Origin of the sequence: Kitasatospora brasiliensis, from assembly GCF_032654805.1 — a bacterium.
Taxonomy (GTDB): Bacteria; Actinomycetota; Actinomycetes; order Streptomycetales; family Streptomycetaceae; genus Kitasatospora; species Kitasatospora brasiliensis.
On record NZ_JAUOOW010000009.1, the window covers coordinates 114,381 to 170,367 of the forward strand.

The 55,987-nt window shown below is 72.9% G+C and carries 50 protein-coding genes (2 of these 50 only partly in view); 22 read left to right on the forward strand and 28 right to left on the reverse strand.

Going from position 1 to position 55,987, the window contains the following annotated elements; all coding sequences use genetic code 11:
* The 3 genes from QWJ13_RS30725 to QWJ13_RS30735 form a co-directional block, all read left to right on the forward strand.
* Positions 1-3,436 carry the 3' portion of a non-ribosomal peptide synthetase/type I polyketide synthase gene (locus tag QWJ13_RS30725; RefSeq protein ID WP_316528609.1) on the forward strand. 9,611 nt of this gene lie to the left of the window's left edge, so only the last 3,436 of its 13,047 coding nucleotides appear in the window; its start codon lies off the left edge, out of view; it ends in the stop codon at positions 3,434-3,436.
* Positions 3,433-4,902, forward strand: coding sequence for a condensation domain-containing protein (locus tag QWJ13_RS30730; RefSeq protein ID WP_316528610.1), 1,470 nt, complete (start codon positions 3,433-3,435; stop codon positions 4,900-4,902). Before QWJ13_RS30725 ends, QWJ13_RS30730 begins: the two co-directional genes overlap by 4 nt.
* Positions 4,903-5,103: 201 nt before the next feature.
* Entirely contained in the window at positions 5,104-5,541 is a 438-nt protein-coding gene (locus QWJ13_RS30735; RefSeq protein ID WP_316528612.1) for a universal stress protein, read from the forward strand.
* Positions 5,542-5,559: 18 nt separating this feature from the next.
* Here QWJ13_RS30735 and QWJ13_RS30740 read toward each other — a convergent pair whose 3' ends face one another.
* Complete coding sequence (locus QWJ13_RS30740; protein WP_316528614.1) at positions 5,560-6,264, reverse strand: GNAT family N-acetyltransferase; 705 nt, start codon at positions 6,262-6,264, stop codon at positions 5,560-5,562.
* Between the two features lie 229 nt (positions 6,265-6,493).
* On the opposite strand from QWJ13_RS30740, the gene QWJ13_RS30745 reads away from it, so the two are divergent.
* The 4 genes from QWJ13_RS30745 to QWJ13_RS30760 all read left to right on the forward strand — a co-directional run bounded on the left by QWJ13_RS30745 (position 6,494) and on the right by QWJ13_RS30760 (position 10,488).
* Positions 6,494-8,041 carry an MFS transporter gene (locus QWJ13_RS30745; protein ID WP_316528616.1) on the forward strand — a complete coding sequence of 516 codons (1,548 nt, stop codon included), beginning with the start codon at positions 6,494-6,496 and terminating at the stop codon, positions 8,039-8,041.
* Positions 8,042-8,171: 130 nt separating this feature from the next.
* Positions 8,172-8,561: an SCO5389 family protein gene (locus tag QWJ13_RS30750; protein WP_316528617.1), complete on the forward strand. Its 390-nt coding sequence runs from the start codon at positions 8,172-8,174 to the stop codon at positions 8,559-8,561.
* A 198-nt stretch (positions 8,562-8,759) separates the two neighbouring features.
* A complete protein-coding gene (locus QWJ13_RS30755; protein ID WP_316528618.1) occupies positions 8,760-9,788 on the forward strand; it encodes an LLM class flavin-dependent oxidoreductase in 1,029 nt (342 codons plus the stop codon).
* 91 nt (positions 9,789-9,879) lie between these two features.
* Positions 9,880-10,488: a hypothetical protein gene (locus tag QWJ13_RS30760; protein WP_316528619.1), complete on the forward strand. Its 609-nt coding sequence runs from the start codon at positions 9,880-9,882 to the stop codon at positions 10,486-10,488.
* 19 nt (positions 10,489-10,507) lie between these two features.
* On the opposite strand, the gene QWJ13_RS30765 is transcribed toward QWJ13_RS30760, so the two are convergent.
* Positions 10,508-11,956, reverse strand: coding sequence for a WGR domain-containing protein (locus QWJ13_RS30765; RefSeq protein WP_316528620.1), 1,449 nt, complete (start codon positions 11,954-11,956; stop codon positions 10,508-10,510).
* Between the two features lie 313 nt (positions 11,957-12,269).
* On the opposite strand from QWJ13_RS30765, the gene QWJ13_RS30770 reads away from it, so the two are divergent.
* Positions 12,270-13,262, forward strand: a complete 993-nt coding sequence (locus QWJ13_RS30770) for an alpha/beta hydrolase (RefSeq protein WP_316528622.1) — start codon at positions 12,270-12,272, stop codon at positions 13,260-13,262.
* A 12-nt stretch (positions 13,263-13,274) separates the two neighbouring features.
* On the opposite strand, the gene QWJ13_RS30775 is transcribed toward QWJ13_RS30770, so the two are convergent.
* From QWJ13_RS30775 to QWJ13_RS30820, 10 genes are all read right to left on the reverse strand, one after another.
* Positions 13,275-13,883, reverse strand: a complete 609-nt coding sequence (locus QWJ13_RS30775; protein WP_316528624.1) for a response regulator transcription factor — start codon at positions 13,881-13,883, stop codon at positions 13,275-13,277.
* Positions 13,880-15,049, reverse strand: coding sequence for a sensor histidine kinase (locus QWJ13_RS30780; protein WP_316528626.1), 1,170 nt, complete (start codon positions 15,047-15,049; stop codon positions 13,880-13,882). The genes QWJ13_RS30775 and QWJ13_RS30780 overlap by 4 nt, the downstream gene beginning before the upstream one ends.
* Positions 15,050-15,065: 16 nt before the next feature.
* Positions 15,066-15,479 (reverse strand): hypothetical protein, encoded by a 414-nt coding sequence (locus tag QWJ13_RS30785; protein WP_316528628.1) that lies wholly within the window; start codon positions 15,477-15,479, stop codon positions 15,066-15,068.
* Between the two features lie 70 nt (positions 15,480-15,549).
* Positions 15,550-16,116, reverse strand: a complete 567-nt coding sequence (locus tag QWJ13_RS30790; protein ID WP_316528629.1) for a GNAT family N-acetyltransferase — start codon at positions 16,114-16,116, stop codon at positions 15,550-15,552.
* Positions 16,100-17,035, reverse strand: coding sequence for a class I SAM-dependent methyltransferase (locus QWJ13_RS30795; protein WP_316528630.1), 936 nt, complete (start codon positions 17,033-17,035; stop codon positions 16,100-16,102). The genes QWJ13_RS30790 and QWJ13_RS30795 overlap by 17 nt, the downstream gene beginning before the upstream one ends.
* Positions 17,036-17,119: 84 nt before the next feature.
* Positions 17,120-17,575 (reverse strand): Pycsar system effector family protein, encoded by a 456-nt coding sequence (locus QWJ13_RS30800; RefSeq protein WP_316528632.1) that lies wholly within the window; start codon positions 17,573-17,575, stop codon positions 17,120-17,122.
* A gap of 149 nt (positions 17,576-17,724) precedes the next feature.
* Positions 17,725-18,696 (reverse strand): hypothetical protein, encoded by a 972-nt coding sequence (locus QWJ13_RS30805; RefSeq protein WP_316528633.1) that lies wholly within the window; start codon positions 18,694-18,696, stop codon positions 17,725-17,727.
* Positions 18,680-20,836: a hypothetical protein gene (locus tag QWJ13_RS30810; RefSeq protein ID WP_316528635.1), complete on the reverse strand. Its 2,157-nt coding sequence runs from the start codon at positions 20,834-20,836 to the stop codon at positions 18,680-18,682. Before QWJ13_RS30810 ends, QWJ13_RS30805 begins: the two co-directional genes overlap by 17 nt.
* Positions 20,833-21,783 (reverse strand): hypothetical protein, encoded by a 951-nt coding sequence (locus tag QWJ13_RS30815; RefSeq protein WP_316528637.1) that lies wholly within the window; start codon positions 21,781-21,783, stop codon positions 20,833-20,835. The genes QWJ13_RS30810 and QWJ13_RS30815 overlap by 4 nt, the downstream gene beginning before the upstream one ends.
* 125 nt (positions 21,784-21,908) lie before the next feature.
* Positions 21,909-22,607, reverse strand: a complete 699-nt coding sequence (locus QWJ13_RS30820) for a Crp/Fnr family transcriptional regulator (protein ID WP_316528638.1) — start codon at positions 22,605-22,607, stop codon at positions 21,909-21,911.
* A gap of 436 nt (positions 22,608-23,043) precedes the next feature.
* On the opposite strand from QWJ13_RS30820, the gene QWJ13_RS30825 reads away from it, so the two are divergent.
* From QWJ13_RS30825 to QWJ13_RS30845, 5 genes are all read left to right on the forward strand, one after another.
* Complete coding sequence (locus QWJ13_RS30825; RefSeq protein WP_316528639.1) at positions 23,044-24,681, forward strand: sensor histidine kinase; 1,638 nt, start codon at positions 23,044-23,046, stop codon at positions 24,679-24,681.
* A gap of 17 nt (positions 24,682-24,698) precedes the next feature.
* Complete coding sequence (locus QWJ13_RS30830) at positions 24,699-25,085, forward strand: roadblock/LC7 domain-containing protein (protein WP_432277636.1); 387 nt, start codon at positions 24,699-24,701, stop codon at positions 25,083-25,085.
* Positions 25,086-25,163: 78 nt separating this feature from the next.
* Positions 25,164-25,529, forward strand: coding sequence for a DUF742 domain-containing protein (locus QWJ13_RS30835; RefSeq protein ID WP_316528642.1), 366 nt, complete (start codon positions 25,164-25,166; stop codon positions 25,527-25,529).
* On the forward strand, positions 25,510-26,127 hold the full coding sequence (locus QWJ13_RS30840; RefSeq protein ID WP_316528644.1) for a GTP-binding protein: 618 nt from the start codon (positions 25,510-25,512) through the stop codon (positions 26,125-26,127). Before QWJ13_RS30835 ends, QWJ13_RS30840 begins: the two co-directional genes overlap by 20 nt.
* Before the next feature lie 55 nt (positions 26,128-26,182).
* The gene (locus tag QWJ13_RS30845; RefSeq protein WP_316528646.1) at positions 26,183-27,685 is read left to right on the forward strand and encodes a cytochrome P450 family protein; all 1,503 of its coding nucleotides are present in this window, start codon (positions 26,183-26,185) and stop codon (positions 27,683-27,685) included.
* 16 nt (positions 27,686-27,701) lie between these two features.
* Here the strand turns inward: QWJ13_RS30845 and QWJ13_RS30850 are convergent, their stop codons facing one another.
* The 4 genes from QWJ13_RS30850 to QWJ13_RS30865 form a co-directional block, all read right to left on the reverse strand.
* Positions 27,702-29,336, reverse strand: coding sequence for a purple acid phosphatase family protein (locus QWJ13_RS30850; RefSeq protein ID WP_316528648.1), 1,635 nt, complete (start codon positions 29,334-29,336; stop codon positions 27,702-27,704).
* Between the two features lie 150 nt (positions 29,337-29,486).
* Positions 29,487-30,302, reverse strand: coding sequence for an SAM-dependent methyltransferase (locus tag QWJ13_RS30855; RefSeq protein WP_316528895.1), 816 nt, complete (start codon positions 30,300-30,302; stop codon positions 29,487-29,489).
* A gap of 149 nt (positions 30,303-30,451) precedes the next feature.
* On the reverse strand, positions 30,452-31,804 hold the full coding sequence (locus QWJ13_RS30860) for an MFS transporter (RefSeq protein ID WP_316528649.1): 1,353 nt from the start codon (positions 31,802-31,804) through the stop codon (positions 30,452-30,454).
* 64 nt (positions 31,805-31,868) lie between these two features.
* A complete protein-coding gene (locus tag QWJ13_RS30865; protein ID WP_316528650.1) occupies positions 31,869-32,939 on the reverse strand; it encodes a phosphatidylinositol-specific phospholipase C domain-containing protein in 1,071 nt (356 codons plus the stop codon).
* A gap of 286 nt (positions 32,940-33,225) precedes the next feature.
* Here QWJ13_RS30865 and QWJ13_RS30870 point away from each other — a divergent pair, with 286 nt between their 5' ends.
* Positions 33,226-33,870 carry a dihydrofolate reductase family protein gene (locus QWJ13_RS30870; protein ID WP_316528651.1) on the forward strand — a complete coding sequence of 215 codons (645 nt, stop codon included), beginning with the start codon at positions 33,226-33,228 and terminating at the stop codon, positions 33,868-33,870.
* Between the two features lie 62 nt (positions 33,871-33,932).
* Here the strand turns inward: QWJ13_RS30870 and QWJ13_RS30875 are convergent, their stop codons facing one another.
* Positions 33,933-34,811, reverse strand: coding sequence for a geranyl diphosphate 2-C-methyltransferase (locus tag QWJ13_RS30875; RefSeq protein ID WP_316528652.1), 879 nt, complete (start codon positions 34,809-34,811; stop codon positions 33,933-33,935).
* Positions 34,812-34,898: 87 nt separating this feature from the next.
* Positions 34,899-36,248 (reverse strand): family 2 encapsulin nanocompartment cargo protein terpene cyclase, encoded by a 1,350-nt coding sequence (locus QWJ13_RS30880; RefSeq protein WP_316528653.1) that lies wholly within the window; start codon positions 36,246-36,248, stop codon positions 34,899-34,901.
* Between the two features lie 475 nt (positions 36,249-36,723).
* On the opposite strand from QWJ13_RS30880, the gene QWJ13_RS30885 reads away from it, so the two are divergent.
* Positions 36,724-36,954 carry a hypothetical protein gene (locus QWJ13_RS30885; RefSeq protein WP_316528655.1) on the forward strand — a complete coding sequence of 77 codons (231 nt, stop codon included), beginning with the start codon at positions 36,724-36,726 and terminating at the stop codon, positions 36,952-36,954.
* Between the two features lie 125 nt (positions 36,955-37,079).
* On the forward strand, positions 37,080-38,399 hold the full coding sequence (locus QWJ13_RS30890; protein WP_316528657.1) for a radical SAM protein: 1,320 nt from the start codon (positions 37,080-37,082) through the stop codon (positions 38,397-38,399).
* 63 nt (positions 38,400-38,462) lie between these two features.
* On the opposite strand, the gene QWJ13_RS30895 is transcribed toward QWJ13_RS30890, so the two are convergent.
* Entirely contained in the window at positions 38,463-39,269 is an 807-nt protein-coding gene (locus QWJ13_RS30895; RefSeq protein WP_316528658.1) for a thioesterase family protein, read from the reverse strand.
* Positions 39,270-39,421: 152 nt separating this feature from the next.
* On the reverse strand, positions 39,422-40,399 hold the full coding sequence (gene sph / locus QWJ13_RS30900) for a sphingomyelin phosphodiesterase (RefSeq protein ID WP_316528660.1): 978 nt from the start codon (positions 40,397-40,399) through the stop codon (positions 39,422-39,424).
* A gap of 257 nt (positions 40,400-40,656) precedes the next feature.
* On the opposite strand from sph, the gene QWJ13_RS30905 reads away from it, so the two are divergent.
* Positions 40,657-41,358: a hypothetical protein gene (locus tag QWJ13_RS30905; protein ID WP_316528661.1), complete on the forward strand. Its 702-nt coding sequence runs from the start codon at positions 40,657-40,659 to the stop codon at positions 41,356-41,358.
* Here the strand turns inward: QWJ13_RS30905 and QWJ13_RS30910 are convergent.
* Positions 41,340-41,840, reverse strand: coding sequence for a hypothetical protein (locus QWJ13_RS30910; RefSeq protein ID WP_316528664.1), 501 nt, complete (start codon positions 41,838-41,840; stop codon positions 41,340-41,342). The two genes, QWJ13_RS30905 and QWJ13_RS30910, sit on opposite strands and share 19 nt — an antisense overlap.
* A 190-nt stretch (positions 41,841-42,030) precedes the next feature.
* On the opposite strand from QWJ13_RS30910, the gene QWJ13_RS30915 reads away from it, so the two are divergent.
* Together QWJ13_RS30915 and QWJ13_RS30920 are read left to right on the forward strand one after the other, a co-directional pair.
* Entirely contained in the window at positions 42,031-42,597 is a 567-nt protein-coding gene (locus QWJ13_RS30915; protein WP_316528666.1) for a hypothetical protein, read from the forward strand.
* A 251-nt stretch (positions 42,598-42,848) separates the two neighbouring features.
* Positions 42,849-44,138, forward strand: coding sequence for a hypothetical protein (locus QWJ13_RS30920; RefSeq protein WP_316528668.1), 1,290 nt, complete (start codon positions 42,849-42,851; stop codon positions 44,136-44,138).
* 114 nt (positions 44,139-44,252) lie between these two features.
* Here QWJ13_RS30920 and QWJ13_RS30925 read toward each other — a convergent pair whose 3' ends face one another.
* The 7 genes from QWJ13_RS30925 to QWJ13_RS30955 form a co-directional block, all read right to left on the reverse strand.
* Entirely contained in the window at positions 44,253-44,468 is a 216-nt protein-coding gene (locus tag QWJ13_RS30925) for a hypothetical protein (protein WP_316528669.1), read from the reverse strand.
* Between the two features lie 55 nt (positions 44,469-44,523).
* On the reverse strand, positions 44,524-45,219 hold the full coding sequence (locus QWJ13_RS30930; protein WP_316528670.1) for a ribonuclease H family protein: 696 nt from the start codon (positions 45,217-45,219) through the stop codon (positions 44,524-44,526).
* Between the two features lie 62 nt (positions 45,220-45,281).
* On the reverse strand, positions 45,282-47,435 hold the full coding sequence (locus tag QWJ13_RS30935; RefSeq protein ID WP_316528671.1) for an MGH1-like glycoside hydrolase domain-containing protein: 2,154 nt from the start codon (positions 47,433-47,435) through the stop codon (positions 45,282-45,284).
* Positions 47,432-49,459: a beta-galactosidase gene (locus QWJ13_RS30940; protein WP_316528672.1), complete on the reverse strand. Its 2,028-nt coding sequence runs from the start codon at positions 49,457-49,459 to the stop codon at positions 47,432-47,434. Before QWJ13_RS30940 ends, QWJ13_RS30935 begins: the two co-directional genes overlap by 4 nt.
* Positions 49,456-50,358 carry a carbohydrate ABC transporter permease gene (locus QWJ13_RS30945; protein WP_316528673.1) on the reverse strand — a complete coding sequence of 301 codons (903 nt, stop codon included), beginning with the start codon at positions 50,356-50,358 and terminating at the stop codon, positions 49,456-49,458. The genes QWJ13_RS30940 and QWJ13_RS30945 overlap by 4 nt, the downstream gene beginning before the upstream one ends.
* On the reverse strand, positions 50,355-51,281 hold the full coding sequence (locus QWJ13_RS30950; protein WP_316528674.1) for a carbohydrate ABC transporter permease: 927 nt from the start codon (positions 51,279-51,281) through the stop codon (positions 50,355-50,357). Before QWJ13_RS30950 ends, QWJ13_RS30945 begins: the two co-directional genes overlap by 4 nt.
* An 11-nt stretch (positions 51,282-51,292) precedes the next feature.
* On the reverse strand, positions 51,293-52,627 hold the full coding sequence (locus QWJ13_RS30955; RefSeq protein ID WP_316528675.1) for an ABC transporter substrate-binding protein: 1,335 nt from the start codon (positions 52,625-52,627) through the stop codon (positions 51,293-51,295).
* A 153-nt stretch (positions 52,628-52,780) separates the two neighbouring features.
* Between QWJ13_RS30955 and gcvPA the strand changes: the two genes are divergently transcribed.
* The 3 genes in view from gcvPA to QWJ13_RS30970 are tightly spaced (each overlapping or abutting the next) and all read left to right on the forward strand, a layout consistent with a single transcriptional unit that may run on beyond the window.
* Positions 52,781-54,139 carry an aminomethyl-transferring glycine dehydrogenase subunit GcvPA gene (gene gcvPA, locus QWJ13_RS30960; RefSeq protein WP_316528676.1) on the forward strand — a complete coding sequence of 453 codons (1,359 nt, stop codon included), beginning with the start codon at positions 52,781-52,783 and terminating at the stop codon, positions 54,137-54,139.
* Complete coding sequence (gene gcvPB / locus QWJ13_RS30965) at positions 54,136-55,722, forward strand: aminomethyl-transferring glycine dehydrogenase subunit GcvPB (RefSeq protein ID WP_316528677.1); 1,587 nt, start codon at positions 54,136-54,138, stop codon at positions 55,720-55,722. Before gcvPA ends, gcvPB begins: the two co-directional genes overlap by 4 nt.
* Positions 55,719-55,987, forward strand: the beginning of a protein-coding gene (locus QWJ13_RS30970; RefSeq protein ID WP_316528678.1) for an ATP-NAD kinase family protein. Its footprint extends 907 nt past the window's final position; the window shows 269 of its 1,176 coding nt (coding positions 1-269); it begins with the start codon at positions 55,719-55,721; its stop codon lies beyond the right edge, outside the window. Before gcvPB ends, QWJ13_RS30970 begins: the two co-directional genes overlap by 4 nt.

A 55,987-nucleotide genomic window follows, 5' to 3' on the forward strand; every position in this document is an offset into this window, starting at 1 on the left:
CGCCCGCGAGCAGGCCTACCGGCCGTTCTGCAACTACCTGCGCTCCTCGCTCTCGCTGTTCGGGCAGATGGCCAACAGCCTGGGCCTGACCCTGGACTTCGAGAACGCCCGCGAGGAGGACCTGGAGTACGTGCTGGAGCGCGCGTACGACCGGTACTGCGCCTCCCGCGCGCTGATCGGCACCCCGGAGAGCGTCCAGGGCGTGCTGTCCGAGCTGCGGGCGGCCGGCGCGGACGAGATCGCCGCCTTCGTGGACTTCGGCCTCTCCTCCGAGCTGGTCGCGGCCGGCCTGCCGCAGCTGGACGCCCTGCGCCGGGACACCCTGCGCGGCGCCCCGCTGTCCTACGCCCAGCAGCGGATGTGGTTCCTGCACCGGATGCTGCCGGACGGCGGGCAGTACAACGAGGTCAAGGCGATCGCCCTGGACGGCCCGCTCGACCCGCGGGCGCTGGACGGCGCGCTGCGCCGGCTGATCGAGCGCCACGTCGCGCTGCGCAGCGTCTTCCGGGAGCAGGACGGCGAACCGTTCCAGCAGGTGCTGGCCGCGCCCACCGGCCCGGTCCTCCAGCGGATCACCGCCGACCCGGCCTCGCCGGACCCGGTCGCCGACCTGGTCGCCGCCGAGGGCGCGCACCGCTTCGACCTGGCCGAGGGCCCGCTGTTCCGGGCGCTGCTGCTGGAGCGGGCCGCCGACCGGCACGTCCTGGTCCTGTCGATGCACCACATCGTGATCGACACCCTGTCCACCGAGGTGATCACCCGGGAGCTGGGCGAGCTGTACCTGGCCGCCCAGGAGGACCGGGCCGCCCACCTGCCGCCGCTCACCACCAGCCCGGCCGCCGAGGCCGCCCGGGAGCGGGCGCGGGTGGCCGCCGGCGAGTACGAGGAGAGCCTCGCCTACTGGCGCAAGGTGTTCGGCGGCGGCGACCTGCCGGTGCTGTCCCTGCCCACCGACCGGCCCCGCCCCGCGGTGCCGGACGGCCGCGGCCGCGCCTTCGTCCACCAGATGCCCGCCGAACTCGCCGACGACCTGCGGGAGTTGGCACGGTCCCGGCGCTCCACCCTGTTCATGGTGCTGCTGACCGCCTTCGCCGGCGTCCTCCAGCGGTACGCCGGCCAGGACGAGATCGTGGTGGGCACCCCGGTGGCCAACCGGGCCGAGGGCACCGAGGACCTGATCGGGTTCTTCGTCAACACCCTGGCGCTGCGCCTGGACCTGTCCGGTGAGCCGGACTTCGACGAGGCGCTGGGCCGGGTCCGCTCCACCGCGCTGGACGCCTACGAGCACCAGCAGCTGCCCTTCGAGGTGCTGGTGCAGGAGCTGAACCCGCAGCGCGACACCAGCCGCAACCCGCTGTTCCAGGTGCTGGTCGAGTTCGAGAACCACGCGGTCTTCGAGTTGGACCTGCCCGGAGTGACGGCCCGTCCGCTGGACCACGTGGCGGACCGCTCCGCCTTCGACCTGACGCTCTTCCTGACCAGCCTGCCCGAGGGCATCCGCTGCCACGTCGAGTACGCCGAGGCCCTGTTCGACCGGGGCACCGTCGACCGGCTGGTCGGCGCCTTCGAGCGGCTGCTGACCGCCGTGGTCGCCGAGCCGCACCGCCCGCTCGCCGAACTCACCGCCGTACCGGACACCGAGGCCGACGACGCCCTGGAGTGCGGACCGGCGGCCGACCCGAACCCCGCGCACCCGATCGCCACCTTCACGGCGACCGCGGCCGAGCGAGCCGAGCAGACCGCGGTGGTCGCCCCCGACGGCAGCGAGACGGACTACCGGACGCTGCTGGCCCGGGTCGAGGACCTGGCCGGCCGACTGCTGACGGCCGGTGTCCGCGAGGGTGACCGGGTGGGCGTGCTGCTGCCCCGCTCGGTGGACCAGGTGGCCTCGATGCTGGCCATCCTGCGCCTCGGCGCCTGCCACGTGCCGGTCGACCTGCTCCAGGGCCCCGAGCGCTGCCGCCTGATCGTCGAGGACTCCGCACCCGTCGTGCTGATCACCGACGCGGACGACGCCCCGGCCAAGCTCGGCCTGACGGTGCCGACGGTGCTGACCGGCGCCGCCCCAGCCGCCGGAGCCGTCGAGCTGCCCCCGCTGCCCGTCCCCTCGACGCAGGCGCCCGCGTACCTGCTGTACACCTCCGGGTCCACCGGCCGCCCCAAGGGCGTGCTGATGCACTCCCGGGGCCTGGCCCACATCATCGCCTGGAACATCACCGACGCTCCCGCCGCCCGTACCCTCCAGTACGCCTCCTGCGGGTTCGACGTCAGCGTCCAGGAGATCCTCACCACGCTCGGCGGCGGCGGCACCCTGCTGCTGATCGACGAGGAGACCCGCTACGACGTACGATCGCTGGCCGCCATGGTCCGGGCCACCCGGACCGAACGGGTCTACATGCCCTACACCCCGCTGGCCGCCCTGGCCGACGCGCTCGGCGACGAGCCGGCGCCGCACCTGCGGGAGATGATCTCCGGCGGCGAGCAGGTGCTGGTCACCCCCGGCCTGCGGACCTTCCTGCGCCGCAACCCCGGCTGCCGGCTGATCAACCAGTACGGCCCGACCGAGACCCACAGTCTGATGGGCTGCGAGGTCGACCCGGAGGGCCCGGAGTACGCGCCGGTCGGCCGCCCGGAGCGGGGCCTGCGGATCGTGCTGCTGGACGCCGCCGGACGCCGGGTGCCGCCGGGCGCTGTCGGCGAGATCCACGGGATCGGCGACCAGGTCGGCATCGGCTACCTCGGCCGCGAGGAGGAGACCGCCGCCCGCTTCATCGACACCCCCTACGGCCGCTGCTACCGCACCGGCGACCTCGGCCGGTGGCGGCCGGACGGCCTGATGGAGTACCTGGGCCGGGCCGACCGCCAGGTCAAGATCCGCGGCTACCGGGTCGAGCCGGGCGAGATCGAGAACGTGCTGCGCGGCATCCCCGGGGTGGGCGCGGCGGCGGTGGTGGCACGCAAGACCTCGGCGGGCACGGTGCTCGCCGGCTACGTCGGCTGCCCGGCCGCCGAGCTGCCCCGGGTCGCCGACCAGCTGGCCGACCTGCTGCCCGACTACCTGGTGCCCTCGCTCTGGGCGACCGTCGACACCCTGCCCTTCAACACCAACGGCAAGCTGAACACCGCCGCCCTGCCCGAGCCCCGGGCCCTCGGCGCCGACCGGCCGCAGGCCGTGCCGGCCACCGACCTGGAGCGCACCGTGCAGCGGCTCTGGGAGGAGGAGCTCGGCCGCCCCGCCGGGGTGGAGACCTCCTTCTTCGACCTGGGCGGGCACTCGCTGGCCGCCACCCGGCTGCTGAACCGGGTCCGCGAGGCGACCGGGCTGCGCATCGGCGTGCTGGACTTCTTCCGCCGCCCCACCATCCGGGCGATGGCCGCCCACCAGCCGGCCGTCGAGCAGGCTCCGGCCCCGACCTTCGAAGAGGGCACCCTGTGAGCGGCGGAGAAGACGGCTGGGCCCGGCTGGTCAAGCTGCTCGACGAGCGCGAGATCGTGCTGCGCACCACCGGTGAGCGGCTGAACTACCTGGCCCCCACGGGGGCGATGGACGAGGAGGTCACCGGCCTGGTCCGGGCCCACCGCGAGCGGCTGCTGACCACCCTGACCGGTGCCGGGGCCGCCCTGGCCGCCGCGCCGGCGGGAGCCCAGCAGCGGCGGATGCACGGGAGCCACGCTCACTCCGCCGACCCGGCGGTGTGGAACATCACCCAGCGGATCACCCTGCGCGGCCCCCTGGAGCCCGAGCGGCTGACCGGCGCCCTGACGGCGCTGACCGAGCGGCACGAGAGCCTGCGGACCCGGTTCCTGGACACCGACCTCGGGGTGCTCCAGCAGGTGCTGGCGAACACCCCCGTCGAGCTCCCCGTCGAGGACCTGCGGGGGCTCACCCCCGCGGGTCGGGCGGCGGCCCTCGCCGAGGCCACCGACGCCGAGATCCGCCGCCCGTTCGACCTCGCCGCACCCCCGCTGCTGCGCACCCGGCTGCTGCGCCCGGCGGAGCGGGAGTGGGTGCTGCTGCTGACCGTCCACCACATCGCCATCGACGGCTGGTCACTGGCCACCGTGCTGGACGACCTGGGCGCGCTCTACCGCACGGGCGGGCCGCTGCCCGAGGAGCCCGGCCGGATGACCGACCACGCCTGCTGGGAGCGGACAGTGGTCAACCGGGCCGCCATCACGGCGGCCGCCGACCACTGGGCCGGGGTCCTGCGCGGGGCCGAGCTCTCGGTGGACCTGCCCACCGACCGGCCGCGCCCCGAGCAGCGCTCCGGACACGGCGAGACCCTCGGGTTCCGCATCCCGGCGGCGGTGGCCGAGGCGGTCGGGCGCTACTCCGCCGCGCGCTCCACCACGGCCTCGGCCGTCCTGGTGGCGGCGTTGGCCCGACTGTTCGGCTCGCTCAGCGGCGCGCCGCAGATCCTGCTGCTGCTCTCCAACGCCAACCGCACCCGGGCGGCCGACGAGAAGGTGGTGGGCCTGATCACCAGCAGCATGCCGATCCTGGTGCCCACCGGCGGAGACGGCGGATTCGCGGGCCTCGTGGACCACGCGGCCGAGGCGATCGCCTCCGCCATCGACCACACGGTGACGCCGTTCGGCCTGCTGCTCGAACCGCTGCGCGAACGCGGCGTCCACCTGCCGTCCTCGTTCCCGCAGATCCTGTTCGCCGTGCAGAGCACCCCGCCGATCGTCCTCGACCTCCCCGGCCTGACCGCCGAGGTCGAGGACCTTCCCGGGCCCTCCGCCCGCGCGGACTGCGCGCTCAACGTCACCCCGGACGCCGACGGCTACGCGGGCCTGGTCGAGTACGACACCGACCTGTTCGACCGGAGCACGATGCTGAGCTGGCTGGACGCCCTGGTGGCCGGCCTGGCGGAGCAGCTGGAGGTGCCACTGGGGTGAAACGGGGCTCCGGTGGGCGGTGATCCGCCCACCGGAGCCCGTCTCCGGGTCAGGAACCGCGCCTCAGCAGCGCCGCGGCTGGGAGGGCATCGACACCTGAGCCGGCCCCCCGTCACCCGGGTGGCGGGCCGTGGTGGCGGGGTCGTCGGCGGGCCAGCACCGTGGTCAGGGGGGCCGACGACCCACAGGACGGTGCAGCAGATGAACGCGAACGACTCCGCACCCCGCGTCGTGGTCGGCGTCGACGGCTCGCCGTCGTCCTACGCCGCGCTGCGCTGGGCGGCCCGGCACGCCGCGCTGATCGGCGGGGTGGTGGACGCGGTGGGCGCCTGGGAGCCGCCGAGCCACTACGGCTGGTCGGCGCCGATGGTCGACCCCACCTTCGACCGGGAGCTGGCCGCACGGCGGTTCGCCGACGAGCTGCACACGGTCCTCGGCGAGGAGGACCGGGCGGAAGTCCGCCAGTCGATCGTCATGGGCGACCCCGCCGACGTCCTGCTGGACGCGGCGAAGGGCGCCGAGGTGCTGGTGGTCGGCAGCCACGGCCGCGGCGGCTTCACCAGGGCCCTGCTGGGCTCGGTGAGCACCCACTGCGCCCAGCACGCCGACTGCCCGGTGGTCATCGTCCGGGCCGAGTAGCGCGGCGGCGCGCGGCCGTCAGGGAATGCGGAACCCGCGGAAGGCCACGGACGTGCGGGTCTCGAAGCCGAGGTGCTCGTAGAGCGCGACGGCGCCGGTGTTCGCCTCGGCGACGTGCAGGAAGGGGCGGTCGCCCCGCGCCAGGATGCGCGCGATGAGCAGCCCGATCAGGCGGGAGGCGTGGCCCTGCCCGCGTGCCTCGGCGGCGGTGCAGACGGCGCTGATCTCGGTCCACCCCGGGGGCCGGAGCCGTTCGCCGGCCATCGCCACCAGCGTGCCGCGATCGCGGATGCCCAGGTAGGTGCCGAGTTCGTGGGTGCGCGGCCGGAAGGGGCCCGGCTGGGCCCGCGCGACGAGGTCGAGCATCTCGGGCACGTCGTCCGCGCCCAGTTCGACCACGCCGCTCTCCGCCCCGGCCTCCGGGTGACCGGGCAGGTCGGTGCCGGACCAGAGCATCTGGCGGCCGTCCAGGGCGAACACCGGTTCCCAGTCGGACGGCGGGGTCGCCGGGCAGCTGAACAGGTCGGCGAGCTCGCCCCGGCCGAGCAGCTGTGCGAGGTCGGCCCACTCCCTCGGCCCCGGGTCGGCGGATATCGCGGCGAAGGTCGCGACTCCCGGCAGATAGGTGGCGGCCCGGCCGAGCCGCCGGGCGAGGTGCGTGTGGTGACCACGGAGAGACGCGCCCACCGGGTCGTCGAGCGCGACGGTGTCGCGGTTCACCATCCTGCTGTTCCTCTCCTGTCGTGCCCTGCGGCCAGGGTACGGGGCTCCCGAGGGCCCGCGACAGGGCCTTCGATCACCGGCCGCGCGGTTTCGCACTGTTGTCCGGAAGCCCCCGTATAGCCGTAATGAACGATTGTGTTCCCTATGCCCCGGGGATACCGTCGGTAGTGGTGAACGAATCCGTCTCCCCTGCCACCCTCAGACCCCTCACCCCATTGGGGGACTTGCCATGGCCACTTCGTCGCGCGCTCTGGCCGAGGCTTCGCCCGCGATCGCACGTCGGGGCCAGCACCCGGGGATAGCACTCACCGTCATCGCGGCCACCCAGCTCATGGTCGTTCTCGACATCACGATCGTGAACATCGCGCTGCCGCACATCCAGCACGCGCTGAGGTTCAACACCACCGACCTGTCCTGGGTGATCAACGCCTACACCCTGACCTTCGGCGGGCTGCTGCTGCTCGGCGGGCGGGCGGGCGACATCCTCGGACGGCGGCGGGTGTTCGTCGTGGGCGTCCTGGTCTTCAGCCTGGCCTCGCTGCTCGGCGGCCTCGCCCAGTCCTCCGCCTGGCTGCTGGCCGCCCGGGCGCTCCAGGGCCTGGGCGGCGCCATCGCCTCGCCGACGGCGCTCGCGCTGATCGCCACCAACTTCCGGGAGGGCCAGGAGCGCAACCGGGCCTTCGGGGTCTACTCCGCGGTGGCCGGCGCCGGAGGTGCCGTGGGCCTGCTGCTCGGCGGCATGCTCACCTCCTGGCTGTCCTGGCGCTGGGTGCTGTTCGTCAACGTGCCGATCGGCGTCGCGATCGCGCTGCTGGCGCCGCTCTACATCAACGAGTCCGAGCGCCACCCCGGCCGCTTCGACCTGCTCGGCGCCTTCACCGCCACCGCGGGCATGGTCTCGCTGGTCTACGGCTTCATCCGCGCCTCCGACCACGGCTGGACGGACGCCGTCACACTGACCTCGTTCAGCCTCGCCGTCGTCCTGATCGCCGCCTTCCTGGCCAACGAGCGGCGGGCACCCCAACCGATCACCCCGCTGCGGCTGTTCCGCGACCGCAACCGCTCCGGCGCGTACGGGCTGATGCTCTGCGTGTCCGCGACGATGTTCAGCATCTTCTTCTTCATCACCCTGTTCGTGCAGGAGATCCTCGGCTACAGCCCCCTGCGGGCCGGCTTCGCGTTCCTGCCGATCAGCGTGGCGATCGTGACCGCCGCCCAGTTCGCCGCCCGCACCCAACTGCGGTTCGGGCCCAAGCCCTTCCTGGTGACCGGCTCGCTCCTGGTGCTGGGAGGGGTGATCTGGGCGACCCGGATCGACCTCGGCACCGGCTATCTCGACGGCATCCTCGGGCCGACCATGATGTTCGGCTTCGGCATGGGCTCGATCTTCGTCCCCGCCACCCTGACCGTCGTCTCCAAGGTCTCCCCGCACGAGACCGGTGCGGCCACCGGGATGCTCAACACCACCCAGCAGGTCGGCGGCTCGCTCGGACTGTCGATCCTCGTCACGGTGTACGGCACGGCGAGCGCCGACGAGGCCCGGCAGCGGGCGGCCGCGTTCCTGCGGCACGCCACCCCGCGGCAGGTCGCCGAGTTCCATGCCACCGGCCGGCTTCCGGCGCCGTATTCCTCGCAGGTGCTGGTGCACGGCATCGCGAGCGCGTTCCAGATGGGCCTGGTGTTCGCGGCGCTGGCGGTGGCGATCGCGGTGTTCGTCATCAAGGTCGGCAGGCTGCCGGTGCCGCCCGCCGCCAGTCCTTCGAGGGGGCGCGCTTGACAGGGCGTCAGGTGGGCCGGGAGAGTCTTCCTTGCAATGGTTTTCATCTTCGATAACTGTTGCGGGCGAGCGCTGCCCCTCGCGGTCAGTGCGCCCACCGAAGCCCGACGCACCCCGAAAGAGGACCTCCATGTCGCTCGACGTCTCCCCCGCCCTCCTCGCCCAGGCCCAGCAGGGCCGCGTCGACCAGGCCGACTTCCTCGAAACCGTCCGCACCTCGCTCCCCTACGCCTACCAGGTCGTCGCCGGGCTCAGCACCGAACTCTCCGCCACTGAAGGCGAGTTCACCACCGACAACACCACGCCCAGCGACGAGGAGCGCGCCCAGCTGCTGCGCGCGCTCGCCAGCAACGCGATCCGGGGCAGCCTGGAGGACCACTTCGGGGTGAAGCTCGCCTTCGTCAACTGCCACCGGGTCGGCGCCTTCCGCCCCGGCTCCGAGGACAGCGAGGCCTACCGCGAGTTCACCTCGCTGCACAACCAGATCCGCAACCAGAGCCCCGAGCTGCGCAGCTGCTGACGACACCCGGACACGGCGGCTCCCACCCGGCCCGACCGGGTGGGAGCCGCCGTGCGTGACGCCCGTACATGACGCCCTGTTGCGCCGCGTTGCGGGCCGGTGTCCGGATCGCCCGCCGATCTTGTCGGGCGGTGCGGCGGCTGCGTACGTTCGAAGCGCACCACCGACCGGCCCACCCCTCACCCCGCGGAGCCCACCATGTCGCCGGACCCTCGCCCGCTGCGCAAACTCGGCTTCCTGACCATCGGGCTGTTCGACGAAGCGGACCCGCTCCGGGGCCACGAAGCCACCCTCGACCTCATCGCCCTCGGCGAGCACCTCGGCTTCGACAGCGCCTGGCTTCGCCAGCGCCACCTCCAGTACGGCATCTCCTCGCCCCTCACCGTCCTCGCCGCCGCCACCCAGCGCACCAGCCGCATTCGGCTCGGCACCGCCGTCACCCCGCTCGGCTGGGAGAACCCGCTGCGGCTCGCCGAGGACCTGGCCACCGTGGACGTGCTCTCCGGCGGCCGGCTCAACCCCGGATTCAGCGTCGGCACGCCGACCCACTACGAGCGGCTGCGCGACGCCCTCTACCCGGATACCGGCGAGCAGGAGGACTTCGGCCACCGGCGCGCCGAACGGCTGCTCGCCCTGGTCCGCGGCGAGGACGCCTCCGACTTCGCCGGCACCGAGGGCATCGAGGTGTACTCGCGCCGGGTGCAGCCGCACTCCCCCGGCCTGGCCGACCGGCTCTGGTACGGCGCCGGCAGCCTGCGCTCGGCTCACTGGGCCGGCGAGCACGGGCTCAACCTGCTCACCAGCAACGTGGTGAAGCCGCATGACGACGGCCCGTACGACTTCGCCGCCATCCAGGCCGCCCAGATCCGCGCTTTCCGCGAGCACCACCCCGACGGCGGGCGCGCCCGGGTCTCCCAGGGCCTGGTGGTCATCCCGACCGACAGCGCCACCCCCGAGCAGCGCGCCAGGTACCAGGCCTACGCCCTCGCCCGCACCCCGCGCACCCTCTCCCCGCAGGGACCGGCCCGGCTGCTGTTCGCCCCCGACCTGGTCGGCACGTCCGAGGAACTCGCCGAGCGGCTGCGCGCCCACGCCGGCTACCGCGAGGTCGAGGAAGTCGCCTTCGCGCTGCCGTTCAGCTTCGGGCACGAGGACTACGTCCAGATCCTCACCGACCTGGCGACCCGCCTCGGGCCCGCCCTCGGCTGGGCGCCGGGGCAGGACTGAGCCGCGACCCGAGCGGTGTGCGGCGCGCCCCCAACGGGTACCAGCGGGTTCCAGCGGCCTGACGGCCGTAGCGACTCCGGGGGGACACACCATGATCGGGCCACGCGGCGCCTCACCCGTACCACCGACCCTGCACACGTGCCCGAGCTGCGGATACGCCGACCAGGTCCGCAGCGTGCCGGTCGTCCACCAGTCCGGACTCAGCACGGAGACCTTCCGGACGTACCGGGACGACCACTGGCGCACCGAGACCCGGGTGGTCGCCAGCGAACTCACCCGGGCACTGGCCCCGGCCCCGGAGATCCACCCCGAAGTCCTCCCGCTGGTGCTGGGGTTCCTCACCTTCTTCGGCACCCTCGGTATCTTCGTCTCCGCCTACACCGACAGCCACCGGGAGTCGTACTGGAGCGACTCCCCACCGTCCTCTCCCGAGGGCCTCTACCTCCTCTCCGGCATCGGCCTGGTCGTCGCGATCGGCCTGTTCGCCCTCGCCGTCCTGCTCCGACTCAAGGCCAACCGCCAACTCGCCGGCCGCCCCCACGCCTTACATCTCTGGTCCCAGGGCTGGTACTGCGGCCGTTGCGGCACCGTCCACTTCTCCCCCTACGCCGGACAGGGCGCAGCGGCCTTGAGCCTCTACGAGTTCCGCTACCGGGTCTGGACGGCCGGCGGCTACGGCCACCTCGCGCACCGCTACTGACGGGCGTGGGCTCCCCCGGTCAGAGCAGGCGCTTGATCTCGCCGCGGGTGCGGTAGAAGCCGCCGGAGGCGGACGCGCGGACCTCGGCGACGACGTAGCGGGCGCCGGCGACCCGGATGTCCTTGGGGAACTGCACCCGCCAGGCGGGGTCGTAGCCCTCGGAGACCACCCGGACGCGCAGTCGGGAGCCGTCCTGGACGCACTCGACCTCGACCTCGCCGCCGGTGCGGGTGGTGGCCACGGTGAGCGTCTCCACACCGGCGCCGGCCAGCACCGGCTCCCAGCCCGCGCTCTTCACCTCGGCCGTCTTCGGCAGGGTGCCGCCCTCGGCCGCGCGCACCGCCTGCTCGCTCGCGTCGATGCAGGCCAGCGAGCCGTCCGTGGTCACCAGGTAGAGCCGACCGTCCCGGTACTGCATGCTGAACGCCGAGCCGCAGCCGGTGCCGAGCTTCCACAGCCGGGTGCCGTCGGCGGCGAAGCAGTACACCGAGGAGTGGTTGTCCCCGGCGAAGACGTACTCGCCGTCCGGGGAGGCGGCGCAGGAGAAGACGCCGGCGTCGCAGCGGTAGGCGGCCAGTTCGGCGCCGTCGGACTTGCGCAGCCGGTGCACCCAGCCCTGCGCGGTGCCGGCGAACACCGAGTCGGCCTCCTGCCAGCCGAACAGCACCCCGCCCCGGGTGGGAGTGTGCCACAGCTGATCGCCGCTGCGGTTGTCGTAGCGGGCGACGCCCTTCGAGTGGCCGTGGTAGACGCCGTCGGTGTCGCAGCGCACCATCCAGCCGGACCGGCCGTCGGCCTTGCGGCGCCATTGGAACTCGTCCTCGTGGTCCACCGTCGTCAGCCCGCCGCGTTCGTCGGCGACGCCGAGCACGCCGTCGTGGATGTCGAGCCAGTAGATGTCCACGTCCTGGGCTATCTCGTAGGCGACGCGCGGGATCTTGCCGCCCAGGTCGTACACCCTGCCGTCGTCGCAGCCGGCGTAGATCCACCAGTCGTCCGCGACGATGCACTTGACGCCGTCCGGCAGGCCGTAGCGGGCGACCACCTCGCCGTCGTGGGTGAGGGTGTAGACGTCGCCGCGCTCGTTGCCGACCCAGGCGTGCTCCTCGCCGACGAAGATCCCGAAGGCCGGCGAGCCGGAGCGGAAGCGCCACAGCAGCGGGGCCTGACGGGCGGTCGAGCGGGTGCTGACGATCTCCCGCCTGGTCACCGCCCGGCGCTGGCGCACGCCCTGGACGGCCGGGGCGTAGCCCTTGCGGACCTTCTCGCCGATCTTCTTGGCCGCCGCCGCGGCCGCCTTCTCCGGGCTCGGGTAGGTCGTCGCCTTGCTCTGGCCCGGCTCGCCGATCCGCCCGTAGCGCACCGTCACCACCTGGTCGGCGAGCCGCACCTCGTAGAACTTGTGCGCACTCCCCTCGTCCTCGGACAGTTCGAGGTAGGTGACCTGCTCTTCCACGGCGACGGACACGGCGATGGCCCCTTTCGGGCAGCGGAGACGGAGGGGGTCGGACGGGAGCGGACCCGCCGACACCCCCAAAGCTACGTCCCCGCACTGACAACCCGTCCGGTGGGGCATCCGTCCAGGTCAGCGCGGCTCCGACAGGAGCGCGCAGCAGGTCGGGCAGGTCCTCGGCGGAGCCGTAGGCGTGGGAGACGGGCCCAGGGGCGGGCGTCGAGCCCGGCGAAGGCGGTGGTGGGGTCCATGGGCGGGGATTCTGGCAGCCGGGGCCGACAACTCCCCTGGGTACATGGCAGGCTGGGCCGCCGAGGGAGGGGTACTGATGACGGACGGATCGACGGCGCGGCGGGTGCCTCCACTGGATCCCGAGCTGAGGGCGGTGCTGGCGGCCGCCGGTGACCGGGCGCGGCAGGTGCTCACCCCGGAGGGCCTGGCAACCTGGCAGGAGCGGGACCGCGCCGCCCGGCCCCGCCCGACGCTGGACCAGTTGCGTGACGGCGGCCGGTTCGAGGTGGCGGAGCTGCGCGCGCCGCGCCCCGACGGCGGGGGCGAGGTCACGCTCGTCAGCGCGCGGCCCGCCGGGATCGGCGGAGAGTTGCCGTTGCTGTACTACCTGCACGGTGGCGGGATGGTGACGGGCAACGCGTGGTCCGTCCTGCCCCGGCTGCTGCGCGGGTGGGCGCTGCCACTGGGGTTGGCGGTGGTGTCCGTCGAGTACCGGCTGGCCCCGCGCACCCGGTTCCCCGGGGCCGTCGAGGACGCCTACGCCGGACTCGGCTGGGTGGCCGAGCACGCTGAGGCACTGGGCGTGGACGCGCGGCGGGTGGTCATCGGCGGCAAGAGCGCCGGTGGCGGGCTCGCCGCGGCCCTGGCCCTGCTGGTCCGCGACCGCGGCGGTCCGGTGCCGGTCGGTCAGCTGCTGCTGAGTCCGATGCTCGACGACCGCGGTGACACCTTCTCCAGCCATCAGCTGGCCGGCCACGACACCTGGGACCGCGTCTCCAACGCCACCGCCTGGCAGGCCCTGCTCGGCCACCGGTACGGCGGCGCCGACGTCCCCCCGTACGCCGCCCCGGCCCGCGCCGCCGATTTCGCCCGGCTGCCCGCGGCGTACGTCGAAGTGGGGTCCGCCGAGACGTTCCGGGACGAGGCCGTCGCCTACGCCGACGCCGTCTGGCGGGCCGGCGGCGAGGCCGAACTGCACGTATGGCCCGGTGCCTGCCACGGTTTCGACACCCTCGCCCCGGACGCGGCCGTCAGCCGGGACGCCCACGAGGCCCGCACCCGCTGGCTGCGGCGGATCCTCCGGCGGTAGCCGGCCCGGGGCTCAGAGCCAGCCGCGCTCGTCGGCGACCCGCAGGGCCTCGGAGCGGTTGCGGGTGCCGGTCTTGGCGATGGCCGAGGAGGAGTAGTTGCGGACCGTCCCCTCGGACAGGTAGAGCTTGGCGGCGATCTCGGCCACCCCAGCGCCCGAGCGGGAGGCGTTCAGTACGTCGCGTTCGCGGGCGGTGAGCGGGGAGGCGCCCGCCGCGAGGGTGGCGGCGGCCAGCTCCGGGTCCACCACCCGCTCCCCCGCCGCGACCCGGCGGATCGCGTCGGCCAGCACCTCGGCGGGGGCGTCCTTGACCACGAAGCCGACCGCGCCCGCCTCCATGGCCCGGCGCAGGTAGCCCGCGCGGCCGAAGGTGGTGAGGATGACGACCCGGCACCACGGCGTCTGCTGGGCCAGCACGGCGGCCGCCGCCAGGCCGTCCAGTCCGGGCATCTCGATGTCGAGCAGGGCGACGTCCGGCCGGTGCTCCAGGGCGGCCTCCGCGACCTGGTCGCCGCGGCCGACGGCGGCGACCACGGTGAAGTCGTCCTCCAGGTCGAGCAGGGTGCACAGCGCGGTGCGGACCAGTTCCTGGTCCTCGGCGAGCAGCAGGCGGATCGTCATGGCGTCCCTCGGTGGCCTTCGTCGTCCTCGCGACCTGGACCGTTCTGCGGGACGGTGACCAGCAGCCGCCACCCGCGCGGGTCGAGCGGGCCGGCCTCGACCGTACCGCCCGCCGCGGCGACCCGTTCCCGCAGGCCGGTCAGGCCCTTGCCGTCGCCGGTCAGCCCCTTGCCGCCGCCGGTGCCGCCCGGGCCGCCACCGGTGCCGTCGTCGCGGATCTCCACCGAGGTGGCGGTGAGCAGCACCGAGCAGCGGTCGGCCCGGGCGTGCCGGACCACGTTGGTGATCCCCTCGCGCACCACCCAGCCGAACAGTTCGCGCTCCCGCGGCGCGACGGCGTCCGCCGCCGTCGGCAGGTCGGCCATCACCCCGGCGGCGCGCAGCAGTTCGCGTCCGCGGGCGAGTTCGCCGGCCAGGGTCGCCTCCCGGTAGCCGGTGACGGCGGCGCGGACGTCGGACAGCGCCTGGCGGGACAGCGTCTCCACGGCCGCCATCTCCGCGACCGCCTGGTCCAGGTCCTTGCCCGCGAGCCGCTGGGCCACCCGGGACTTGACGGTGATCGCGGTGAGCGAGTGCCCCAGCAGGTCGTGCAGGTCCCGGGCGATCCGGTTGCGCTCGGCCTCCGAGGCGAGCCGGGCCACCTCGGCCCGGGCGGCGAACAGGGCGGTGTTGGTGGCGGCGATCTCGGCGAAGGCGCCGCAGGTGAGCGAGGTGAACACCAGGGCCAGGGCCTGGAATCCGCCGGGACCGGTGTGCCAGGGGCGCACCGCCCAGGGCACCACCAGCGCGGCCAGCGCACCGGTCGCCACCGCCCAGGCGGCGTGCTGGCGCCACAGGATGGCGACCACGGAGACGACCACGGTGGCGAGGAAGAAGGCGTTCTCGTGGGCGAACGGCAGCGCGGCCAGGGAGAGCGCGATCATCACCGCCAGCAGCGGTGCGATCCAGCGCCGTCGGCCGCGTCCGAAGGCGAGCACCAGAAGCGCGTAGCAGACGCAGAAGGCGGCGACGACGGCGTATCCGGCGACCGCGGCCGCCCCGGAGACGGTGCCGCCGACGGCGACGGCGGTCAGCGCCGGGAAGACCATCATGCCGCTGCCCAGCAGGAGGCGCCGCCAGCCCTTGGCCCAGGGGCGGCCGGGGCCCACACGGTCGAGATCGGTCACTCGTGCGTCCCCCTCCTCAGAGCCTGGCGAACAGGCTACGCAGGTGCCGTCCGTTGACCACGACGGCCACGCCCGCCAGGGCGAGCCCGCAGGCGCCCTGCTCGACCTTCATCCACACCGGGAAGGTCCCCGGCAGGGCGATGATCGTGACGATGGCGACGATCATGACGGCCGAGAGGATCCGCAGCCGTCGGAAGGCGCCCCGGGAGCCGTTGGCGGCCCGGACGGTCAGCAGGAGGGTGAGGGCGGCGCCGGCCACGACGATGGTGCCACGGACCAGCACCGGGGCGGTGACCATCGCGGGGTGGTCACGGAGGGCGACGGCGGCCGCCAGCGTGACGACGCTGAGGCCGAGATAGGCGAGCACGAGCCGCCGTACGGTCCGGAAGGCCCGACGGGTGTCGGGGTGGTGCAGGTCGGGGGAGGTCATGGCATCCATGCTGGTCGCCGGCCCGGTGCGCGGGGCAGTGTGTTCGCGCACCGGCCCACCGTGACAATTGTCAGCGCCCGGCCGTCCCCTCCCGCCGCGCGTCCAGCAGGCACACCATGTGCAGCTTCGCGACCGCCTGCCCGTCGACCAGGACGGCCCTCGGCTCCCGCCCCCACACCTCGAAGCCGCAGGAGGTGTACAGCCGCAGCGCCGGCTCGTTGCCCTCCGAGACGGTGAGCAGCACCTGCCGCAGCCGCCCGTCCCGCTCGGCGGTGCGCAGCACCTCCCGGACCAGGGCGCGGCCGATCCCCCGGCCGGCGGCGCCGGGGGCCACCGCCATGCCGTACAGCGTGCCCTTGTGACGTTCCTGGCTGCGCGAGGGCACCTTCAGCCCGGCGGTGCCGATCAGCGTGCCGGCACCGTCGAAGGCGCCGATCAGGGCGCCCGGACCGTCGGCGGCCTCGGTCAGCCGGCGCAGCGTCGCGGTCGGCGGCTTGGCGGCCTCCTCGTCGTGGCTGGAGGTGAAGGCGCCGGGCGTCCCGCGCAGCGCGTCCAGCCGGAACGCCCGGTACGGTTCGGCGTCGGCGACGCCCAGCGGGCGCAGCAGCACGGGGCCGTGCTCAACCAACACGGACACGGGTGCACCTCGTCACGTACGGCAGGGCGATCTCCTCGCGGCCCGCCAGGTCCGGGTGGGTGGCCAGCAGCTGCTCGACGTCGGCCAGCAGGCGGACCCGCTGGTCCTCCGGCAGGGCGATCACATAGCTGCGCGAGGCCACCGTGTCGACGATCCCGGCCCGGGTGGTGACGTGCTCCCAACGGATCTCCAGCCGCTCGGGCGCGCCGAACGGCGCCGGGAGGAGCGGCCTGGTGTCGATCCGCTGCGGCGCCGAACGGTGCATCAGCACCCCCAGCGCGGCCGCCCAGGGCTCGGACTCGTCCCGGACGTTCCACACCAGCGCGAGCGTCCCGCCGGGGGCGAGCACCCGGGCGATCTCCGGCACCGCGGCCGCCTGGTCGAACCAGTGCCAGGCCTGCGCCACCACCACCGCGTCCACACTGCCGTCCGGCAGCGGGATGCGCTCGGCCGAACCCGCCCGGACCGCCGCCTTCGGCACCGCCGCCGCCAGCCGCGCCCGCATCCCCTCGTCGGGCTCGACCGCCACCACGTCCAGGCCCGCCTCGACCAGCAGCCCGGTCAACTTGCCCGTCCCGGCGCCCAGATCGAGCACCCGCCGGGCCTCCCGGGGCACCGCCGAGCCGACCAGCGCCCGCGGATAGCCGGGCCGACCGTGCTGGTACGCGTCCGCCGCCACCCCGAACGACCGCGCCCGCAGCCGCCCCGCCCACCGCCGGGTCGCCCCCTGCCGCGTCATCCCGCAGGCCCGCCCGACCTCCTCCCAGGTCGCCTCCCGCCCGCGCCGCAGCTCCTCCACCAACTCGGTGCGCCGCTCCTCCAACGCCTCGATCACCCCCGACAGCCGCCGCAGCCCCTCCAGCCCGCCGCCCCCGGCCACGTCCTCCGCCACCCGCCGACCAAGATCGTCCGTTGTCATGGCCCGGTACTGTACGGACCCGCGACCTCGGCCGTCAACAGTCATTGCACATCGACGCAACACCTGTTGCCTCCCGGCCCACCGTCACAGCGGACGGAGCGTGAGCACGAACTGCGGCAGCGCCAGCAGGAGCAGAGCGGTACCGGTCTCGATCCAGCGGTACTTCGCCCGGATGATCGCACTGGTCCCGGCCAGCGCGGACAACAGCGGACCCGCCGGATCGTGCGCGGCCCGCTCGAACGCCCGCCGCAACCTCTCCGGCCCCGCCCCGGGCACGATGTGCTCGAAGTACCCCGGCCCGCCCACGGCGCCCCGCCGCCCCTTCCGGTGACGCGGCACCAGCGCGGAGGCGAAACAGCCGACGGCCAGCAGGGCGCTGCCCACGGCGCCCCACCGCAGCAGCGGGGCCGTCCAGGCCAGCGAGCCGGAACCGGCGCCGCTGTCCAGCGGGATGAAGGTGGCGAGCACCGCACCGGTGAAGGCCAGGAACACGGCGGCCTTGGTGTCGGCCCGGACGAGCTCCGCGCTGTTCGCCGCCATCAGGCGCTCCATCGCCGCCACGGAGGAGGGGCTGGACACCGGTATCGGCGCGGCGGGCCGGCGCGACCGTCCGATGACCGGACGCCGGGGGCTCCTGGCGACGGAACGCCCGCGGAGTCCGCGCCGCACCTCGCGCATGCCTGTTCGAGTCATCGCGGCACCCCGTTCGGGACGCCGCCGGACCAACCGTTGACGTGAGGGTGGAACTTGGTGAAGCCCGGCCCCGGGGGGTGCGGGGGTTGCGGGGATTGCTGGGCGGGCCCGGGGACCTGCCGGCCGAGAGCGACCAGACGGTCGCGCAGGACCGTGGACAGTTCCTCCTGCTCCGGCTCCGTCAGCCTGCCCAGCATGAGCGCCATCTTGTCCTGCCAGGTGGTCTCGCCCCGGAGCAGGTCCGCGTGGTTGACCACCCAGTCCAGGACGTCGCGCACCTCGTCCGGCTTCCGGGCGAGCCAGAGGGCGGCGAGGGCGACCGGGCCGTCCTGCACATAGCGCCGGCAGAACGCGTACTCCTCCTCGCTCTTGACGGACCAGTCGAACGGCACGTCCGTCGAATCCGGTTCCCCCAGCCGCAGTTCGTTGCCGCGCTCGCGCGCGGAGACATCGGTGACCCGGTAGCCGAGGCCGTAGTGGGGCAGCACGTACGGAGCCGCAAGGTAGTGCACCAGTTCCTCGGGGCCCAACCTGGTCCCCGCGGCGGCGGACTGCTCCTTGAGCTGGCCCAGGCGCGCGTCGAGGTCCTTGCGGACCGGCAGCTCACCCCGGCTGGTCCGGGTCTGCACCACCCGGGCGGCGTCGTGGACCCACCACAGGAAGTGAACCTCCAACGTCTCCCTGCCGTACGGCGTGCGCAGGCCGATCACCCGCTCACCCGGCCGCTCGGCGAGGTCCACCAGGAACGCCTGGTCGAAACCGCGCAGTCCCAGCCGCGCGGCGACCCCGCCCTCCTCCCCCAGGCCCGCCAGTCTCCGGCGGCCCTTTCCCAGTTGGTGGTAGAGCCCGTGGCGGTCCCCCAGCACCAGGGCGCGGTCACGCCGCCCGGACAAGCGGTGCCAGAGGATCTCCCGCCAGGGGGCGCGGGTGGCCTGGGTGTAGACGGGCGGGTCAGTGCCGAGGGTCATCGTGGCCTCCGAAGGTGGGGGTGGACCGGAAAGGCTGGGGCTCACCGCGCCGCCACGCCTCCAGGGCGCGGTGGGCGATGTCGCGGCCGACCAGGTCAGGGTCGTCGCTGCGCTCGATCGCGGTCAGCAGCCCGAGTTCACCGGTGCGCATCTGCTGGGCGAGGGCGGTGAGCAGCGTCTCCACGGGGGCGCGGAGCGGCTCGTCCCAGGTCGCCCGGTGGCACCAGTCGAGCAGCCTGCGGCTGGTGCGAGGGAAAAGGCCCTCGGAGTTGAGTGACCGTCCGATGAAGGTGATCACCGCATCACCGAACTCACCGTCGGGACCCAGCTGCTGCTGGAACCACGACGGGGCGAGGAGCAGCTCGGGAACGGCCGTGAGCGCGAGCTCGGCGTCATGCCCCTTCCGATCCGCCCACCTCATGAGCTGACGAAAGACGGCCGTCTGGTTTCCGCCCGCGAAGAGGCTCGCCAATGACCACCGCGCCGTCACTGCTACCGCCCCCTCGTCGCCGTCCTCTCCGCGGTAGCACCGCCGGATCAGCGAGATCGCGGCCTCCGGCCTGGCCGCTCCATAGTCTCCGCCGCAAGCGGCAGCCACGGTCGACCGAAGTCGCCAGCTGCCATTGGAGCTCCAGCTGTTGACGCGATGCTTCACCTCTCCGGCGAGGATCGGGTCCTGTGACACGATGCCCAGGGCATACGCGGCCGTACTGCGACTCTGCGCACGGTCGGACCGGGCCAGTTCGTGGATGTGCCACAACGCCCGGCGGCCACCGCCCCAGCTGGCGGCCAGGCCCATCACCCGCCCGACGGGTCTGGCCAACTCGGCCTCGGTGCCCGGGACGTTGTCCATCCACTCGGTCAGCAGTCCGGACACCTCGCCGTACTGCCGCCACACGTGCCGCAGCACCGTCTCCGCTTGCCGGTGCCGCTTGAAGCGAAGCGGCTCCACCGTGTAGGTGTAGCCCGAGGTCTCCCGCATTTCAGTGGGCAAGCACTCGGCCCGGATCGTCTTCAACAGCTCATCCAGTGAGCGCCGGAAGACGAACCGCGGATTCGGTCGGCCGTCCTCACCGGGTGCGGTCCGGCCCTGTTCGCCGTCCGCGCCAGTCCGCACCACAGCGTCGAGACGGCCGTCGGCCAGTTTGAGCAACCGGTCGGTCTCGTCCCGGATGATCCGGTGGTCGAGGCCCTCCAGGACACTCGTCACCAGCAGGAACGCCAGCGCGTCCGGGTCCTCGCGAAGGTCCTTCAGGAGGTCCGGGACCTCCGTCTCGGCGAGGAAACTGAGTCGCTGGCCGAGGTCGGCCAGGTCCGGGCCTTCGTCGCCGGTCCGGCTCAGCCTATCGACGAGCTCGGCAACCTGCGCCGGCACCAGCTCGGACGCCAACAGCTCGTCCAGGTCGGCTTCCAGCCGATCCAGCAACTTCCGGCGTCGCTCCTCCTCCGGGACCGCCGCCGTCAACCGCGCGTCGAATACCTCACGTGGCGTCGGAGGCGTGTAGCGCACCGGGCTGATATCCAGCTCGCGGATGAGACGCCGGAGCGTGCCCGGTTCGTGGGGCAGCATGACCACCATGCAGGCATCGGCCTCCTCCAACCGGGCCCCCAGGTTGGCGACCACCGTGGGACCGAACCTGGCCGTCGGCGACAGGCCGTGCACCAGGTACCCGCGCGCCTCACGGTGAGTGGGCCGCCAGATGGACAGGTCCGAGTCGCTGTCCAGCGCACGCAGGGCTGTGCTGTTCCCACTGCTCTGCGACAACAGGTTGATGGCCGTGGTGCGCCGCCCGGTGCCGGGTTCACCGGCAAGGAACAGCAGCCGCGTGCCGAGTGCGCTCAGGCCCTCGGCAAAGCAGTCCGGCTCCGCGAACCCGGTCTGGGCTGCCAGGACCTCCAGAAGGGAAATGGGCCCGTCCTGGGCCTCCACCCGCTCGCTGCTGCCCGGAGCGGCACCGGGGGCGCCGTTCTCGACGCGCTGGCCCCCGTACACCGACCCGGTGTTGATGTTGCCACCCGGCGCAAAGATGAAGGAGCCGCCAGTTCCCCAGGCGGCGAACTCCTCCTCCAGACCATCGAGGTCGAGGTCCTCCGACCCCCTGAGCGGACCTTTGATGGCCGGGCGCTCGTCGGGGCTCACCGGCGGTGCTCGTTCTTGTCGCCGCTCACGATGTCGCCCACATTGCCGTTGACCGTCCCGAACTTGACCCCCTCCACGCGGTCGCCGCCGTAGGAGTCGCCGCCCACGTTGGTGACCGTCTGCCCGCCGTGCACCGTGCCGACGTTCATGTTGCTGCCGTCGCCTCGCTGGTACACCGCCGACCTCGGCACACGCCGTCCCTGTGGCCGCCCGTCCGCCGCCTTCCGCTCGTTCCGCTCCTCCCGCTCCGCCACCACGACGTCGCCGAGGATCCTCCGGTCGTAGAGGTTCCCCGAGGGCGCGGGCACGTACAGCCACGCCTGCTGGCCGAAGCGCTTGCCCTCGACCGTCGCCGGCACCTCGATGAAGTGGTCGGGGTGGCGTCCGGTGAAGCCCCCGGCCACCGCGTCCTGGTAGCACCGGTCGGACAGGATGGCGGCGACCTGGGTGATGCTCTCGTTGGAGGCGGCGAGCATGGCCTTCACCGGGCGGGAGTCGAGCAGCCGGTGGGTGTCGTTGCGCGGGGTGCCGTTGCCGTCGAACTCGTCGCCGCCGTCCGGGAGAGGGCCGATGTTGAGGCTGACCCGCAGCCGGATGCGCACCGTGCCGACCGAGTGCACGTTGAACTCCGCGAGCACCTCCTGGAGGGTGTTCAGCCAGGGGTGGATCAGGAAGGGCATCCAGGCCGGGTCGAACCCGAAGACGTATCCGTCACCGGTGGAGTTGGGGAATCGCTGGTCTTTCCAGACCTCGGCCAGTCCGGCCCGCTCGAAGGACCACTCAAGCACCTCTTGTACGGCCTTGCTGATCACGCCGTGCTCGATCGCCGGGTATCCGGTGAAGTCCTTGGCGTCCACCGCGACGATGCCCCGGTACGGCGGGAGGTGGCGGCTGCGGCTGTACGGCAGGGCGCTGGCCTCGGGCATCTGCCGGTCGAACTCTGTCATCTCTGCTCCTCGTGGTCTCCGTGCTGACCTTGCGTCACCTAGCTTCGCGATAGAGCGTCGCGCGGTGTGCTCACTCAGTGCGGAAACCCTGTGACGGGCGTCACATGCGAGGACGGAGGGGTCCGTCAGCCGTGGAGCGCCGCGGCCGCCCGGCGGAGTGCGGCGAGGTCGCCGACGGCGATGGACTTCCGCCCGGCGTCGACCCGGTGGGCGGCCAGTGCCGCGAGCGCCGCGGTGACGGTGTTCCGGGAGACGCCGAGGTGCTGGGCCAACTCGTCCCGGGTCAGGGCGAGTTCGATCCGGCGGCCGCCCGCCGTCGCCACTCCCGCTCCCGCGGAGAGGTCGGCCAGGGCGACCAGGGCGGCCGCCAGTCGCGGTACGACGTCGCCGCCGGTCCGGGCCAGGTCCGATTCCCGTAGCCGTCCCATCGCGTAGCGGACCATCACGGGGAACAGGTCGCGTTCGGCGACGAAGCGCAGGAAGGCCGCCTTGGCGAGGACGGCGACCGTACAGTCGGAGATCGCCTGGACGCTGGCCGAGCGGACGCCGTCGTCCAACACGGCGACCTCCCCGAGGAGTTCGCCCGGCCCCCGGAACGCCAGCAGCCGGACGTCACCGTTGCGCTCCTGTCGGCTCACCTTGGCGACGCCGGCCAGCAGGGCGAGGACGTGGGTGCCCGGCTCGCCCTGACGCAGCAGGGTGGCGCCGATCGAGTGCCGGCGCTCGTACGCCTCGGCCAGCATGCCCGTCCAGACCGGTTCGCCCATGAGGTGGCGCAGGGTGCGCCCCAGGGGGGCCGGTGTGCGGCTGACGTGATCGGTCATGTGATGACCCTAGGAGGAACGGCGCGGCGCGGGCAGGGGGATCGGGGGTTCCGGGGGTGGGGCGCCAGGGCTGGGCCCGAATACTCGTCCGGGTGATTGGTGGGCGGCGGGTTGACAGGGGTCATCGCGGTAGCACGAACTTGGCGCCGGGTGGCAGGACTTGGGATGGAAACCCTCCACATGAGCGAATCCGGGGCCGGTCGGCGGCGCGCGGGCGGCGGGGCGAGAAGCCTGGTGGGGAGCGGCGGTCGCGCCCCGGTGCGACTGGTGTGCGAGATGTCGGGGTTGTCCGACAGGTTGCGACAAGTCGGTTGCGGGACAGTATTTTTGACTTTCGGTCAGGATGTCCTGAACCTGGCTATGCTGCACCACCATGCCTCGGGAGCCGATCGTCGCCCGTCCCCGTAACTGTTCCGATCGTTTGAGGATTTGCCGAATGCTTCGAGCTGGATCGTCACCCACCAGACGGCGCCGCGCGCCGCTGCTCGGCTGGTTGTTGCCGACGGCCGTGATGGCGGCAGCCGTGGCGGTCGCCGCCCTGGTGGTGTCCGACGGGGCCCGGGCCGCGGTGCTGTGGTGCGGCGCCACGGGCACCGTGCTGGTGGCCGTGGTCGCCGCCGAGTCGGCCCGCCGGGGGCGGGCGCTGAGCGAGTCGCGGGACCGGCACGCCCGGCAGACGGAGGACTTGCAGCGCCGACTGGCCGCACAGGAGGACGAGTTGGACCGGCTCGCCCGGCGCGAGATGCGCAGGGTGGTCGCCGGGGCCCGGTACGGGTACTCCTTCGACGTCCTGACCGCCCCGCTGGAGGAGAGCGACGCACCCGTCTCGCCGCGCTTCCGCCGGTCCTTGATCGCCGTCGCCGAGGGCGTCGCCCAGGCGGTCGACGACGAGGTCAGCCGGCGCGACTCGGCCGAGCGCGCCTTCGTCCACATCACCCGCCGGGTGCAGGCCATCATCCACCGTCAGGCCAAGGACCTGCGGGAGATGGAGGACCGGCACGGCAACGACCCGGCCGTCTTCGACGACCTGTTGCGGCTGGACCACGGCAACGCGCTGACCGGCCGGCTGGCCGACAGTATCGCCGTGCTCTCCGGCGCCCGCCCCGGCCGCCAGTGGAACCGGCCGATCGCGCTGTACAGCGTGCTGCGCGGCGGCATGTCCCGGATCCTGGAGTACCAGCGGGTGGAGCTGCACCCGGTGGAGCAGATCTCCGTCACCGGCCCGGCCGTCGAGCCGCTGATCCACGCCGTCGCCGAGCTGCTCGACAACGCCACCCGTTACTCCCCGCCGCACAGCCAGGTGCATCTGAGCGCCTCCGAGGTGCAGAGCGGGATCGCGATCGAGATCGAGGACGGCGGCCTCGGACTGAGCGACGAGGCCCGGTTCCGCGCCGAGCGCTCGATCCGCGAGGCGATGGTCTCCAAGGACTTCGACGACCTCACCGAGTCCCCCCGACTGGGCTTCGCCATCGTCGGCCGGCTCTGCCAGGCGTACGGCTTCCAGATCTCGCTGCGCCGCTCCGCGTACGGCGGTGTCCGGGCGGTGCTGGTGGTGCCGAAGGCGCTGCTCACCACCGCGCCGCCGACCGGTCGGGCGCACGGCATCGGCGCCTTCTCCGGCCCCCGTCCGCTGCCGCCGAACCGCCCCCGCCCCCAGCACCCGACCACGACCCGTCCGTGGGGCTTCAGGACGACCATGGCGGACATCGAGCCGACCCACGGTCCGAGCAACCCGTGGGGGCCTCCCGCCGCCGTCCCCGCCCCGGTCGCCGGAGATGACGAGGTGATCGTGACCGAGTGGACCGCCAACGGCCTGCCGCAGCGCCGCCGCAGCCGTCCGATGGTGCCCCGGGCCGGCTACCGCGGCACCGCGCAGCCCACCGGGCCGATGGCCCAGGCGCCGCGCCCCGCCAAGGAGCGCAAGCCCCCGGGCCTGTGGGTGGAGGCCTTCATGGAGGGCATCAAGGGCACCGGCCCGAGCCCCTCCGGAGCAGCAGACGCAGCACAGCCGAGTGCCGGACACACCAGCGCCGCACACACCAGTGACGAGACGGCAGGGAAAGGCGAGCAGTGACCCCGCACCGCAGCAACATGGACTGGATTCTCAACGACCTCGCGCACAGCGTCCCGTGCGTACGCCACATCATCGTGCTGTCCGCCGACGGCCTGCGGATCGCCCAGTACGGCACCGACCCGGACGCCGCCGACCGCCTGGCCGCCGCCTGTGCCGGGCTCCAGAGCCTGGCCGGCGCGATCGGGCACGAGTTCCCGCACGGCGACGGCTCGATGCGGCTGGTGGTGATCGAGGTGGACGGCGGTTACTTCTACCTGATGGCGGCCGGCGACCGCGCCTACCTCGCGGTGCTCGCCGACGAGGGCGTGGACGCCGGGCTGGTGAGCCACCAGATGCGCGACTTGGTGGCCCGGATCGGCGAGCACCTGTCCACGCCGCCGCGCAACCCCGAGGTGGTCGCGTGAACCGGCTCCCGGCCCGGCCGGCCGCGACGGGCTCCAGAGGGCGGGACGGCACATGAACGAGCACAGTGAGGCGGTGGCATGACGGCCGAGCAGGGAGGCGGCTGGGACGGCCCCAAGCCCGACCGGCTGTACGTGATCACCCGGGGTCGCAGCGGCACCTCGGGACCCGGGGTGTCCGACCTGGTCACCCTGATCGTCTCCCGCGCGGAGCCGACCCCCGCCCACCAGCCCGAGCACGCCGCCATCCTGCGGCTGTGCCGCTCCCCGCTCTCGGTCGCGGAGATCTCCGCCTACCTGGAGCTGCCCGCCAGCGTGGTCACCGTCCTGCTGGCGGACCTGCTCGACAGCGGGCTGGTCGAAGCCCGCGCCGCCGCCGTACCCGCGGCGGAACTCCCCGAACGCGCCCTCTTGGAGGCGGTGATCCATGGACTACAGCGGCTCTGACACCGTCGTCGGGCCGGCCGGTGCGGACCTGCTGCCGGACACTGTCACCACGGCGGTCAAGGTGGTGATCGTCGGCGGCTTCGGCGTCGGCAAGACGACGCTGGTCAGCGCGGTGAGCGAGATCCGCCCGCTGACCACCGAGGAGACCATGACCCAGGCCGGGGTCGGCGTGGACGACCCGACCGGGGTCGAGCAGAAGACCTCCACCACCGTGGCCATGGACTTCGGCCGGATCAGCATCAGCGACCGGCTGGTGCTGTACATCTTCGGCACCCCCGGCCAGGAGCGGTTCTGGTTCCTCTGGAACGGCCTGTTCGAAGGCGCCCTGGGCGCGGTGGTCCTGGTGGACACCCGCCGGCTGGAGGTCAGCTTCGAGGTGATCGGGCGGCTGGAGGAGCGCGGCGTGCCCTTCGTGGTGGCCGTCAACGGTTTCCCGGAGTCGCCGCCCGTCCCGTTCGAGGAGCTGCGCGGCGCGCTCGACCTGCCGCCTGAGGTGCCGATCGTCACCTGCGACGCGCGCAGCCGGGAGTCCAGCCGGGACACCCTGATGACGCTGATGCACTACCTGTACGAGCTGGCCGCCCCATCCACCGGCTGATCCGACGGCCCGTCCGTCCGACGCCCGTGACCGAACCCCCGCGACCGGAGACCCCGTGACCACCCCCTTCCCCGAACCCGCCGTACCCGTCCGCACCGCCGCGCTGCCGCCCGGCTGCCCGGCCCACGCGGGCGGCGGCATCGCCCCGATCGGCCCCGGCGGGCTGCGCCGCCTCTACGGGCCGGAGGCCGAGGCCAACCCGGCGAGTCTGTACGACAAGCTGCGCACCGAGCACGGCGAGATCGCCCCGGTGCTGCTGCACGGCGACCACCGCGCCTGGCTGGTGCTCGGCCACGGCGCCAACATCACCGTGATGCGCGCCCCCTCGCTGTTCTCCCGGGACTCCCGCCGGTGGAACGCCTTCCGCAACCACGAGATCCCGGCGGACTCCCCGCTGCTGCCGGTCGTCGCCTGGCAGCCGATCTGCGTGTTCGCGGACGGCGAGGAGCACCAGCGGCTGCGCGGCGCGCTGCTGGACGGCCTGAACGGCTTCGACCGGCGCGGCATCCGCCGCCACGTCCGCCGCTTCACCACCGACCTGGTGCAGGTGGTCGGGCCGACCGGCGAGGCCGAGCTGATCTCCCAGTTCGCCGAGCACCTGCCGATGCTGGTGATGACCAAGCTGCTCGGCATGCCGGACGAGTACGGGCCCGAACTGGTCGCCGCCGCACGGGATTTGATGAAGGGCACCGAGACGGCGATCGCCAGCAACGACTACGTGGTCGCCGCTCTGCGCCGGACCATCGACCTCAAGCGCGAACACCCCGGGGACGACCTGACCACCCGGCTGCTGGCCCACCCGGCCGGGCTGACCGAGGGCGAGGTGCTGGAGCACCTGCGGGTGGTGCTGCTGACCGCGAACGAGACCACCGTCAATCTGATCGCCGACTCGCTGAAGATGGTGCTCACCGACCCGCGCTTCCGCGCCCACCTCTCCGGCGGCCAGATGACCCTGGGCGAGGCGCTGGACCAGGTGCTCTGGGACGCCCCGCCGATGTCCCTGGTGGCCGGCCGCTGGGCGACCGCCGACACCGAGCTGGGCGGCCGGCGGATCGCGGCCGGGGACCTGCTGCTGCTCGGGCTCGCGGCGGGCAACGTCGACCCGGTGGTGCGGCCCGACCTGGACGCCCCGCTGTACGGCAACCGCTCCCACCTGTCCTTCGGCGCCGGGCCGCACGAGTGCCCGGGCCAGGACATCGGACGGCACGTCGCCGAGGCCGGGATCGACATCCTGCTTACCCTGCTGCCGGACCTCCGGCTCGCGGTGCCGGAGGAGGAGCTGACCTGGACGTCGTCCTGGATCTCCCGGCACCTGACCTCGCTGCCGGTGGAGTTCACCGCGCGCCGCATCGAGCCGGACCCGGCCTCGGTGGCGGAGGCGGAGGCCGAACTCGCCGAGGCGGAGCGGGCGGAGGCCGCCAGGGCGACCCGCACCGAGGACAGCGCCGAGGACACCGGGGACGGCGAGGACGCCGCTGCGCCGGAACAGGCGGCCCCGGCCGTCCCGGCGCAGCGGCGTGGCTGGTGGGACGCGCTGATCGGCCTGTTCCGGCGCTGAGCACGGGCCTCGGCGGTCAGCCGTCGCGCCCGTCGGTACGGCGCCGGTACAGGGTGAAGGTGTCCACCGGGGTGAGGTCGCCGTGCGGTCCGTCGAAGGTGTAGTAGGTGACCTTCATGGTGGTGGTGCCGCCGCGCTGGTCGCCCGGGTCGACGTCGAAGGCCGCGAAGCCGTGGGTGTAGGTGCGGTCCTGGACGGCGGCCCAGGGCGCGTCCTCGGTGACCCAGATCGACTCCCGGTACGGCACCCCGGGCTCCTGGGCCTCCAGTCCGGTGACCACCCGGCCCTTGGGCTGCTCGAAGAGGTCGTCCTGGGTGGTGGCGGCGCTGCCGCCGGCACCGATGATCATGTGGACGGTGCCCCGGCCGGTGTCGATCAGGTCGGTGCGGGTCTCGCTCGGCACCGGGGTGCGGGTGTCGTTGGGCAGGGTGCCGCGGACGGGGTGGGAGCGCTCGTAGTAGTGCTCGTGACCGCAGACCACCAGGTCGACCCCGTAGGCGTCGAACAGCGGTCCCCAGGCCTCGCGGAGGCCGAGGTCGCTGCCGGCGCCGTTGATCGAGCTGGAGATCATCGGGTGGTGCATGCAGACCACGATCCAGTCGATCGCCTTGCTGCCCCGGGCCGCCTTCAACTCGCGCTCCAGCCAGCGCCGTTGGGCGCCGCCGGAGTAGCCGCGCAGATAGAGGTCGCCGGAGTTCTGGATGGCCTCGTCGTCGTTGGCGAGGCTGATGAAGCGCACCGAGCCGACGGTGAAGGCGTACCACATGCCCCGGGTCTCCTGGTCGGAGGAGGCCGAGGAGTCGGGCAGTGTGAAGTAGGTCTGGTAGCCGAGGGCGCCGATCGGGCCGTTGCCGCCCTCGCCCTCGTGGTTGCCGACGCAGGGCATCCAGGGGCGCAGCCGGGTGGAGCGGCTGTTGCTGATGAACCAGTCGGCCCAGGTCGCGGTGCGGCTCATGCCGTGGCGGCCGGAGTAGGAGGAGTAGCAGAGGTCGCCGTTGATGAGGTTGAACAGCGGGCCGACGCGTTCGACGGCGGCGACGATGTCGGCGGCGGCGGAGGAGCCGATCTGGGTGCTGGTGAACACCGGGAACCTGCCGAGCGGGCCCTGGGTTCCGTCGGGGTACTCGACCTTGCGGCGGAGGTTGGGCGTGCCCTGGTCGCCGAAGCTGGTGAAGGTGAAGGGCGCGCGGCCGCGCGGGGCGGTGGTGAAGGTGCCGGTCTCGGGGTTGGCGCCGTCGTGGCCGGCGCTGTACAGGTAGGTGGTGCCCGGGCGCAGGCCGGTGAGCCTGGCGTGGTGGACGTACACCTCGATCTTGTCGATCGAGTCCCGGTAGGTGCGGGTCTCGGCGTCGACGACCCGGCCGAGGCCGCCGTCCGGGGTGCCGTAGCGCACCTGCGGGCGGCGGACGGACTGCGGGGTGAGCCAGGAGACGGTCATCTCGGCGCTCGCGTCGGTGCCGAACTGGAGGTGCAGTCCGATGACTCCGGCCGTTCCGGCGCGGTGCGGGGTGCTCTGGAGTAACGGGCTGGTGGGGGCCTCGCCGGCCGGCTGGGCGGCCGCGGGTTGCGCGGCCGCCGTCGAGCCTGCGGCCACCAGGGCGGCGCCGGCCGCCGAGGTGCCCTTGAGGACGGACCTGCGTGGGATGGTCATGAAACCTCCGCCTGTCGAGTGAGGGGTTCGACGGGCAGTCACTTTAATGACATGCGCATCTAAAGACGATCCCTTTAACAGGCTTTGATTCCGGCTATGGCTCCGGGTTCGGCGCCCCGGCTACGACCGCGGCTACGGCCGTGGCTACGGCTACGGCTTGCGGCCGACTCCCCCGTACACCCCGACCTCGCCCTCACCCGAGGCCCCTGCGGGATCCGGGTGCCAGCGGTTGACCAGGACCACGCCCGGCTCGTCCAGCTCCAGCCCGGTGAAGAAGCGTTCGACCCGCTCCCGCGAGCGGAAGTGGAGCGTGATCCCGGCCTCCGCGTAGCGGCGGGTGGCGGTCTCGGCGCGCTCCGGCGCCACGTCGGCCGCCCCGGCCGTGAGGGCGAGGAAGCTGCCGGCGGGCAGCGCGTCCAGCAGCTTGCGGACGGGCGGGTGCGCGGCCTCGTCGGAGAGGAAGTGGACGATGTTCACGAGGGTCAGCGCGACCGGCTGGGTGAGGTCCAGGGTGGCGGCGACCCCCGGGTCGTTGAGGAATCGTTCCGGCTCGCGCAGGTCGCCCTGGACGTAGGCGGTACGGCCCTCGGGGGTGCTGGTGAGCAGCGCCCGCGAGTGGGCGAGCACGATCGGGTCGTTGTCGACGTAGACCACCCGACAGAGCGGGTCGACGGCCTGGACGACCTCGTGCAGGTTGGGCGCGGTGGGGATGCCGGTGCCGACGTCCAGGAACTGGCGGACGCCGTGCACTTCGGCGAGCCGGCGGACCATCCGGTGCATCACGGCGCGGGCGGCGGTGACGTCCGCGCGCACGCCGGGCAGCTCGGCCGTCATCCGGTCGCCGACCTCGCGGTCGGCCTGGAAGTTGGTCTTGCCGCCGAGCAGGTAGTCGTAGACCCGGGCGGAGTGCGCCCGGTCGGTGCGCAGGTCCACCTGCGGCGGCTGCTCGAAGCCGGGCTCGGTCAGCCAGCTCTCCGACACCCGGGCCCCAGGCCCGCCGTCCTCCTGCGGTGCGTTGATGTCCGGGATGTCCGTACCCGATGCGCTGATCTCCACGTCGCCCTCCCCAGTCCGGCGTTGGTCCGGACCACTCAACCACAGCCGGTGACCGTCCGTCAGGCGGTTCCGGGTGTCCGCTGAACCGAATCCTCCGCATCCCGGACGGCCGCGGCGAAGGAGGGCACCTTCATCGCCGTCAGCAGTCCGAGGGCCGGGCCGACCGCGCAGACGGTGACGTAGACCGGGATCACGCCCAGCCAGTGCCGGTCGCCGAGCCACTCGGCGAGCAGCGGGAAGGTGCCGCCGAACGCGGCGATGGTGGCCGCGTTGACCACGCCGAGGCCCACCGCCCGCACCTCGGTCGGGAACAGCAGCCCGGTGAAGACGTTGAGGGTGCCGAGCACCGTCGCCACCAGCATCCCCAGCAGCACGGCGACGACTTGGAAGGGCAGCCAGCCCTGGCGCAGCCCGGCGAGCAGGACGCCGATCAGCGGGATCGGCAGGCCGAAGCCGATCCGGGCGACCGGCAGCAGGCCGAAGCGGTCGGCGGCGGCGCCGGTGAGCAGCATGGTGGCCAGCACCACGCCGAGCACGACGGTCATGAAGGAGGCCGCCTCCTCCTTGCCGATCACGTGGTAGGCGGCGGCGTACTGCGGCAGGTACACCAGCGCGAAGTAGTAACCGACCGTACCGCCCAAGGTGTTGAGGAAGACGGTGAGCACTGCCCAGCGGTGCTCGCGCAGGGTGCGCAGGAACGGTGGGCGGGCGGTGTGCCGGGCGCGCTCCCGGGCGCGGTGGAACTCCGCGCTCTCCGGCGCCCACCGCCGCACCCAGACGGCGGCCAGCCCGAGCAGGGCGGCGACCACGAAGCCCCAGCGCCAACCGCCGTTCTCCAGGCCGGACTTGCCGATGGTGTGGATCAGCAGGGCGAGCACCCCGAAGGAGAGCAGCGAGCCGAGGATGATCCCGCCGTAGGAGACGGAGCTGAACGCGAAGCGGTGCCGCGGCGGGGCCGTCTCGGTCACGTACGCGGCCACGCTCGGCGCCTCTCCGCCGAAGGCGAGCCCCTGGACCACCCGCGCGACCACGGCCAGCACCGCCGCCCAGGCCCCGATGGCCTGTTGGCCCGGTACGGCGGCGATGCCGAGGCTGGCGACGGCGATCACGGCCATGCCGAGGCTCAGCGCGAAGCGCCGTCCGCGGGTGTCGCTGAGCCGGCCGATCAGGTACGAGCCGACCGGCCGGGCGACGAAGCCCACGGCGAAGGTGACGTACGCGCCGAGCACGCCGCTGACGCCGTGCTTGCCGTGGCCGAAGAGGTCCGACGCGAAGTAGGGTGCGAGGACGGCGTAGACGTTCCAGTCGAAGGACTCGACCACCGACCCGACCGTCGCCGCGGCCAACTCCCGCCGCCGGCCGCCCGCTTGGACCCGCTCACGGAGCGGGGCCACCGCACTGCTCTCTGTCATGGCCTCAGCATGGCACCGTTCCGGCCCCGGTGGAATCACCCGGGGCGCGGGCCGGGCGGCGGCCTCAGCCGCGGGACAGCACCAGGGACTGCACCGACGGCAGCTTGCGCCAGTCGCTGGAGACGATGCTCGCGTGCGCCTTCGCCAACTGCTCGGTGCGGGCCCGCGCCTGGTCGGCGGTCGGGTCGGTGTTGCTGATCTCGGGGGCGACCAGGTGGGCGTCCGTCATCACCAGCAGGTAGTGGGCGTCGTCGTACCAGGCGGTGTCGATGGTCCGGACGTAGGTGGAGGCGTCGCCGTCGAAGACCACGAACCAGGGCCGGATCGAGGCGTCCGCGCCGGTGTACTGGGCGCGCGGGTCGCCGGTAGTGGCGCCGAGCACGGACGGGAACACCTCGGCCTGGCCGATCCGGCCGGCCGCCGCCAGGTCGCGCAGGTGGCGGCCCTGCTCGACATCGGTGTGCAGGGTGTCGAAGGGGTTGCCCAGTTCGACCGTGCCCGGGATCGCGTACAGCAGCACCTTCCCGGCCAGCGCCCTGCGGCTGGGCCAGTTGCCCGCCCGCACCGCCTCGTCGACGCTGGCGAAGGTGCCGCCGCCGGGCTTGGCCAGCAGGTCGGCCGGGCGCAGCACGGCGGAGCCGAGGTGCTGGGCGATCAGCGCGTCCAGCTGGTCCGGGCCCATCCCGAGGTTGGCGGAGTAGCCGGGCTTGAGCTCCAGCTTGACCACCAGCGGCCCGGCGCCGGGGTGCGCGGCGAGCCAGACCCGGACGTCGTCCAGGCAGCTCTCCAGGTTCTGGTCGGTGCTGCCGCCGTAGAGCTGCGCGGGGGTGCTCGCGGCGGTGCAGTTGTTGGAGTTGCCGAACGGGTTGGAGTGGCTGACCTGCCACTGCTTGGTCACGACGTTGGGCCAGAGGTCCAGTTCGATCATCCCGGTGCCGGTGTCCAGGCCCTGGGCGAGGTACCGATAGGCGGCCGGGTCGTAGGTGTTGTGCAGGCCGACGGCGGTCGTGGAGCCGAACGGCAGGTCGCCCGTGCCGGTGGGGGTGGCGTCCGCGGGGGCGGTCTGGATCAGCGCGGCGCCGGCGACGATCAGGCCGGCGGCGAGGAGTCCGGTCAGGGCGCGGCGTGCGGTCATCGGGGTCCCCCAGGTCGTGGCTGCCGGCCGCCCTGCTTCCGGGCGGCCTGACGAAGCATCGCCCGCGCGGACATGCTCCAGGTGAAGAAGGCACGACAATAGCGTGACGATCCCACAGCTCCTCCCCGACTCCCCTCCCCTTCCTCCACCCGATCCACATCCACCCCGCCCGCCACGCCCAGGGCGGTGACGGAGCGTCGCGGCGTCATCGCGCCCGGCTAGCGTGACCGGCGAAAAGGGTGCGGGCAGCCCGCCCGCATCGAGGTGTCAGCAGCGGAGGAAGCCGATGTCCCTGGTCCGGGTCCACAACTTCTCGATCTCCCTGGACGGCTACGGCACGGGCGAGGGCCAGAGCCTCGACGCGCCGTTCGGCCACGCCGCCGACCGGCTGCACCGCTGGTTCTTCCGGACCCGGACGTTCCGGCGGATGCACGGCGAGGACGCCGGAGACACCGGCGTGGACGACGCGATCGCCCGCACCTGGGGCGACGGCATCGGGGCGGAGATCATGGGCCGCAACAAGTTCGGCCCGCAGCGCGGCCCCTGGCAGGACGAGGACTGGCGCGGCTGGTGGGGGCCGAACCCGCCGTTCCACACCCCGGTGTTCGTGCTCACCCACCACCCGCGCCCCTCGCTGGAGATGGACGGCGGGACGGTCTTCCACTTCCTCGACGCCTCCCCCGAGGAGGCGCTGCGCCGGGCCCGGGAGGCGGCCGGCGGCCTGGACGTGCGGATCGGCGGCGGCCCGAGCACCGTCCGGGCGTTCCTGGAGGCCGACCTGGTCGACCATCTGCACGTGGTCGTGGTGCCGGTGGTGCTCGGCCGGGGCGAGCCGCTCTGGGCCGGGCTCGAAGGGCTGGAGCGGCGCTTCCACACCGAGGCGGTGACCAGTCCGAGCGGCGTCACCCACCTCACCTTCACCCGGCCCTAGACGCGGCACGGCGGCCTCCCCGCGGGGTGCGGGGAGGCCGCCGTGTTGCGGGTGCTACCGGATCAGACCCGGTCGGCCGCGATCAGCACGTACTGGAAGGAGCCGTCCTTGTAGGACTCGATGAACGCCTCCTCGATGCCGGTGACCAGCGAGGTGGTGTTGCGCAGCTCCCAGTAGGGCAGGGTGTCCGGGGTCAGGTCGATGACGGCCTGGGGTACCAGGCGGTTGTCGGCCATCGCCCGCAGGTACTCGCGGCGCGAGTGGATGTTGCACTCGAAGTGGGCGTTGATCTGCGAGACCCACTTCGACGGCTGCCCGTAGCGCGGGTTCCAGCAGCCGGTGATGGTGACGTACCGGCCGCCGACGCTCAGCACCCGGGCGTGCTCGGCGAACAGGTCGTTCAGGTCGACGTACATGCTGGACTCGTTGTTCCAGGAGCCCGCGACCGTGCCGGTCTCGACCGGCATGTTCAGCATGTTGGCGACCCGGGAGCGGACGAAGCCGCCGATGCCCAGCTCGCCGGCCCGCTTGTTGCCGAAGTCTGCCTGCTGGGTGGAGAGGGTCATGCCCTCGACCCGGCAGCCGAAGCGCTGGTGGGCCATCACCATCGAGCCGCCGCGGCCGCAGCCGGCGTCGACCAGGGTGTGCTCGGCGCGGATGTCGCCGAGGTGGTCGAGCAGCACCTCGGTCTGGGCGGACTCCAGGCGGTGCAGCTCGGTGATCACCTTCTTCTCGCGCTCGCTGTCGGCCGGGTCCCCGATCGCGGCCTGGTCGATCTCGCCGATGCCGTAGTGGTGGTGGTAGAGGCCGTCGACGTCACCCAGGCGGAGGTTGACCGGGCGGGCCTCGTGGTCCCAGTAGCGTGCGATGTCGCCCTGGTACGGAGTCGCCGGGCCGGGGATGGCGTTGCCGGGGGTGGTGATGTCGTCGGTCACGGACATGGGTCAGCTCCTAGCGGATGGTCAAAGGGTTGGTCGGGATGGTCGGAACGGTCATCGGTGACGGTGTGCCACCGGCCGGGGGCGGTGTCACCAGAAGTCGGGCAGGGTGTAGCGGTAGCTGTTGGTCTGGTGCCAGAAGTGGTTGCCGTCGACCCACGCGGCCACACCGCGCAGGAACCGTACGAGGGTGGGCACCGGGCAGGACACGGCCAGTGCCGCCGCCTCGGCCTCGAAGGCGCGCATCAGGTCGTTGTGGACCTCGACCGCCTTCAGGTAGCCGTCCTTGCGGGAGAGGCCCTCGCGCTCGGAGATCACCACCGGCAGGTTCAGGTGCAGTCCGGGGCTGGACAGCTCCTTCATGTACGAGTACAGGTCGTTGACGATGGTGGTCGCGTTGCCGGCCAGGGCGATCACCCGCTGCATGGCGGGCAGCGCGTGCAGCTCGGCGGGCAGCTCGTAGCCGCCGACGGTGTCCGTGATCGTCGGGCAGGGGCGGAAGTTGTTGAACTGGCGCATGGCCAGGTACTCCCACACCTCCGGGACGTGGTCGGCCTCGTCCCAGGCCGCCTCGGCCAGGTACCCCAGGTGCAGCCGCGCCATGTCGTGCCGGAAGCGGTCCGACTGGGCGGGCGTGGCGGCGCTGGTGAAGTACTCCATCGCGGAGTGGTAGGCGCGCCGGGGCGCGTCCTCGGAGAGCGAGGCCTCCCAGGACGGCTGGTACTCCGGCGTGGTGTGCAGCGGGTCGAGCGCGGTGTGCGCGAGCAGCAGGCGGCTGCCGAGGCCGACCGGCGAACCGCCGAGGTCCTCGCAGTAGCAGTCGTCCACCGCGTTCTCGGCCACCATCAGGCGGGCCGCGAGCATCAGGTGGTCGACGCTCGGCGCGTCCGGGTGGCAGGCCACCATGTAGCGCCCGGTGGAGAAGCCGTCGTAGTCCTTCTCCCACTCCGGCGGGTAGAGCTCGATCTCCTCCATCGCCCAGACCTTGAGCTTGGCGCTCAGTGCCTCCACCCGCACCGGGTCGGGCTCGGCGACCGGGTGGTAGTACAGGCCGGGGATCGGGTCGCCGGGCTTGGGCTTGCCGCCGCTCGGCGCCACGGTGGCCGGAGCCCCGAGCAGCGAGGCCACGGCGGACGCGGTCAGGGCGGACGGGGCGGGCAGGACGTGGCCGGACGGCACCCGGAACCCGGGAGTCACCGATACCTCGGGTACCGAGGCCTCCGGCGCCGAGACCTCGGGCACGACGGCCTCGGACACCGAGGCAGCGGGCGCCACGGTCTCCGCAGCCGAGACCGCGGGCTCCGGCACCTCGGGCGCCTCGGGCGCCGGGACGTCGGGCACCGCGGCCTCCGGTTCCGGGAGCTGCGGCCGGAACAGGAGCCCGGAGGTGCCCAGTCCGCTGGGCCCGCGCAGGATCCGGTCGATCGCCGGGGTGCTCATGGGCCCACCACCGGGGCGGGGACGGGCCCGGGTAGGGCGTCCGGTCTGGCACGCAGGGGCATGGAGCCTCCTCCAAGGGGATCGCACAATATGACGGGGAGTCAGTTCGCCCGCCACGCACGGGACTCCGATCACACAGGCCCCGTCTCGCTCGGTCCCCTACCGTAGGCGCGAAGGCGCGTTCCGCATCGCACCGGACGATCTTCCTCACCCGATAGGGTGAACGTTCGGGCAGGCGGCGTTTGGGCACGCTCCAGTCGTGCATCGCTCCGCCCAGCGCTCGGGCGCCCCTGGCACGCACCAGCCCGCCCGAGCCGCCCGCCGCCCGCGTCAACCCGGTGACATTCACCCGTGTCCCCACCCGGCAGCCGCGTTGCGCCACTCATGGCAGGGACTGTTCGAATGCGGAACGCATGACCGACGGCCACCTGCCACACGCCGATCGCACATCCGCACTTCCTGGAAGGAACGCGCAGTGGCAGCGATTTCGATGCCTGACTTCTACCTGCCGTGGCCCGCCCGCCTCGACCCCCACCTGGAGACGGCGCGGGCGCACAGCCTGCTCTGGGTCCGCGAGATGGACATGCTCGAACCCGTCTGGGACGAGGAGCGGTTCACCGCGATGGACTTCGCGCTCTTCGCCGCGTGGACCCACCCCGACACGTCGCCCGACGAGCTCTGCCTGATGAGCGACTGGCACATCTGAGGCCGGTACGCACCACGGACCGGTTGACCCACCCCCGGCCGGGCCCGGTGCACGGCCGGGTGCGTAAGGGGGACCAGAATGGGCGGGGCGCCGCGAGAGAGCGGGGCCAGGAAGGAAGACCGCGCATGGAGAGCCAGGCCCGCAGCCGCACCGCACTCGTCGAGGAACTCATGGAGCGCTATCCCGACGTGCCCCGGGAGGCGGTGATCAAGGAGGACCTGCTGCGCGGCGGCATGGCCTTCGACGAGTCCGCGCTCAGCGGCAGCGCCGACGGGAGCGGCGAGGTCAAGCCGAAGTCGTACTTCATCTTCTCCTTCGACCACCGCACCCTGCCCGAGCTGGGCGCCGCCGCGCTCAACCGGCCGCCGGAGGAGGTCGTGCTGACCGGCGGGCCGTACGGGCTGCGCCGCACGGTGGTGTCGGTGCGGGTGAACCCGGACTCGCCGTACCGGGTCGGCGCCGGGGAGGACGGGACGCTCGGGCTCTACCTGGACGGTGCGCGGATCGCCGACGTCGGCCTGCCGCCGATGCCGGACTACTACCGGCACACCCTGGCCAACGGGAAGTCGGTGATGGAGGTCGCCCCGACCATCCAGTGGGGTTACCTGATCTACCTCACGGTGTTCCGGGTCTGCCAGTACTTCGGCGCCAAGGAGGAGTGCCAGTACTGCGACATCAACCACAACTGGCGCCAGCACAAGGCCGCCGGCCGCCCGTACACCGGGGTCAAGCCGGTCGAGGAGGTGCTGGAGGCGCTGGCGCTGATCGACCGGTACGACACCGCCCGCGCCTCCCGGGCGTACACCCTGACCGGCGGCGCGATCACCTCGCACGTGGGCGGCCGGGACGAGGCCGACTTCTACGGGCAGTACGCCAAGGCCATCGAGGAGCGCTTCCCCGGCCGCTGGATCGGCAAGGTGGTCGCCCAGGCGCTGCCGCGCGAGGACGTCCAGCGCTTCCACGACTACGGCGTGCGGATCTACCACCCCAACTTCGAGGTGTGGGACAAGCGGCTGTTCGAGCTCTACTGCCCCGGCAAGGAGCGCTACGTCGGCCGGGACGAGTGGCACCGGCGGATCCTCGACTCCACCGAGGTGTTCGGGCCGGAGAACGTGATCCCCAACTTCGTCGCGGGCGTGGAGATGGCCGAGCCCTTCGGCTTCACCACGGTGGACGAGGCGATCGCCTCCACCGAGGAGGGCCTGCGCTTCTTCATGTCGCACGGCGTCGTCCCGCGCTTCACCACCTGGTGCCCCGAGCCGACCACGCCGCTCGGCAAGGCCAACCCGCAGGGCGCGCCGCTGGAGTACCACATCCGGCTGCTCCGGACCTACCGGGCGACGCTGGAGGAGTTCGGCCTCTCCTCGCCGCCCGGTTACGGCCCGGCCGGGCCGGGCAACGCGGTCTTCTCGGTGAGCTCCTTCATGGACTCGCTGCCCGGCTGAGGACCCCCGTCCGGTGGTGCGGCGACGACTGGTGCCGCACCACCGGAGGCCGTCGACCGCCGCTCAGTGGGCGGACGGCATCGGTCGGACGGTGAGGATCTGCTCGGCCCGGCCGACCGGGCCGTGGACGTCGTGCAGCACGGTGCTGGTGACGCCGTGCCCGGCCGGGCCGAAGCTGACGCTGGTGTCCAGGCCGGTCCAGCCGCCCTCGGGGCGGCGGTGGAAGTGGATCGTCAGATCGGTGTTGGGGAACATCCACCCGGTCGGGTCCTGCCGGACGGCGATGCCGTTGGCGGTGTCCACCAGCATCACGAAGGCGGCGTGCGGGCTGCTGGGCTCCCCCGCGACCAGCTCGGCCGGGCTGGAGATCCAGGCCGCGGCGCGGCCCGGGCCGCTCTCGCGGCGGCGGACGTCGATCGAGGCGATGAAGCCGCCGCCCCACAGCGAGGCCATCGGCCAGGGCTCGAACTCCTCGGGCGCGGGCAGCGGCCGGTCGTGGGTGCCGGCCACGGCGGCGGTGTCCAGTTCGGCGAGGAACCAGGCGCGGGCCCGCACCACGGCGCGACCGTTGATCACCACGGTGGCCTCGATCAGCTCGATGGTGCGCCCGGGGCGGACGGTCTCCACCGTGATCTCGAACTCGTCGAGGGCGATCAGGCCGAGTATGTCGAAGCTGATCCGGGCCAGCGCCAGGCCGTCGGCGGGGCGTGCGGCCCGGTAGCTGTCGATGGCGTGCACGATCAGGCCGCCGAGCGGGCTGAAGTGCTGCTCGTCGGGGTGCCAGGCGCCCTGCGCCTGGCCGGTGGGCTTGTAGCTGTGCTCGCCGGTGCGCTGGTAGTAGCTGTCGGGCGCGGCGGTGGGGGTGGTCACGTGCGCTTCTCCTCGGGCCGGATCGCTGGCTGCCTGGCGGGCGCCGCCGTGGTGCGACGGCGCCCGACCTCGGCGTTCAGGATCGTAAGGGGCCGAACCGCCCGTACGGTGTCACGGGTGACGCATCCCACACTCCCGGCGGCTGCGAACCGTCAGTGCGCGGCCAGCGGGTAGTGGTCGGAGAGGTCGGTGTAGGTGTAGCTCTTGCCCCAACTGCTCACCGTCCAGGGTGCGCTGTGCACCCGGAGCACCTGGTTGGTGTACTGCTGCGGCCGGGCGTGGTCGGCCCGGTAGAGCACGTAGTCCAGGTCCTCCTTGGGATCGCCCGGGTAGCGGTAGGCGGCGATGGAGTTGTCGGCGGTGTCGAAGGAGTACGGCCAGCCGGTGCGGGCGGAGGCCGGGGCCAGGTTGCCGTTGGTCAGCAGCGCCTGGTACTCGGAGCCGTGCGAGTCGATGTTGAGGTCGCCCGCGAGCAGGACCGGCTCGTCGGCCGGGATCTGCTTGGCGTCCAGGAAGGCGCGCATCGCGGTGAGCTGCTTGGCCCGGATGTCCGCCGCCTGGCCGCTCGCGCAGCCCGAGTCGGTGGACTGGAGATGGGTGCCGACCACGTGGGTGCGGCGGCCGTTGACGTCCAGCACCGCGTAGACGAAGCCCTTGTTGGAGAACCAGTCCGAGCCGCAGGCGTCCTTGTAGACGTACTGCTCCTTGCGCAGGATCGGCCACTTGCTGAGCAGGGTGACGCCGCCGTCCTCCGCGGTGGCGGAGCTGTAGCTGCCGGAGGTGGCGTCCCAGCCGCCGGTGGAGCGGCCGACCACCGGCGTGTGGTACGGGTAGGCGGCCGAGGCCTTGGCGATCAGCGCGTCGGAGGCCGAGTTGTCGAAGGCCTCCTCCAGCACGACCACGTCGTGGCCCTGGAAGAAGTCGGCCGAGGCTATCGCCTGCGCCCGGTACTGCTGGCCCCAGTTGGGGTAGAGGTTGGTACTCATCAGGAACGTGTTGTACGTCAGCACGTCGAGCGGCGGCGCGGTCACCGGGGCGGTCTCGGCCGAGGCCGGGACGGCGCCGAGCACGGCGAGGACGGTGGCGGCGGCGCCGGTCGCGAGGGCGCGGCGGACGGACGACAGGGGCATCTGGGCTCCGTGGGGCGTGACGTGGACCCGTCGGGTCGAGGGATGTTGTGTATCCAACTCGGCCGCCGGCACCGCCCGCGGGACAGCGGGCGAGCATTCGGTGAACTCGTCGGTAACAACCTGGTCGAGGATATGACAAACAGTCATCTGCCGCGCACGGGGCCTGTGGTCGAGCCGGCGGCACCCCCTCCCTACCGCCCGTCAGGGGTTGCGGTCACACTGTCGCAGGCACCACGAAGACGACGGACGGGGGAAGCATGGCCCGCAAGAAGAAGCCGAAGAGACCGCTCGCCCAAGGGGCGATCCCGCCACCGAAGCCGGTGCGCCGACGGTCCCCCCGGGACCTGACGCCGCGGACGGTCCGCCGCACGGCGTGGCTGGTCGGGCTGCCCGCGCCGCTGCTGATGCTCGGACCGGTCCTGCTCGCGAGCAATCCGGACTACCAGGTGCCGTGCATGATCACCGCCGTCCTGGTGCTCATGGCGGGCGTCATCGGGATCGGCTTCGTCCGGACCCGCGGCTGGGTGATCGCCTCGGCCGTGCTGGTCGGCGTGCTGCTGATGGTCGTCCCGACGTCCGCCCTTCAGGCGCAGCTGATCTCCCACCGCGGGGTGCGCACCGAGGTGGAGATCACCGCCGCCCACAGCTCCAAGGGCAAGAACGGCGTACTGAGTTGGAGCTGCGATATCCGCCGGGTCGACGGGCAGCCGCTGCGCCACGCCCGGTACGCCGGCTACGGCTGCTCCAGCAGGGCCTCCGTCGGCAACACCGCCGAGGTGCTGGTCGACCCGCAGGGCTGGGCCCCGCCCGCCTCGGCGTACGACGACTTCTCGCTCAGCGGGGCCGGGCTGTACGTGTCGGGGGCGCTGCCCGCCCTGTGGGGCCTCCTCACCCTTGCCGCGGCCCGGCTCACGCTGCGGGAGGCGGGCGCGTGGGGCCGTCAGGGGCGCGGCAGGTAGCGCACCAGGACGTCGGCGCGGGTGCCGTCCGGGGCGCCGTACAGCACGGTGTCGCCGAGCGCGTCCACGGCGGGCGCGGTGGCCGGGGCGACGGCCTCGGCGACCCGCTCGATCCGGCCGGTCCCCAGCTCGCGCCGGAAGACGTCCGGGGTGCCGTTGGTGTCGCCGGGCACCGCTGCGGCGTCGTCCGCGGCGAAGTAGACCCAGCGGTCGTCCGCCGTCATCGCGGCCGGCTGGGCGCCGGCGGCGGCCACCTCGGCGACCGCGCCGGTGCGCAGGTCGCGGGCGTAGAGCGCGACCCGGCTACCGCCCTGGTCCGGCTGGAACACCCGGAACAGCGCGTACCGCCCGTCCGGGCTCAGCCGCGCCTGACGCGCCGTGTCGCGCGGGGCGCCGCTCGGGTCGATGCTCGCGCCCTCGGTCCGGCCGGTACGGACGTCGGCGTCAACCCGCCGGGCCCGACATGGGCACGATTTCGCCAACTCCCCTCCACATCAGGCAGGTTGTCACCCGGGACGGGCGTGTACGTCCGCGGGGAGGAGGAGCCGTACCGGGCGCTGTTCCCGCCACTGACGGCCGACGTGCCGACGTACTACCTGCGGTGACGAGACCTCCGCACCGCCCCTGTCCGGGCCGGGCCGGGCCGGGCCGCCCGGGCATAGGGTGCGCGGCGTGAACGACATGATCTTCCGGCAGCGGGACCTGATCCGCCCGAGCGCCTACGCGGCGCTGGCCCTCGTCCCCACGGCCGCGCTCGGCTTCGGGTTCCTGGAGCTCACCGCCCTCGGCACCGTGCTGCTGGGCACGTTGAGCCTGGTGCTCCTCGCCCCGGCCCTCGTCAAGGGCCTGCGCTCCTACAGCCGGGTCGGCGCCGACGGGATCACCATCGGGTGGGGCTTCGGACCCGGCCGCACCCACTCCTGGCAGCAGATCCGTTGGGTCGGCGTGCAGGGGTACGGGGCCGGCGGCCAGTCCACGTACGTGGTCCAGGTCCACCTCGCCGACGGGCGGCGTCGCTCCCTGCCGGGCCTCCACACCGGCCCGTACCACCAGGCGACCGACTTCGTGGCGAACGCCCACCGGGTCAGCGACTACTTTGAGGCGAGCACGGACCCGGCCCGCCGCGTCGAGCCGCAGGGACGCTCCGAGGACTGGGTGACGCCCCTGCTGATCGGGATCCCCCTCGGGCTCGCCCTCCTCGCCGCCGGCTGCGCGATCATCACGACCCAGCACCGGTAGCCCACGAACGGGCGGTTCGCCGCGATGCGGCCGCCGTTCTGCGGGTGGCTCTGAATCGGAATCATCCGGTGCCCGAATCGTTAAAGCCCAGGCCAAATATTCGTGCGACGCGCCATCGATAATGTGATCACATGTGCAGGCACTGTGGCGTCGGGCGTCACAGGGGAGGGAACGGTCCGCGCCACCCAGCGGGCCCGATCAACAGGAGTCGCGCCATCAACACCGCCATCCGCAAGGCCGCCCGTGGGGCGATGCCCGTCGCGGTCACCGCGTCCGTGCTCGCCACCGGCCTCGCCGCCTGCGGCACCGTCGAGCAGCTCTCCGCCGCGCAGAAGGTGTCCAAGGCCTTCGACAAGGTCGGTGACGGCAAGTCGGCCGGCTTCACCTTCTCCATCGCCGCCACCCCCGAGCAGATCGTCTCCTTCGCCAACGCCGGCGGGGCCAAGAGCGGCCGCGGCCTGGTCGGCGGCGCCCGGCACGGTGGCGGGGAGATGGACGAGCAGACCGCCAAGTCGCTCTCCGGCCTCTCCTTCTCCGTCGCGGTCTCCGCCGACAAGCCGCTCAAGGAGGTCGAGGCCTTCAAGAAGGCCGGCGCGGGCGACAAGAACACCGACGTGACGCTCGACAAGTCGCTGCGCCTGTCCTGCGTGCTCGCCGACCACAAGGGCACCACGCTCATGGAGTACCGCCAGGTCGAGGCCCAGGGGTATCTGCACGTCGACGCCAAGGGCCTGCTGAAGCTGGTCGGCGAAGACCCGTCCACGGTGGACGACATGCGCGAGGGCCTGACCGAGGACATGAAGCCGGTCGGGGACGTGCTGGCCGGCAAGTGGGTCGCCTTCGATCTCCAGGCGCTCGCGGACAAGGCGAAGGAGTCCGACGGCAAGAAGGGCGCCCCGAGCGCCCCGCCCACCGTCGACCCGGAGTTCGGCGGCCAGCTGCTCAACTCGGTCAAGGACGTGCTCGGCCGCACCGTCACGTACGAGGACAAGGGCAAGAAGGACGGCGCCGAGCACCTCTGGGTGAGCGCCCCGGCCCGGCAGCTGGTGGACGAGATGTACAAGGCCGTCAAGCCGCTGGCCGCCAAGTTCCCCAAGCAGCTCGGAACGTTCCCGGACGAGGCCCCGAGCGACGTGCCGGACCGCAAGATCGGCCTCGACCTCTACCTGAAGAACGGCACCTTCTCCTCCGCCACCTTCGACCTCGCCCAGCTGGCCGACAAGGTCGAGCCGGGCGTCGAGTTCCCGGTGAAGTTCGCGTTCAACCAGGCGGCCCCGAACGTCCAGGCCCCGGCCGACGCGGTCAAGCTGACCGAGGACCAGCTGATGGGCGCGGTGCTCGGCCTGGCCGGCGCCGGCGCCGGGGACGACTTCGGCGCCGAGGACGACCTGCCGCCCGCCGCGCCGCTGACCGACGCCCAGCTCAAGGAGCTCGCCGACCTCGGCGTCAACGAGGTGATCGCGCGCGCCTACAACGAGGCCGGCCTGAGCTTCGAGGACATCAAGCGCATCACCCAGAAGCCCTCCCCCGCCCACGCCTGACCCGTGACGCACGACCGGCCGACCGCGCGGACGCGGTCGGCCGGTCGTGCGTTTCCCGTCGTGCGTTTCCCGTCACGCGTTTGCGGTCACGCGTTTGCGGTCACGCGTTTGCGGTCAGCCGCCCGGCGGCCCGGCCGAGCCGGGGGCGAGCAGCTCGACCCGGCCCTCCCTGAGGTGCCCGCGGTGGCCGTCGCCGTACTCCAGTCGCAGGCTGTGGTCCGCCGGGGCCTCCACCACGACGGCGCTCTCGACCGTCGCGTAGGAGGACTCGCGGTAGACCCACACCCGGTCCCCGACATGGAACTCCGCCGTCTCCGAGACGATCACCACGCCCACCTCCCTTCGGTCCGCCCATCCACCTGTACGGCGCGCGGCGCCGGCGTGCTCAGGCGTGGGCGGCGACGCACTCCGGGTGGCCCCAGGAGGCGCCGACCTTGGTGATCTTGTCGCCCTTGGCGTACGGGCGGCTGCACGGGCAGGTGCCGGGGAAGCGGGCGTTCAGGGTGCGGGAGGTGCCGGCGCGCTTGGTGGTGCCGCCGGTGGCGGCGGCGGGCCGGGGGCTGCGCGCCTTGGGGGCCTTCGAGGCGGCCGCCGGGTCGGGGACCGGCAGGTCGGCGGCGGTGCCGGAGGCGTCCTGCTGGGTGCGGGCGGCGTCGCTGGCGGCCTTGTCGGCGATGGCGTTCAGCGGGTCGCCGTCCACCTGGTGGGCCGGCACGTAGACGAAGGTGACGTCCCGGCCCTCCAGCAGGGCGTCGATCGCCTGGATCAGCTCCTGGTTGGCCACCGGCTTGCCGGCCGCCGTCTTCCAGCCGTTGCGCTTCCAGCCCTTCAGCCACTTCGTCACCGAGTCGCGGGTGTAGGTGCTGTCCAGTCGCACCTCCAGCGGCACCGCCGGGTCCGTCGAGGCCAGCAGCCGGCGCAGCGCCGTCAGCTCGCCCACATTGTTGGTGCTGTGCCCGAGGGCGCCGGCCTCCCAGCGCTGGGGCACCCCGGCGGCGTCCGCGACCACGTAGGCCCAGCCCGCCGGACCGGGGTTGCCCTTGGCTGCTCCGTCACACGCTGCAATGACTCGTTCGACCATGCCCCGATCATGCCTGGTCCCGGGGCCCGGAGCCAAGGCCGCCCGGTGGGGGCCGCAGCCGCTCAGTGGCGCAGCAGTGGCAGCAGCAGCGCGGCCGACCAGCTGAAGTTGGTCGCGTTGCGTCCCTCCCCGGTCAACGGGTCGTAGTTCTCCCGCACCGGGCCGTCCCCGGCCAGCCCGGCGGCGGTGGCCAGCAACCGCTCCACCGTCCGCCGGGCGTCCTGCTCCCAGCCGTACCGGCGCAGGCCCTCCACGGCGAAGTAGGTCTGGTCGAGCCAGGCCAGGCCGCGCCAGTAGCCGGCCGGGTCGAAGGACGGCGAGCTGCGGGCCACCGTCGGGAACGGCATGGGCGTGCCGAACTCCGCCGGGTCGAGCAGCAGCCTCCGGACGGTACGGGCCTGGGCGGCCGCGGCGGTGCCGGACCAGAGCGGGATCGCGCCCTCGATGCCGCGGCCGCGGGCGGTGAGCCGGGCGCCGGTGGTCAGGTCGGTGTCGTGGAACCAGCCGGTGGCCGGGTCGTACATGGTGTCGCGCACGGCGGCGTCGATCCGCTCGGCGCGGGCGCGCAGCCGCTCGGCGGTGGGGCGGTCGCCCAGTTCGGCGGCGATCAGCGCCAGGTGGCGGTGGTCGGCGGCGAGGTAGGCGTTGAGGTCCACCGAGCGCTGGTCGAGCGACCAGCCGAGCAGGGTGCCGTTCGCGTCCCGGTTGGGGAGGACGGAGGCGGCGTCGAAGCGCGGGGCGTTGTCCATGCCGGACTCCCAGGCCGCCGCCTCCAGGCAGTCCCGCGGGGTGGCGTTGGCCGGGTCCACGGTCGCGCCGTACTCGCACAGGCCCTCGCCGAGGTGGTCCCGGGTGCGGTACCACCAGTCCTGGTAGGCGGCCAGCTTGGGCAGCAGCTCGCGCAGGAAGGCGCGGTCGCCGCTGCGCCGGTAGACCTCCCAGACGGCCCAGGAGGCCAGCGGGGGCTTGGAGTTGCGCTCGTTCCAGTTGCCGCCGCCGGTGCTCGGGTCGTTGTAGAAGACGCAGTCCGGGACCATGCCGGCGTCCGGTGAGCCGCCGGGGAGCTGGTGGTCGAAGACCGCCCGGATCTGGTCGGCGGCCAGGGCGGGCGCGAAGGCGGCGGTGCCGACGGCCTGTTTCCAGGTGTCCCAGGCCCAGACCCCGCTGAACCACTTGTAGGAGAGCGTGGGGGTGACGGCGTCGTGCCGGATCCGGCCGGCCGGGCTGCGCCAGTTGGTGACCAGGGTCTGCACGCACTTGGCGGCGGTGCGGCGGCGGGCGGCCGGGACGCCTTCGGTGGCACGGGTCAGGTATCCGGCCCAGCGGGCGGCTCCCTGCGCCGCGATCCGGTCGGGGGCGCGCAGCGCGGTGTCGGCCGCTTCGACGGCCCGGGCGTACTCGGCCTCGGTGAAGGTGTAGCTCTCGGTCCAGTCCAGGCTGCGGGTCTCCCCCGGCGCCAGCCGTAGCGGCTCGGCGAGTTCGGTGCGGTGGGCGTCGCCGTCGGCGCTCAGGGCGACCCGGACGGGACGGGCGTGGCGGACGGCGAAGCGTTCGGTGCCGTCGGTGAGGTAGTCCCAGGTCTGCCGGACCTTGGCGAAGCGCACCTCCACGCCGTGCTCGGCGGCGACCAGCTGCGGCGCCTCGCGCTGGGGGCCGGTGGCGGGGCGCAGCAGCCGGCCGGTCCAGGCGACGGCCAGGGTGCGGACGGCCGGGCCGGTGTTGGCGAGCCGGGCCCGGAGCAGGGCGGTGCGGTCGCCGGAGAAGCGCAGCTCCAGGGTGAGGGCGAGGCCGGCGCCGAGGTCGTACGAGAGGCGCAGCAGGCCGGGCAGGGAGGTGGCGCGCGAGGGTGCGGCGGCGGTGAGGTCCAGCGGGCGGCCCTGTTCGGCGAGTCGGAGGCGGCTGAGGCCGTCGCTGAGCCACCAGGGGTACTCCTGGGCGAGGTGGAGCGGGCCGGTGAAGCCGCCGGGCTGGTCGCTCTGGCGGGGCAGGGCGTAGGCGTGCCAGGCGCCGAGGTCGGCGAAGACGGTGATCGGGTTGTTGCCGTGGGCGTCGCCGGGGTAGGCCTGGGCGGGGGTGCCGTGCAGGTCGAGGACGTCGGCGTAGGGGTCGGTGTCCAGGGGTTCCTGGGCGTGGGCACCGGTCGGGGCCACGAGGGTGCCGGCGGCGGCGGTGAGTGCCGAGGCGGCGAGGAAGTGGCGGCGGGTCAGCGGGTTCACGGGCGCTCCTCGGCGGCGGGGAGTCGGAGGACGGCGGCGCCGAGCGGCGCGAGGGTGAGGGTGTCGCCGGTGGCGGCGCCGGTGAGCAGGTCGGTGCCGGGTGTGCGCAGTGGCACCCGGGCCTCGTCCGGGCCGTGGTTGAGCAGGAAGAGGTAGCCGGTACCGTCGGCGGCGTGCCGCCGGGTGGCCTCGATGCCCTCCGGCAGGCCGGGCAGTTCGGCGCTCACTCCGGCGTCGGCGAGCGGCAGGTCGAGCACCGGGCCGAGGTCGGCGCCGAGGTGGCAGCTCAGGTACCAGGCGCTGCCGGCGCCGAGGCGGTGGCGGGTGACGGCGGGGAGGCCGGTGAGCGCGCCGGAGCCGTAGTGGGCGATGGGCTCGGCGCCCTCGGGCTCGATCCACTCGCTCCAGCGCTCGGCGTGCAGCTCGGTGCCGTCCAGCCGTACGGCGGTGGTCGCGCCGTCCGGGATCGGCCAGTGCTCGTCCACCACGATGCCGAGCAGTTCGCGCAGCGGGCCGGGGTGGCCGCCGGGGTGGATGTGGTCGTGCCGGTCGGCGATGCCGCTGAACGGGCCGCAGACCAGGCGGCCGCCGGCCCGGACGTAGGCGGTGAGGCGGTCGGCGGTGGCGGTGTCGAGCAGGTAGAGGTTGGGGGCGAGCAGCAGCCGGTAGCCGTCGGGTTCGGCGGTCGGCGGGACGAAGTCCACGGTGATGCCGCGCTCGTACAGCGCCGCGTACCAGGGGCGGAGCAGGTCGAGCCAGCGCATCCGGGCGGAGGGGTGGTCGTCCAGTTCCAGCGCCCACCAGCTGTCCCAGTCGAGCAGGACGGCCACCTGCCCGCGCAGCCGGCTGCCGGCGATCTCGCCGAGTCGGCGCAGTTCGGTGCCGAGGCGGACGGTCTCCTGCCAGCCGCGCGCGGCGGTGCCCCGGTGCGGGAGCATCGCGCTGTGGAACTTCTCGGCGCCGGCCACCGAGGCGCGCCATTGGAAGTGCAGGACGCCGTCGGCGCCGCGGGCCAGCGCCTGGAGCGACCAGAGCCGGTACAGGCCGGGCCGTTTGGGTACGTTGACCGGGCGCCAGCTGACCGCGGAGGGTGCCTGTTCCATCAGCAGCCAGGGGCGTCCGCCCTTGAGCGAGCGCATCAGGTCGTAGTTCAGCGCGGCGTTCACGTGGGCGCGCGGGTCGGCCGGGTCGGGGTAGGCGTCGTCGGAGACGAGGTCCTCGTGGCGGCTCCACTCCCAGTAGTCAAGGGCCTTGAGCATCGACATGAAGTTGGTGGTGACCGGGATGCCGGGCGAGACCTCGTCCAGGACGGCCTTCTCGGCGCGGTGCAGGGCGAGCAGCGCGTCCGAGCAGAACCGGTGCCAGTCCAGCAGCTGGGTGGGGTTGACCGGGCCGGGGGCGGTGCGCGGCGGCTCGATCTGGGCGAAGGAGTTGTAGTGCTGGGACCAGAAGGCGGTGCCCCAGGAGCGATTCAACTCCTCGATGGTGCCGTGCCGTTCGCGCAGCCAGCGGCGGAAGTCAGCGGCCGAGGCGGGACAGAAGCACTCCTGGACGTGGTCGCCGTACTCGTTGTGGATGTGCCACAGGGCGAGTGCGGGGTGGTCCCGGTAGCGTTCGGCGAGCTTGCGGGTGAGTCGGACGGCGGCCTGGCGGTAGGCGGGCGAGGAGGGGCAGTAGTGCTGGCGGGAGCCGAACTCCAGCCGGACTCCGTCGGCGGTGACCGGCAGCAGTCCGGGGTGGGCGCGGACCAGCCAGGCGGGCGGCGAGGCGGTGGCGGTGGCCAGGTCGACGGCGATGCCGTGCCGGTGCACCAGGTCGAGCAGCCGGTCCAGCCAGCCGAAGTCCCAGTCGTGCTCGTCCGGTTGGAGCCGGGCCCAGGAGAAGACGCCGACGGTGACCAGGTTGACCCCGGCCTCGGCCATCAGCTTCACGTCCTCGGCCCACACCTGCTCGGGCCACTGCTCGGGATTCCAGTCCCCGCCGTACAGCAGGCCGGGTACCCGGGTGAGGCGGTCCATGGTCATCCCTTCAGGGCTCCGCCCAGCAGACCGGCCACGAACTGCCGCTGGAAGAGCAGGAAGAGCACCATCAGCGGGAGGGTGGCCAGGAAGGAGCCGAGCATCAGACCGGAGTAGTCGACGTGGGTCAGCCCGGTCAGCGTGTTGAGCGCGACCGGCACGGTATACCTGTCCTCGGTGTTGAGCATCAGCAGCGGCCAGATGAAGCTGTTCCACTGGCCCATGAAGGTGAAGATGACCAGGGCGCCCAACTGCGGCCGTACGCACGGCAGGACGACCCGGTAGAAGGTGCGCAGCTCGCCGGCGCCGTCGATCCGGGCCGACTCCAGAAGTTCGTCGGGGAAGTCCAGGAAGCCCTGGCGCATCAGCAGGATGCCGAAGGAGTTGGCCAGGAACGGCACGATCACGGCCTGGTAGCTGTCGATCCAGCCGAGGCTGGCCATCATCTGGAACAGCGGGACCAGCAGCACCTGGAGCGGGATCATCATGGTCGCCAGCACCAGGCCGAGCAGCAGCCCGCGGCCGCGGAAGCGGTACTTGGCCAGGCCGTAGCCGCACATCGCGGACAGCAGCGAGCTGAGCAGGGTGTAGACGACGGCGATCCCGAGGCTGTTGAGCAGCACCCGGCCGAAGCCGATGGTCTCCTGGAGGTGCACCAGGTTGCGCAGCAGGTCGCCGCCGGGCAGGAACGGCGGTGGGGAGTGGAACAGTTGGGAGCTGCTGTGGGTGCCGGCGATCAGCATCCAGGCGAAGGGCACCAGGCTGACGACGGCGCCGAGGGTGAGGACGGCGAGGACGGTGAGGCGGCCGAGCCGGGCGGGCAGCGGCAGGCGGCCGGGCCGTTTCACCGGGGCGGGGCTCATCGGCGGGGTGGGGCTACCCATCGGCGGCGTCGGGCTGCTCATCGGTGACCCCTTCCGTAGAGCCGGAACTGGAGCAGCGAGACCGCCGCGATGATCAGCACGACCACCCAGGCGATGGCGGCCGCGTAGCCGAAGTCAAGCTGCTGGAAGCCGACCTTGTAGAGGTAGACCACCGGGGTGAGCGTCGCGTCGCCGGGTCCGCCCCGGGTCAACACGTAGTTCTCGTCGAAGAGTTGCAGAGTGCCGATGGTGGAGGTGATGACGCAGAACAGCACCACCGGGCGCAGTTGCGGCAGGATCACGCTGGTGTAGGTGCGCACGGTGCCGGCGCCGTCCAGGGCGGCGGCCTCGTACTGGTCGCGGCCGATCGCGTGCAGTCCGGCCAGCAGGATGACGGCGTTGTAGCCGGTCCACCGCCAGGTGACCGAGCCGATCAGTGAAATGCGGGCCCAGGTCGGGGAGTTGAGCCAGTCGACCGGGCCGAGGCCGAGCACCTGGAGGAGTTGGTTGGCGAGGCCGCCGTCGGTGCGCAGCAGGACCTGGAAGACGACGGCGTAGGCGACCAGGGTGGTGACCGCGGGCAGGAAGAACACCGCGCGCCAGCCGGCCCGCAGGCGCAGCCAGGACTGGTTGAGCAGCACGGCCAGGACGAGGGCGAGCCCGATCATCACGGGCACCTGGACGGCGAGGATCAGTGCGGTGTTGACCAGGGAGTGCAGGAAGGCCGGGTCGTCGAGCATCCGGCGGTACTGGTCCAGGCCGACCCAGACGTCGACGCCGTCGCGGCGGGCGGTGAAGCTCTGATAGAGGCTGGCGCCGAGCGGGTAGGCGAAGAAGGCGACGAAGAGGGCGGCGGTGGGCCCGGCGAACAGCCAGGCGGCGGTGCGTAAGGAGCGCCGGCGGCGGGCGGGCACGGCCTGGGCCGGAGCGGCGGGTTTGCGCAGGGAGAGCGGAGGGCTGGTCATCGCTGCCGCCCCTACCCGGCCGTCTGGCGGCCGGTCGCGGTGGCGATCTGGCGGGCGGCGGAGCGCAGGACGGTGCCCGGGTCGGCGCCGTTGTGCAGCACCTGGTTGACGGCGGTGGTGACGATGTCGCCGGCCTTGGAGTCGTCGGCGGTGTGCTCGACGGTGGGGATGGTGCGGGCGAGCCCGGCGAACAGCTGCATGGCCTGCTGGCCGCCGTAGTACGGGGCGGGCTGCTGGAAGTACGGGTCGTCCAGGGCGGGGAGGAAGGCGGGGAAGAGCCCCTCGTGCTGCATCATCGAGGCCTGGTTGGCCTTGTCGGCGAGCAGGAAGGACAGGAAGGCCCACGCCGTCTCCGGGTTCTTGCTCTGCGCGGTGACGCACAGGGTGGAGCCGCCGCTGTTGGAGGTGCGGGGGCCTCCGGGGGTGAAGGCGGGCAGCGGGACGACGCCGAACTTGCCGCCGAGCTCGGCCATTTCGGCGGTGAGGGTGCCGTCCCACCAGGCGGCGGTGGGGGTGGTGGCGGCCTTGCCGTCGTGGGTGCCGGAGACCAGACCGTCCCAGCCGTTCTCGAAGTCGACCAGGTCGCGGTCGACGAGCTGTTTCAGCAGGGTGAGGGCGCGTTCGGCGGCGGGGGTGGCGACGGCCACCTTGCCGTCGATGAACCAGCTCTGGCCCTGCTGTTGGAGCAACTGCGAGAAGAAGGTGTCCTGTTTGGAGTCCAGGATGAGCAGCTTCTTGCCGGTGGCCGCCTTGAGGGTGGTGCCGGCGGCGACGTAGTCGTCCCAGGTGGCGAGGCTCGCCGGGTCGATGCCGGCCTGCTGGAAGTGGTCGCGCCGGTAGAACAGGGCACACGGACCGCTGTCCCAGGGCAGGGCGAAGACCTTGCCCTTGGCATCCGTCACCGTGCGCCAGGAGGCCTCCGCGAACTGGGACTTGAGGCTCGCCGCGCGGCTGGTGAGGTCGACCAGGGCGTTCGGGAAGTTGCCGATGTAGGTGGGGATCCTGCCGCCCTCGACGGTGAGGATGTCGGGCAGTCCGCTGCCGGCGCCGAGGCCTACGGTGATCTTGTCGTAGGCGTTGTCGTAGCCGATGTCCACCACCTCGACGGTGGCGCCGGGGTGGGCCTGTTCGAAGACCTTGCCGAGCCGCTGTATCGCCTTGGCGGCGACGTCCCAGGACCAGATGGTGACCTTCCCGGAGGCGGTGCCGCTCGGACCGCCGGAGAGCTCCTTGCTGCCGGTGGAGGCGGCGCCGCCGGTGGCGCACCCGGTGGCGCCGGTCAACAGCAGTGCGCCGCCCGCCAGTCCGGCGGAGAGGATCCGCCGACGGGACGGTAACGATGTCAATTGACCGTGATCGCTGAGGAGTTGGAGAGGTTTCCGGTGCCGGGTTTCTGCGGACATCTTGCCTCCCGACTGGTGAATGCCGAATGCTGTATACAGAACTCAGCATTCACAGGCCCGTCAAGGCTTGTGACGGAAATCGCGGAAGGTGCCGGCATGAGCACACGCGTCCCCCGAACCCACCCGTACATCCCCAACTCCGCCCCGCAGGTGAGGAATTCGATGCTGGCGGCGGTCGGCGCCCAGGACGTCGAGGAGTTCTACGCCGACATCCCGGCCGCCCTGCGACTGGACCGCCCGCTGCGGCTGCCCGAGCCGCTCGACTCCGAGGCCCGGCTGGTCGCCCACCTGGAGGAGCTGCTCTCCCACAACACCGCCGTGCCGCCGGGCCGCAGTTTCCTCGGCGCCGGCTGCTACCGCCACCACGTGCCCGCCGTGGTCGACGAGATCGTCAACCGCAGCGAGTTCCTCACCGCCTACGCGGGCGAGCCGTACGAGGACCACGGCCGCTTCCAGGCGCTGTGGGAGTACCAGTCGCTGATGGCCGAGCTGCTGTCCGTCGAGGTCGTCAACGTGCCGACGTACGACGGGTTCCAGGCCGCCGCGACGGCGCTGCGGATGGCCGGGCGGGCCACCGGACGGCGCCGGCTGGTGCTGGTCGGCGCGATCGACCCGGACCGACTCTCCCGCATCCGCGACTACGTCCGGGGCGTCCACGACCTGGTGCCCGTCCCGGCCGAGCCCGCCGCCGTCCGGGCCGCACTCGCCGAGGGCGACGTGGCCGCCGTCTACACCCAACTGACCGACCACACCGGCCGGGTGCAGCAGGATCTGCCTTGGCACATCGAACTCGCCCATGCAGCAGGAGCGTTGGCGGTCGTGCACGCCAATCCGATGAGCCTCGGTGTGCTCACCCCGCCCGCCGAGCTCGGCGCCGACCTCACCTGCGGCGACCTCCAGCCGCTCGGCATCCACCCGAGCTTCGGCGGCGGCAACGCCGGCTTCATCGGCAGCCCGGACGACGAGCGGCTCGTCGCCGAGTACCCGAGCCGGCTCTTCGGCCTGGCCCCCACCGACGTCCCCGGCGAGTACGGCTTCGGCGACGTCGCGTACGAGCGCACCTCCTTCGCGCTGCGCGAGGAGGGCAAGGAGTGGGTCGGCACCGCCGCCGCCCTGCACGGCATCGCCGCCGGGGTCTACCTCGCCCTGATGGGCCCGCACGGCATGCGCGAGATCGGCGGGACCATCCTGGCCCACACCGCCTACGCCCGGCAGCGCCTGGCCCGCGTCCCCGGGGTGGAGCTGCCCGAACCCGAGGCCGTGCACTTCGCCGACTTCACCGTCCGCTACACCGGCGAGCGCACCGCCACCGAGATCGCCGAAGCCCTGCTCGCCCTCGGCCTGCACGGAGGCACCCCGGCCGCGGCCGACGAGGGCCGCTACTGCGTGACCGAGCTGCACACCCGGGCCGACATCGACCGCCTCGCCGACGCGCTTGAGGAGATCGTGAAGTGACTGACCGTCAGACCGATGCGCGGATCGCCGCCAAACCCGCCCTGCGCCGCTTCCACCAGGCCCGCTGGGACGAGAAGCTCGTCTTCGAGCTGGGCACGCCCGGCGAGCGCGGCGTCCTGCCCCCGCTGCCCGAGCCCGCCGTCACCGCCGCCGTCGGAGACCCGGCCGAGCGGCTGCCCGCCGCACTGCGCCGCGCCGCGCCGCCCGCCCTGCCCGAGCTGGGCCAGCAGCAGGTGCTCCGGCACTACCTGCGGCTCTCCCAGGAGAACCTCGGCGCCGACCTCAACGTGGACGTCGGCCAGGGCACCTGCACCATGAAGTACAGCCCCAAGGTCAACGACGGCTTCGTCCGAGACCCCCGGATCGCCGCGCTGCACCCGGCACAGGACACCTCGACCGTCCAGGGCGTGCTCGAACTCGTCCACCGGCTGGAGCAGTTGCTCAAGGAGATCTCCGGCATGGACCGGGTCAGCCTCCAGCCCGGCGCCGGCTCGGCGGCGATCTGGACCAACGTCTCGGTGATCCGCGCCCACCATGCCGCCCGCGGCGAGCTGGAACAGCGCGACGAGGTGATCACCACCGCCTTCTCCCACCCCTCCAACGCCGCCTGCGCCAAGACCGCCGGCTTCCGGGTGATCACCCTGCACCCCGACGCCGACGGCTACCCCGACATCGAGGCGCTGCGCGCCGCCGTCGGCCCGCGCACCGCCGCGCTGCTCATCACCAACCCCGAGGACACCGGGATCTACAATCCCCGGATCGCCGAGTTCGTCCGGATCGTCCACGAGGCCGGCGGCCTGTGCGCCTACGACCAGGCCAACGCCAACGGCATCCTCGGCATCACCCGGGCCCGCGAGGCCGGCTTCGACCTGTGCCACTTCAACCTCCACAAGACCTTCTCCACCCCGCACGCCTGCGGCGGCCCGGCGGCCGGCGCCTGCGGCGTCACCGCCGAGCTGGCGCCCTACCTGCCGCGCCCCACCGTGGAGTTCGACGGCGAGCGGTACGTCCTGGACGACGACCGGCCGGACTCGGTCGGCAAGATCCGCCCGTACCTGGGCGCGGTGCCAAACCTGGTGCGCGCCTACGCCTGGATCATGGCGCTGGGCGCCGAAGGCCTGCGCGAGGTCGCCGAGACCGCCGTGCTCAACAACAACTACCTGCTGCACCAGGTGCGCCGGATCCGGGGCGTCTCCGTCCCCTACGCCGAGGGCCGCCCCCGGGTCGAGCAGGTCCGCTACAGCTGGCAGCGGCTCAACGAGGACACCGGCCTGCACAGCGAGGACCTCGGGTACCGCGCCGCCGACTTCGGCACCCACTACTGGACCAGCCACCACCCGTACGTCGTGCCCGAGCCGATGACCCTGGAGCCCACCGAGTCCTACTCCCGGGCCGACCTGGACGAGTACGCGGCGATCCTGGCCGAGGTCGCCCGCGAGGCGTACGAGGACCCGGAGACCGTCCGCACCGCGCCGCACAACTCCACCGTGCACCGGATCCGGCCCGAGCCGCTGGACGATCCCGCGCTCTGGTCCGTCAGTTGGCGCGCCTACCGCCGCAAGGTCCTCGGCGAGCAGCCGTGACCAGCGCCCCGAGCGCCCGGATCGGGCTGGTGGTCAACCCGGTCGCCGGCCTCGGCGGCCGGGTCGGCCTCAAGGGCAGCGACGGCGCCGAGGTCCAGCGGCGGGCCCTGGCGCTCGGGGCCCGCCCGCAGGCCGTCGAGCGCGCCGTACTGACGATCAGTCAACTTCCGCCTGAAGTAGAGCTGATCACCGCCGACGGCCCGATGGGCGCCGAGGCGGCGCGGGCGGCCGGGCGGCCCGCGCGGGTGGTGCACCGGCCCGCCGG

What these genes read in the sequence shown, in the direction of transcription:
- QWJ13_RS30735 (WP_316528612.1), top strand. Translation starts at nt 5,104, where the DNA reads ATGAACGCGAACGACTCCGCACCCCGCGTCGTGGTCGGCGTCGACGGC.
- QWJ13_RS30740 (WP_316528614.1), bottom strand. Translation starts at nt 6,264, where the DNA reads ATGGTGAACCGCGACACCGTCGCGCTCGACGACCCGGTGGGCGCGTCT.
- QWJ13_RS30745 (WP_316528616.1), top strand. Translation starts at nt 6,494, where the DNA reads ATGGCCACTTCGTCGCGCGCTCTGGCCGAGGCTTCGCCCGCGATCGCA.
- QWJ13_RS30750 (WP_316528617.1), top strand. Translation starts at nt 8,172, where the DNA reads ATGTCGCTCGACGTCTCCCCCGCCCTCCTCGCCCAGGCCCAGCAGGGC.
- QWJ13_RS30755 (WP_316528618.1), top strand. Translation starts at nt 8,760, where the DNA reads ATGTCGCCGGACCCTCGCCCGCTGCGCAAACTCGGCTTCCTGACCATC.
- QWJ13_RS30760 (WP_316528619.1), top strand. Translation starts at nt 9,880, where the DNA reads ATGATCGGGCCACGCGGCGCCTCACCCGTACCACCGACCCTGCACACG.
- QWJ13_RS30770 (WP_316528622.1), top strand. Translation starts at nt 12,270, where the DNA reads ATGACGGACGGATCGACGGCGCGGCGGGTGCCTCCACTGGATCCCGAG.
- QWJ13_RS30775 (WP_316528624.1), bottom strand. Translation starts at nt 13,883, where the DNA reads ATGACGATCCGCCTGCTGCTCGCCGAGGACCAGGAACTGGTCCGCACC.
- QWJ13_RS30785 (WP_316528628.1), bottom strand. Translation starts at nt 15,479, where the DNA reads ATGACCTCCCCCGACCTGCACCACCCCGACACCCGTCGGGCCTTCCGG.
- QWJ13_RS30795 (WP_316528630.1), bottom strand. Translation starts at nt 17,035, where the DNA reads ATGACAACGGACGATCTTGGTCGGCGGGTGGCGGAGGACGTGGCCGGG.
- QWJ13_RS30800 (WP_316528632.1), bottom strand. Translation starts at nt 17,575, where the DNA reads ATGGCGGCGAACAGCGCGGAGCTCGTCCGGGCCGACACCAAGGCCGCC.
- QWJ13_RS30805 (WP_316528633.1), bottom strand. Translation starts at nt 18,696, where the DNA reads ATGACCCTCGGCACTGACCCGCCCGTCTACACCCAGGCCACCCGCGCC.
- QWJ13_RS30815 (WP_316528637.1), bottom strand. Translation starts at nt 21,783, where the DNA reads ATGACAGAGTTCGACCGGCAGATGCCCGAGGCCAGCGCCCTGCCGTAC.
- QWJ13_RS30820 (WP_316528638.1), bottom strand. Translation starts at nt 22,607, where the DNA reads ATGACCGATCACGTCAGCCGCACACCGGCCCCCCTGGGGCGCACCCTG.
- QWJ13_RS30825 (WP_316528639.1), top strand. Translation starts at nt 23,044, where the DNA reads ATGCTTCGAGCTGGATCGTCACCCACCAGACGGCGCCGCGCGCCGCTG.
- QWJ13_RS30830 (WP_432277636.1), top strand. Translation starts at nt 24,699, where the DNA reads ATGGACTGGATTCTCAACGACCTCGCGCACAGCGTCCCGTGCGTACGC.
- QWJ13_RS30835 (WP_316528642.1), top strand. Translation starts at nt 25,164, where the DNA reads ATGACGGCCGAGCAGGGAGGCGGCTGGGACGGCCCCAAGCCCGACCGG.
- QWJ13_RS30840 (WP_316528644.1), top strand. Translation starts at nt 25,510, where the DNA reads ATGGACTACAGCGGCTCTGACACCGTCGTCGGGCCGGCCGGTGCGGAC.
- QWJ13_RS30850 (WP_316528648.1), bottom strand. Translation starts at nt 29,336, where the DNA reads ATGACCATCCCACGCAGGTCCGTCCTCAAGGGCACCTCGGCGGCCGGC.
- QWJ13_RS30860 (WP_316528649.1), bottom strand. Translation starts at nt 31,804, where the DNA reads ATGACAGAGAGCAGTGCGGTGGCCCCGCTCCGTGAGCGGGTCCAAGCG.
- QWJ13_RS30865 (WP_316528650.1), bottom strand. Translation starts at nt 32,939, where the DNA reads ATGACCGCACGCCGCGCCCTGACCGGACTCCTCGCCGCCGGCCTGATC.
- QWJ13_RS30870 (WP_316528651.1), top strand. Translation starts at nt 33,226, where the DNA reads ATGTCCCTGGTCCGGGTCCACAACTTCTCGATCTCCCTGGACGGCTAC.
- QWJ13_RS30875 (WP_316528652.1), bottom strand. Translation starts at nt 34,811, where the DNA reads ATGTCCGTGACCGACGACATCACCACCCCCGGCAACGCCATCCCCGGC.
- QWJ13_RS30880 (WP_316528653.1), bottom strand. Translation starts at nt 36,248, where the DNA reads ATGAGCACCCCGGCGATCGACCGGATCCTGCGCGGGCCCAGCGGACTG.
- QWJ13_RS30890 (WP_316528657.1), top strand. Translation starts at nt 37,080, where the DNA reads ATGGAGAGCCAGGCCCGCAGCCGCACCGCACTCGTCGAGGAACTCATG.
- sph (WP_316528660.1), bottom strand. Translation starts at nt 40,399, where the DNA reads ATGCCCCTGTCGTCCGTCCGCCGCGCCCTCGCGACCGGCGCCGCCGCC.
- QWJ13_RS30905 (WP_316528661.1), top strand. Translation starts at nt 40,657, where the DNA reads ATGGCCCGCAAGAAGAAGCCGAAGAGACCGCTCGCCCAAGGGGCGATC.
- QWJ13_RS30920 (WP_316528668.1), top strand. Translation starts at nt 42,849, where the DNA reads ATGCCCGTCGCGGTCACCGCGTCCGTGCTCGCCACCGGCCTCGCCGCC.
- QWJ13_RS30930 (WP_316528670.1), bottom strand. Translation starts at nt 45,219, where the DNA reads ATGGTCGAACGAGTCATTGCAGCGTGTGACGGAGCAGCCAAGGGCAAC.
- QWJ13_RS30940 (WP_316528672.1), bottom strand. Translation starts at nt 49,459, where the DNA reads ATGACCATGGACCGCCTCACCCGGGTACCCGGCCTGCTGTACGGCGGG.
- QWJ13_RS30945 (WP_316528673.1), bottom strand. Translation starts at nt 50,358, where the DNA reads ATGAGCAGCCCGACGCCGCCGATGGGTAGCCCCACCCCGCCGATGAGC.
- QWJ13_RS30950 (WP_316528674.1), bottom strand. Translation starts at nt 51,281, where the DNA reads ATGACCAGCCCTCCGCTCTCCCTGCGCAAACCCGCCGCTCCGGCCCAG.
- gcvPA (WP_316528676.1), top strand. Translation starts at nt 52,781, where the DNA reads ATGAGCACACGCGTCCCCCGAACCCACCCGTACATCCCCAACTCCGCC.